Source organism: Proteus vulgaris (assembly GCF_016239305.1).
Classification (GTDB): Bacteria; Pseudomonadota; Gammaproteobacteria; order Enterobacterales; family Enterobacteriaceae; genus Proteus; species Proteus vulgaris_C.
The window spans coordinates 57672-107221 of the sequence record NZ_JAEHOQ010000015.1 but is presented as its reverse complement, the minus strand read 5'-3'; the positions used below and the strand labels follow the sequence as shown (position 1 = coordinate 107221).

The following is a 49550-nucleotide window of genomic DNA, read 5'->3' as shown; positions in this document are numbered from 1 at the left end:
GGTTACAAAAAAATAATTTTATCTTTATACAAAAAAACAGTAATAATGCTTAAATTAAACACAATTTAATTGAATCGAACAATGCATTAATTATTTTTACCATCATCATTTTTACAATGTTCTTATAATAAAAAAATTTAATCATTATATTGGAAGTAAAATGGCTCTCTCTCTCTAAATTAGCGACATTTAGTTAAGAAATACAAAAGCAATGACTAAAACACGCTCAATATTCATTTTCCATTTTTGTGATCTTGATAACATTAAGTTAGATAGCGAAATTCTTTTTTAGGCAAACTAAAACTTATTTTTTGGCTTTATTCTTTTTCTAGCAATTTTTTATCAAAAAAAACCATTATACTTTGTCTATTTAATACATTATTTAGTCAAACTTTAACTTTGTTTTGTAAATCAAAGGGAATTTTTATTTTTTTCATTTGCCATCAACGAAGACTATTAATTTTTTACACGCTCAGTTTGAAGCAAATATAGCTAACACAAGAACAAAAGCAGAGAATAAGATTGAAAAAATTAAAAAACACGATATTTATCACTAATTATTTTTGTCAGTTAATCTTTTTATCAGAAACATTTTGACATAATTCCTTTCTCGCACTTCATCCATTTTATGCCTAAATTTATACATACCGTCAGACACAATATAAACTCCTGACAAAAAGTACAACGTAAAATAAGGATATATAAATGAAAATAAAATCACTTATCGCAATCTCATTATTAAGCGCTAGTTTTTCTCTTTTTGCCACAGAGAGTTCAACATCATCCGCTAACATGCAAGCTCAAGGTGTTATTCAATCTCAAAAAGAGCTGAATAACTATGAGAAACTCATGATAGAAAAAGTCTGGGTAACAACTGATGCAATTGATGAAAAAGGCAATAAAACAGACGCCGATAATACCCAGGTGAGTAATTATTTTGGCCTTGCTGAATATTATCCTAATGGCACATTTATTATGTTTACACCGGAAGGTAAACAAAAAATGCAAGGCGATTGGTCAATGTCAGATGATGGTAAGATACGTACCTTAGTAGCTAAAGATACTGAAGGTAAAACATTATTTACCCGTGATGTAGAAAATATCACGATTAAAAACGATGAATATACTTACCGTATTTATCCAAACGCAGAAGATCGCAACACCTATTTCGATATTGTGCATCATATTAAAAAATAAATTTAATACGTTGTTTTACCTGCCAATAAATCCCTCATAAATAAGAAAAAGGGCTATTTTGTAGAAACAAAATAGCCCTTACTTTATGGTTATAACGTATTTCTCATGTAATTATTTGAATAACGCTAAACACCAAACTAGCAGACTAAATTAAAGCAATGTTTGCGATTTTCCACCAATCCAATAAATTACTTTATGTGCTTCTTCTGGTGTTGGAACTTCTAATTTACTTAACATACGATCCATCACTTTGATAGGCACCGTTGCATTCCTTGCACTATTTTGTTTTTGCCATTGAGCATAAGGCACTTCAATGTAAACCAGTGTTATTTTTGCATTATAACGATAAAACAAAGAGATCAGCTGATCTCGCATTTTTCTTGTAATATTCGTAGCATTCCAAACAAAAGGTTTATGCTCTCGTAAATAAACTCGAGCTTGCTCTTTTGCTTGTTGCACTATCCAACCATTAGCATCTCGATTATCGGGTTTAATATTATGTTGGCGACGTAGCTCATCTAAACTCACGATAGGAATATCTGCACAATATTGGTGAATATAGGTATCTTTTCCCATACCAGGTAACCCACACAGTACCGTAACGTCACTCCCTTTTTCAGGATAAGGCTCATAATTACAATCAGTACTATTTTCTGTATAAAAATAGTGAAAACAGGCTTTGTTTGAAACAAATGGAGCAGGTTTACGCCAACAATTTAACTCTTCACAATAAAGTGTAAATAACGTAATTTTGTCAAAAAGCCCTTGTTTATCATCACAATCTCGTCCTAAAACATCCGCTTTAGCCAGTAAGGCTAGCAAATAACAATCTACTCTTAACGATGCTTCAAGTAATGCTTTTTTAGGATCTGGTTTATCCATTACCCACAAAGGTAATCCATGAAAACGAACTAAAGCAACAATTTGCTCTCTATCGGCAAAATTTAAGGGTACTTTTTCGTAGAGAAAACGTCTCGTTGTTAATTCACCTTTACGCGCATGGCCCGGTGAAATAATACGTCCCCCTTCTTCTTTTGTTGTAGAACGCTTTTCTACATCATGAAGAAGTGCCGAGATCCATAAAATTTGTTGCTCTCTTTCTGTCAGGGTTACATATTCAGGTAATGATTTAACTGAATTGATTACTCTTTGTGTATGTATCGCCACATCACCTTCTGCATGATGAATGGGATCTTGTATAACACCCGCCATATCACTAATTTCATCATACAGTTCACAAAGGTGTTCCCATGACATTTCAGCGTGTAATTTCTTATGAAGCATCATTGAGACTCCTGTGTTTTTTCCCAAATTAACGGTGCACGTCGCCAATTTTTTTTCCAATGAACATCCGTTTTTACATGATCTTTTCTGACATATTTAAAAACACGATGAGAAAAATCATTTAAAGAAAATGACTGTGCATCTCGCGTAACAATACCTTCCATTGGGCTTGGCTTTTGCGTTAAAACATCTTGAGATTGAAAAAAACTTGCCTGTTTTGCTTGTGAAACAATCATATTTTCAAACTCTGTTTTATCCTGACATTCAGGCAGTTTAATTTCTGGCACAGTAGGAAGGTCAAACAGAGAAGCATAAAACTGCACTTCTTCCCAACCTAGCCATTTATCTTTATAACGAACCGCAAACACATAGAAATATTCTTCTAAGTGTGCATATTCAATAGAATGAATGGCATATAGATTTTCACCAAAAATATCTAACTCACCTAAATCGTTTTTCATCATTTGCCAACGCTGGCGTAATTGAGAAGTCCATGCCGATTGTGTCGGTGTGGCATGAGAGCGCGCAAAAACTCCCATTTTATTTAGGCAATTATTTTCTCCATCCAACTTTTCGGTATGGATAAGATGTTTTATTTGGCAAATATCCTGCCACCATTGCGCATTTATACGATCGTCGTTTGTTGTGCCCGGTGAAAAAGGATAGTGATAGGTTCTATCATATTTTTGTGATTGATTATTCATTATTTGTACTCATTAAGTAACAGAGGTTCTACCAAATTTAAATAGTTATTCGGTAAGTGAATTTTCTGTTTTTGCACGATTCCTTCAGTGCCTTAATGCGTATTACATAATAACAACCTACAATAAAGAGAAGTGGAAAATAAATAGTTGGTTATATTAACCTCAAGCTTAATAGAGTGCTAGATAAATAATCCTTTTACCACTTATATTATTTTTTGCTTAATTTTAAAATCGAATATCGGAGGATGTATGTACAACGATCTTCAAGGAAAAGTTGCTGTCGTTACAGGTTCATCAAGAGGAATTGGTGCCGCTGTTGTATCACGACTAATCACAGAAGGAATGAATGTCGTCATTAATTATCATTCTGATGAAAAAGAAGCCCAATGCCTTGCTAATGATTTAAATCAATTAAACTTAGGCAAAGCTATTATTTTTGGGGGAGATATCAGTGACGAAGATGTTGCTCATAACTTTATTTATTGTGCGATAAACCATTTTGGTAGGCTCGATCTTCTTGTTAATAATGCAGGAATTGAAAATCAAACACCTTCTCATGCTATTAATTTAGCCGATTGGCGTAAAATTATTGATGTGAATTTAACGAGCTACTTTCTTACTGCTCGCTCAGCACTAAAATATTTTGTAGAAAATAAAATTCAAGGCAATATCATTAACATGTCTTCTGTTCATGAAATTATTCCTTGGCCAACTTTTGCAAGTTATGCTGCAAGTAAAGGTGGAGTCAGAATGTTGACTCAATCTCTCGCTCTTGAATATGCAAACCACGGTATTAGAATTAATTCGATTGGCCCTGGAGCAATAAATACGCCTATCAATCAAGAAAAAATGCAAGACGATATTCTTCGTGAAGAATTAGAAGATATGATCCCGATGAAATACGCGGCTGAACCAGAAGTCGTTGCTAATGTAGCCGCTTGGTTAGCATCCGAACAATCAACCTATATTACAGGGCAGACTATTTTTATTGACGGTGGAATGACCCTTTATTCCTCTTTTCAGGGTGGTAAAGGTTAACGCTAATTAGCAATAAAATTCCCACTTTTCGGTTCCTATCATAACTCAAAAGTGGGATATGTGATTAATTACTCTCGTTCTAAATAAAGAGTAATATTTTCAGAATTAATTAAATTCTCAGGAAAAATAAGTGGAATATCTGAAATAAACGGCATATCTAATGTTTGAGTTCCCGTTGAAATAGACACTCCCGATTTTAACCATGCATCAGCAACTAATTCTGTACAATAAACCCCTTGCTTGGGATAAATACTAAAGTTTTCCCCCACGCGATTTAATGCAATTTGTACAGCATTACTTCTAGCATCTTCGCTTGCTTTTACTTGATAAAAGCGAACAGTATTAGGTTTTGCTCGACTAATAAAGAAGTCAATATTATCAATGGTAACTCCCCCTTTTATATCCATATGCTCACTCGGTGTTGAATGGATCACTTGAATACCATTATCCGAAATCCACACCATTCCTACGTGACTAAATCCACTTCTATCGACTTGCTTAATTATTTCACTAATCGCTTCATCACCTTCTCGAAAAACTAAATCACCATTTTTTAAATCAAGAGGCAAAGCGAGAGCATAAAATGCACTCGCTAAGAATAAAGCTAAAATCGTAAAAGCTCGAATGATCACTTAAGATTAACTTTCCATTTACCATCGACCTTAATCATCTCTTGTGCTTGAGTTTTTTCCACACCATCTTTTAATGCAGTTTTTAATGTCACGATCGCACTATTTTTATCTTCACTATATTCAACGCTGATAATTTCAACTTTACTCAAGCCACCTTGCTTTTTAACTTGTTTCCCTGTTTCCTCGACAATCATTTTAAATTTGCTATTAAATTGTTCAGCTCTCGGATCTCCTTCTATCTCACCTAAATGAATTAATGAAATAACTTTATCACCATTCCCTTCAGCAACCGCTTCAACAAATGCAACTGCAGTCTGACCAGGCTCATCCGTTTTATCACCACACGCTGATAGCGTTATTATTGCAAATATTAAAAATAGGGATCCCATGACTTTTTTTAACATAAATTACCCTTACCTTAGCATTTTATTTTTTGAACAATGAAATTTACACAAGATATATTCTATATCAAGATATAAGATAATTAATAAATTATTTATAATTAACTCAATAAAGAACACTGTTTTAACTTTTTCTTTGCTAAATTATACGTGATAAAAATAAATTTCGGCATATTATTATTTATTTTTGAAAAGAAATTAATTTAGAACATTCTTTTCAAAAATTCATAAAAAGAGTATTTCAAACACTCACAAATAACTAAATAATTTAAATTTGAAATAATTTAACCTATTGAATAAAAATCAATAAATTAAAGAATTCTCATTCTATTTATCTATTTTATCTTCTTTGTAAGAACTCGATTAAGGATAAAGATTAATAATACTAACATTTTTCTTTTTAAGCGTTCTTAAAAAGAAAATTATTCTCTATTTATTATGGTAATGGCTTTAATTTTGACTAGATATAATGCAATTAGTCCTAACTTATCTATTTAGAAAACATTATTTATATTAATATTTCATGAAGCATATCAACCCAATGTATGAATAACAATATTACAACATTAAATCATGTTAAAAAAAACAACCCTATTTGTTTTCACAATATATTTTCTCGTATTACTCCCTATTATTTGAGTTATTTGCTTATAACACATCACTAATAAATACAAACAAACACTAGAAAAATTGTGATCACATACACCTTTTTGCATCATTAATCCGATTTAAGACAAATAGAAACTGCTTTTTTATCAACAAATAGGTAATCTAGCTGTCTGATTTTGATGACCAAACATGAATAGTTAAAAGGATATTTTATGTTTACTTCACAGCTCATGCTGGTCGGTTACGTGTTATTGGTAAGTCCTTGTGGAAATGATTCTTGTGATGCAGTTCCTGTTACAGAAACTATTTATACTAAAGATGAATGCACAACTCGACTTAACTACTTAAAACAAAAAAGACCTGACCTTATTATTTTCTGTGGAGAAGTCTTAAGAGATCCTGATGTTACTGATGAAAATCCTTATCTCACACCACCAAACAGTGCAGATGATGTTTTCCAAATTAAGTAGTTAAACTACTCTTAATTTTATTATTAAGATAAAATACAATTTAATTTGTTTTCTTTTTACGATATACTCTTTGTACTTGAATATGTAAGGACACGTATTAGGAGTCACTAATGTCTATTGCGAAACGTACCAAAGACAAGCGCATTGCGTTAGGTTTAACACAATCAGAACTTGCTACCTTAGCAAATACCACACAGCAATCTATCGAACAGCTAGAAAGTGGTAAAACCAAACGCCCTCGTTTTTTACCTGAATTAGCAAAAGCATTAAATTGTGATTTAGCTTGGCTATTAGAAGGTGAGGAACAACCTGGTATTGCATCTGAAATTCCACCTGAAAATGAATGGCAACCTGTTAGTGAATGGGATAGCAATACCCCTTTAGGTGCTGATGAAGTAGAAATCCCTTACTTTAAAAGTATTGAACTTGCAGCTGGTGATGGTTGTTGTACTAACGAAGATCATAACGGATATAAATTGAGATTTTCAAAAAGCACATTACGCCGTTATGGCGCTTCCTCTCAAAATGTCATTTGTTTTTCTGTTTATGGCGATAGCATGTCTCCCGTTATCCCAAATGGTTCAACCGTTACTGTCGATACAGGAAATACTCGCATTATTGACGGAGGCATTTATGCTATCGAGCAAGATGCTTTATTCAGAATCAAATTACTTTATCGTCAACCCGGCGGTAAATTAATTATACGTAGCTATAACAAAGACGAATTTCCTGATGAAACAGCTGAAACAGACTCTGTCAAAATCATGGGTCGTATTATTCATTGGTCAGTCATGGCATGGTAATCAACAAATAAGAATGTAATCTCACAGTATTGAATTTTCAGTAACAATTTGTCCTTTAGACAATAAAACCGTTTTATCAGCTAATGCCCTTATTTCATGAGGCTCATGTGTGACCATAATCAACGTTATTTCCTTAGCCTTTAAGGAGTCGATTAAATCCCAAAGCTGATAACGTGTTTCCCAATCCAAACTCGAAAAAGGTTCATCCAGTAGTAACAGTTTGGGTTGGCTAATAAGCGCTCTTGCCAACGCAACACGTTGCTGTTCTCCACCTGATATTTGATGTGGATAACGAGTCGCTAAATGCGCAATTCCCATTTGCCTTAAAATCTCCACCTCTTTTTCTTTGCTACGTTTTTGTTTTGCACCATATTGTGCTAACCACAGATTTTGTGTCACTGTCATAAATGGAAATAAATAAAGTCGTTGATTTAAATATCGACAAGAACGCAACCATACTGGCTGTGCATTAATATTTTCATCTGCAAGATAGATATCTCCAGAGTACGAAGTATATCCCGCTATTGCATTTAAAAGTGTTGTTTTACCGCTTCCAGATGTACCGCTTATTCCTAAGCAAGTTCCTTTCTCTACCTTTAACGAGACATCTTTTAATATACCCGATGTTAATGAACGTATCTCTAACATGATGTCTTCCTTTCTCGCTGTAAACGATGCAATGCAAATAATAAAGTGATCGCAATAGCGATAAGTACAAGCGCACAGCCTATTGCTAGCGTAAAATCACCGCTTGCGATATTTAAATAAATTGCCATTGGCAATGTTTCAGTTTTTAAGCGAGTGGCACCTGCCAACATTAAAGTGGCACCAAATTCACCTAAAGCACGAGAAAAAGCAATAATACTTCCACTCATTAATGCTGACCAACAAAGAGGTATTTCAACAAGAAAAAATGTTTTTGTTGGTGTTAATCCTAAGTTTTGTGCAGTTTGAATATAAGCAGGATCAACAGATTTAAAAGCAGAAAGACTATTCCTCATAATAATTGCACTAGCGACATAAGTTTGAGCAATAATAATACCTAATGGTGAAAAAAGAGAGCGAGATAATTCAGGAAAAACACCTGTTAAAGGTCCTTGATTTCCTAACAATAATAATAATCCGATCCCGATAACTAATGGAGGAGTAACCAAAGGCAAATCTAATAACGCATCAATAAAACGATGTCCTTTAAAAGGAATTCTTGCCATTGCCCATGCAGCGGGTACACCTAAAATAATTGCCAAACATAAAGAAGTTAATGCCGTACTGAGTGACATACCAATGGCAAAATGAAATTCAGGATCAGTAATGACTTGTTTAAGCTCAACATATGAAAGTTGGCATATTAATGCGATTAATGATCCCATGATCAGAAATAACAATAAAAAAAGTGGAATTAATGCCCAACGAAACACGTTATTTCCTTTTCTAAAAATAAAATTTTTTGCTGTAATAATGAAAAAAGCCACCAGTGAGTTGGTGGCGAAAAAACACAATTTATGTGAGAAAAAAATCTATGGTTTCGAAATTACAGGAAGAAAACCATAATCAGTAAAAGCTTTTATCCCTTCTGCACGTGTAAAATAATCAGCAAGTAATTGCGCTTCTTTTGGATTTGCTGATGTTTTTAAAACTGCCAGAGTTGCTACTTCTTCAGGACTACCTTCAGGAACTGGAAGTAAAGCCAATTTATCTTGGTTTTTCATTGCATCTGCATATCCAATAATGGCAGCATCCACTTCGCCATTAAGTAAATACATAAGCAATTGTTTGATCGTTGCTGTACGTACAACTACTTTGTCACGTAATTTATCGCCTTGACCTGATGCATCAATAAGTTGTTCACCACTTTTTCCTAATGCTATAGCTTTAGCATCACCCATACCTAGCTTCAACGAACTATTTGCAAGATCTTCTAGCGTTTTAATATCGCCCACTTTATCTTTACGTACAGCAATTACGGGAATATGGCGAACAATAGAATATTGGTTAACAACCTGCCCCTCTTTATCTAACTTTTCCACATAATCTTGTGAACCGGGAAAGAATAGATCCCCCTGCTTAGTTAAATTAAAACGTGTTAATATTTGACCTGAACCGCCATACTCAATAGTGACTTTATTTCCAGTTTCTTTTTCAAATACAGTAACAACTTGTTCTACTGGTTGTTTTAAACCAGCACCAGCATAAAGATGAAGCTCTGCTGCAAGTGTATTATGACAAATTAATCCTAGTGCTAGCCCTAAGCTAGCTAGTAATTGGCGTCTCATAAAATCGGTAACCCTAACTATCGCTATATAATTTTTTATATAATGATTGATATGAAAGTTTAAGGCAAGAGGCACATATAAAAAAAGAGAAAAATGTTAACAACTTATCATTTTTACCCTTTTATTTATCTGTGAGTTTTACAAAAGAAACTGATCAAAATAAACACTTCAATATATTCATTTTTATCAGAAAGAAGCAGATTATAAAATGATGGTTCGCCAACAAATCCCCGCATTAACGAGGATTTTATTATTAGCTTTCTAACTCTAATAATGCCAAGGCCGTTACTTCATCAATAACAATATCAGTCGCGTAGCCTCCTTTTATCGCTCCTATTGTTGCTTGAATATTTTCTACGCCTCCGGCGATAAAGAGTCGCTGTGGTATTTGTCTTAACTGAGCTAAGCTTATTCCCATTATCCTAAGGTCAATATCAGAAACCAGAGGATTTCCTTGCGCATCATAAAAACGTCCACAAATCACACCCACAGCACCCAAATCACGATATTGCGCCATTTCACTGCTAGTTAATACACCGGTTGTCACCAGAGGATTATCATCAAGTGTATTCCCCACAACAAAAAGTGCCTTATTACATTGATTTAGCGCTGAAAAATTACGCCTAATAATAGGCTCAGCTTGTAGCTCCATTGCTAAACGTGCACTCGAAACGACAGCGGGCACATGTAAATTAATACTGCATCCTGATAATTTATTTGCGATTAACGCAGCAGCTTCTGCCGTTTTAAAATCAGGTTGTGGTGCGACAGCACCTATCATTTGTAGTACGGTGACATTCTTTAGTGATTTGGGTGGAAGATAATTACCTAACTTATAAATTGTTCGTCCCCAAGCGACACCTAAAATGTCATCATCACCCATTATTTGAAAAAGATACATCGCGCCTGCTTTCGCTAATCTTTCTCTGTTCATATTTAATGTATGTTGCGATTTATTTTTTTCTTCATCAGGTAAAATAAGCACATTATTAAGATCGAATTTTGCTTTTATTCTGATTGCATAATCAATCGTAGAAAATACTGATGAATCTAAGCTAATATTTACGAATCCTTTTTCTCTAGCTAAATGCAAATATTTCACGACCGTGACTCGAGAAACACCCATAATATTTGCGACTTCACTTTGACTGAGTCCGTCCTGATAGTAAAGCCATGCAGCATAGAGAACGGGATCATTATCAAATAAACTCGCGTTCTTTAGCGAATTATTATCCATTTTAAACCCCACAAATTTTTATAAATCTTTTGACTAATTAATTTATTTTATATTAGAGATATTATTGAAGATAAGAATATCTTTGCTTAAATTAAGCCTTATAACACAAATAGATACATTCTATTAATCTACTAATAATATCGGCACCCTGATATTTTTCTTTACTACAAGAACCTCATAATACGTAAAAAGCCCTTAATAATGCCGTAAACGGTTCATAACGAGAAAGTTTTTTTTGAAAATACCGTTTTATTTCGATAAAAATTAAAATATTAGCTTTAAGTTTTAAAAAGTTTTATTTTGGTAAAATTAAAATCACCCAAACCTTGTCATCAATGTTAATAAATTGATTAATACCAAAAGGAAAAACAATGATAATCGCATACTCAACTGCACCAAATGAAATGATTGCTAATGAAATCGCTCACTATCTCATCAATGCGAAACTGGTTGCCTGTGTAAATCTGATACCCCATGTAAAATCTATTTATCATTGGAAAAATGAAGTTATTGAAGATAATGAAGTACTTATGATGATTAAATCCGAAAAAAGCAAACAACACGTTTTAATTGATGCTCTAGTCGAAATACATCCTTATGACACTCCTGAGGTAATTATAATACCGATTGAAAATGGTTTTAAAGGTTATCTTAATTGGATACACCAATCATTGAATTAAAATAATGTTAGCTTTTATCGAAAGCTTTTTTAATTTTTTGTGGAAATGATAATAGTTTGTAAATAAAATGCATCTCGACATCTCAATTATTAGACTAGTAAATCCATGTTAATATTAAATATATTTTCTTATTATATATTGGATCTATTTTAAATATTTACATCTAATCAATCATCGGTATTCAATTTTTATAAAAAACATTGAATATTAGCTTATTTATGAAAAAATCATAAAAAGCAATTATTTTATATTTTCATTCTCTATTTTTTAAAAAACGAAGATAAACAGCCTTTAATGCTAACTTAATGGATTTACCAACATCTTATTCTCGTTATTATCTGCTATACTCAATACGCTTTCTCTAAATTACACATGAAAAGGAGTGAGTTGTGAAAACAAACAGAGTCGCAAGACGTATTTTAGGTTTACCTTATAATTTAAGCCGGTCTAAAAAGAAAGTGCGTTTTTCCATTATTGCCTCTACAGATGCTGAGAACTTACCTGCTGAGCTAAAAAATATGGCTCAAGTCTGTTTAAAGCAAGACTTTAGAAAAAAAGCAGAAAATAAACGTATATATATGAAGCTAACAGATGCTTATCCAGAGTATCTTGCAACTAATTAAATTTTTATACGTTAACGCTATTTTATAAATAGTTATCATATTAATTTATAACTAAATTATTAATAAATAGCATATCCCTTACATTATGTAAGGGATATTAAGTTTTTAATTAATTTATTCATCTATAGCTTATAAAGTTCTTTTCTGATATTTACTAATGCTAACTGTGCCGATTGATAATTAATTTCTTCAGGCAAACAACTTAATTTAAATGCATTTTGAATATCTCTTATCAAATTTTTGCTACGCAGTAATAATTCATCATAGCTAAATTGACCGGCTTTAATTGCTAATAATTCATCTCTATTATCACACCAAACTTTTACTTTATTTTCTTGTGCAATACCTAAAGCAACATACAACAATCTAAATGTGTGCATCATATTTTTACTATCGTAACTTCGTCCGTGATCAATATTTTGCTGGTAACGTGCATCATTACGTTGTTCAACCCACTGCCAGTAATCGTGATATTGCTTACGGTATGCACTATACCCTTCTTTATTAAAACTCAGGTAACCCTGCACTTTAGCTTCTTTTGGAATACTGCTTAACAATACATCATTGGCATTCTCTTTTTTAATGATCCCCTGAAAAAGAGAAGTCTCATCATAATACATCGCATATAAATCTTGGGCATGGGCTAATTTAACTAACCCCAGTTGATCTTGTTTCCAGTGACGGCTATCTAACCAAGTATTAACTTGTATCGTTTTTCCATTTTCAATCACATAGCAAAAATCTAGAATAGTCTTCAATTGCTTTTCGACTGGATTGACAATCTTTTTATTTAACCCTTGAGATTTCTTAATTTGTCCCTCAGCGTAATGCACAAATGTTTGAATACAGGTTTTAGATAAAAACCACTCTGGCTTTATTAATGACATTAATGGATGTCGATAAATAATGACTTGTTCTGGTGAATTCAATAATTCTAAAATATTTGGATTAGAAGCACATAAAAGTTCAATAAATCGACCAAGCTCATAATAAACTATATCATTGGTTTTATTGCTAACTTGTGGTGTGTATTCCAATCCATAGAAAAGATCTTTAGGAAGGTAAAACACACCTTTAATATCTGTATCAGATGTTTCTGTCGCAAGATTATGCGAACGGCTTCCTGCAATGCTTTCAAATAAGAGGTAAGGCTTTATATCTTCAATTGTCAGTTTCATCTAATTTTTTCCTAAACCAATTATTTAAAACATCGTTGTCTGGTGTTTCTCGCTTTGCTAATTGCACATCTGTTTCTTGCCATAAAAAAATGATTAGATGTTGCATAATCTCCGTTGGTATCCAAGTAAAATGCTCATCTTTATCTGATTTAAATTCTACTAATTCGTGGATAGTCTTTTGTTCTTCAACGGATAGGATTTTTATCAATTTATTTAGCTCCATAGGCGGGATATCACCTGTTTTTACTGTCCAATAAGCCGATAGGAGAGAGCGTAATAAATAGAACCATTTTTTTAATTTTATAGATTTTGTATCAGCTTCATTTCTTATTTTATCTTTTGGAGAATAGCCACTCACAACTTTAGCTATTCCTCTATAATGATGAACAATTACTTTTGGCTGGTAATAGAGTGTTGCCAGTTCAAATAACTCTTTTTTAATATTAGGATATTGTCGATAAATTATTGGCGATTGGAGCCACTCTAATAATATACAGTTCGATTTTCGTAATAAATGTAGTGCTTTGGTAATATCCCAAGCACCTACATCAAACCAACTATTTTCTATCCATTCGAAAGTTTCTTTAGGTTTATCGATAGAAAGATAAGCATTACGCGGGCGTATAAAAATACCTCGTACATCGTAATCACTATCTGTTGAGGCAAATCCCCAAGCCCGACTTCCGCTTTCTGCAACATAAAGTAATTTAACTTGATGCTCTTGTTCTATTTGCGGTAATTTTTTTAATATCTCATTATGCATGATGTCCTTATCTCCTTATTGTTGCTTTTTCTGTTAATTTACATCTTAATGTTAAGATCCTATGGTTATAACATACACATAAACCAATACAAACTTGACCAAAACTTTATTTTATCCATGTGTAATTAGAAGGATTATAAATTAAAATGATAAGCTCACAACAAGCACAGGATATCATTCTTAATCACTGTCATTCATCATCTATCGATAAACGATTTGCTATTTATTTTTGTGAATTATCGCCTAAACAAGATTTTTGGATAATTCGTTGCAATTCTGAACGTTATGTTATTTATAATCAGCTAGAACATTGTTATGTTGGTGTAAATGCCTATTTAGTAGATACTTCTACAGGTGAAATTAATATTGTTGGTAGTGGAGAGAGTGTTGAGGATTTTCTACAAGATATCTATGATGCCCGAACTGCAAGTGGTCAATTTTATCTTCTTCGCCCTACTTTTTCCAAAGAAAACAAAATCGCATTACTTCATTTAAAACAGTGGATAGGATGCGGATATACTGATGCTATAAATTTACTCACCATTAATAAAAATTGGTTTACTAGTAAACGTCGTTATTTACAATATATACAAGTATTATTAGATAAAAGGGATATTAAAACTGAGATTATTTTATCGGATAAAATCAACGGTATAGTTGTTATTCATAACAATATATGGTTTGAAGAAGATATTAGAAAAGAATTAAGGAAGGTTATTGATGTTGGAGATCCACATTAATAAATCTCATTATTTTCCAGCTATATGAAATGTATTAGATCCAGTAATTATTCTTTACACGATGTCGCAATATATGTTCTATTTCAAGGTTTTGTTGAGTCAGAAGACTATCTGTTTTAAAATAAAAAAATATATAATTATAAAGATTAGCTACTAAATTAAATTTTAATCATATTCAAAACACTATAGATAAAAATAACCAAAATAGTAATATTTAACTACAAAATATCCATTTGTAATTTTTTATCTATCGGAGTTCTCTATGAACACTAACGATATAAGAAGTATTGCAGAAATAAGAAAAAATAATTTGATTTATATTCTTGAACATCATTATAAAGGAAAGCAAAAGAAACTTGCTGAAGCATTAGGTGTAGCACCGAGTATGATATCTCGTTACCTGTCACCAAAAGACTTAAAAAGTCATCGTGAACTTACCGATCCCATGTCACGAAAAATTGAATATATAACTAAGATTAGCAAATATTGGATGGACATAGACCATTTGAAAGAAGGTTATGCGGAATCAGAAAAAGAAGAATATATTCCAACAGAAATCGGTAATATCCTTTCAGATAACATCTCTACATTCATGTTAAATGATGGTATCAAGTCAAGAATTAAACTCTCCGTTGACTCAGGTCTTGCGCAATCAACGGTTAACCGTATTATTAATTGTGAATCAAGTGCTACAGCTGAAAGCATTGATGCTATAGCTAAAGCAATGGATCGCCAAGCTTATGAATTATTAATCCCTAAGAATGATAAAGGTGTTATTAATTACGATAGAAAAGCCTATTCTAAATTACCTTTAAGTGAGCAAATATCAATTCAAAACTTTATTGAATTTATTATTTATAAAAATAATCCTATCACTAAAGAATAGCGGTATACAAAAAAGCCACCAGTAACATACTGATGGCTCTTGGTTTTTTAACCTTTATCAACTATTGCTGATAAACGGTATTTTATTCCCACTCAATTGTTGCTGGTGGCTTACCGCTGATATCATAAACAACACGGGAAATTCCGCCCACTTCATTGATAATACGGTTAGAAACACGACCTAAGAAGTCATACGGTAAATGTGCCCAATGCGCTGTCATAAAGTCCACGGTTTCAACTGCACGTAATGAAACAACCCAGTCATATTTACGGCCATCACCCATTACACCGACTGAACGCACAGGTAAGAACACGGTAAATGCTTGGCTCACTTTATTATATAAGTCAGCTTTATGCAGTTCTTCAATAAAGATAGCATCAGCACGACGCAATAAATCACAGTACTCTTTTTTGATCTCACCTAAAACACGAACGCCTAAACCCGGTCCTGGGAATGGATGGCGATAAAGCATATCGTAAGGTAAACCTAATTCTAGGCCAATTTTACGCACTTCATCTTTAAACAGCTCTTTTAATGGTTCAACTAAACCCAGTTTCATGTCATCAGGTAAACCGCCCACATTATGGTGTGATTTAATTACATGCGCTTTGCCTGTTGCAGATGCCGCTGATTCAATTACATCTGGATAAATAGTACCTTGTGCTAACCATTTAACTTGTGGCTGTTTAAGAGCTTCTTCATCGAAAATCTCAATAAAAGAATGACCTATGATTTTACGTTTTTTCTCTGGATCACTTTCGCCTTTCAGCGCAGTCAAGAAACGATCTTCTGCTTCAACATGGATAATATTAAGGTCAAACTTACCTTTAAACATTTCCATCACTTGCTCTGCTTCATTCAGACGCAGTAAACCGTTATCAACAAATACGCAGGTTAAACGTTTACCAATTGCACGGTTTAATAGCAATGCGGTAACAGAGGAATCGACACCGCCTGATAACGCTAAAATAACGTGATCATCACCAATTTGCTCTTTTAAACGAGCAACGGTGTCTTCAATAATTGCAGCCGAAGTCCACAATGCATCACAGCCACAGATATCTAATACAAAACGTTTTAAAATCGCTAAACCTTGGTGTGTATGTGTCACTTCTGGATGGAATTGAACGCCATAGAAGCGTTTTTCTTCATTAGCCATTATAGCAAACGGGCAGGTTTCAGTGCTTGCTACTGTGATGAAATCTGAAGGGATAGCGGTTACTTTATCGCCGTGGCTCATCCATACATCTAATAATGGTTTGCCATCTTCACTTACTGAATCTTGAATATCGCGGAATAACGCACAAGTTTCACGAATTTCAACTTGTGAATAACCAAATTCACGCTCACCAGAGACTTCAACATCGCCACCTAATTGCATCGACATCGTTTGCATGCCATAACAAATACCTAATACAGGAACACCTGCATTAAATACATATTCTGGTGCACGAGGGCTGTTATCTTCTGTCGTACTTTCAGGACCACCAGACAAAATAATACCATTAGGATTAAATTCGCGAATTTGCTCTTCGGTTACATCCCATGCCCAGAGTTCACAATAAACACCGATTTCACGAATACGGCGTGCAATAAGTTGCGTATACTGTGAACCGAAATCAAGGATAAGAATGCGATGATTATGGATATTTGCTGTCATTTGTGGTGAATTCCAAAACAGATAAAGTCATAAAGTTAAAAGGCTTGATCAGTATTATTATCACAAGCCTTTCTCGGAATAAATTACATACCTAAGCGATAATTAGGTGATTCTTTTGTGATAGTAACATCATGAACATGGCTTTCCTGAATACCCGCACCACTGATACGAACGAATTCAGCTTTAGTATTTAATTCTTTAATGGTTGCGCAACCGGTTAAGCCCATGCATGAACGTAAACCACCCATTTGTTGGTGAACGATGGTTTTCAATAAGCCTTTATAAGCAACACGGCCTTCAATACCTTCTGGTACTAATTTGTCTGCAGCATTATCAGTTTGGAAGTAACGATCTGATGAACCTTTAGACATAGCGCCTAATGAACCCATACCACGATATGATTTATAAGAGCGACCTTGGAATAGTTCAATTTCACCTGGAGATTCTTCAGTACCTGCAAACATTGAACCAACCATAACGCAAGCCGCACCCGCCGCTAATGCTTTCGCGATATCACCAGAGAAACGAATACCACCATCAGCAATCACTGGAATATTGCGACCTTTTAATGCTTCAACCGCATCTGCAATAGCCGTAATTTGCGGAACACCAACACCTGTTACGATACGTGTTGTACAAATTGATCCTGGGCCGATACCTACTTTAACCGCACTTACACCAGCATCCGCTAATGCTAAAGCACCTTCTGCGGTTGCAACATTGCCACCAATAATAGGTAAGTTAGGATATAAAGCACGAGTATCGCGAATACGCTGTAGTACACCTTCAGAATGACCGTGAGAAGAGTCAATAAGTAAAACATCAACGCCAGCAGCAACTAATGCAGCCACACGCTCTTCATTACCCGCACCTGCACCAACAGCAGCACCAACACGTAAACGACCATGCTCATCTTTACAAGCATTAGGTTTGCGTTCTGCTTTTTTGAAGTCTTTTACTGTGATCATACCTTTCAGGTGGAAGTGGTTATCAACCACTAACGCTTTTTCTACACGTTTCTCATGCATTTTTTGCATAACGATATCGCGTGCTTCACCTTCTTGAACTGTCACTAAGCGTTCTTTAGGGGTCATTACCGCAGTAACAGGTTGGTCTAAATCTGTCACAAAACGAACATCACGGCCGGTAATAATACCAACTAATTCGTTATCATTAGTCACAACAGGATAACCTGCAAAGCCATTGCGTTCTGTCATTGCTTGAACTTCACGCAGAGACGTTTCTGGTGTTACGGTGATAGGATCAGTGACAACACCACTTTCATGTTTTTTCACACGGCGAACTTCTTCAGCTTGGCGTTCAATAGACATGTTTTTGTGGATAAAACCAATTCCACCTTCTTGAGCTAATGCGATAGCTAAAGGCGCTTCAGTCACAGTATCCATTGCAGCAGAAAGCATAGGAACATTTAGGCGGATTGTTTCAGTCAGTTGAGTAGACAAGTCGGCAGTATTAGGAAGAACAGTGGAGTGTGCAGGAACTAACAAAACATCATCAAATGTAAGTGCTTCTTTTTTAATTCGTAACATAGCAATATCTCACCAAGGCGGCTTTTAGGAAATAGAAAATATTGCCGCGGAATTATACACACCGTAATCGGTTGCTTCTAGCTTTTTTTCAAAATTTTTATTGATCCTGCCGCGAACTTAGGTAGTATCAATCAATTAAGTCTTTGTTTTAAAATTTGATCTGGCTCACATGACACTACCAATAAACAATAATATTTTTACTGTTAGCCGTCTAAATAAGACCGTTCGCCAATTATTAGAAATGGAAATGGGTCGCATTTGGATCAGTGCTGAAATTTCCAATTTTACTCAACCCTCTTCTGGTCACTGGTATTTTACGTTAAAAGATACTAACGCCCAAATTAGAGCAGCGATGTTTCGTGGGCAAAATAGCAAAGTTACTTTTCGCCCTCAACACGGTCAGCAAGTCTTAGTGCGTGCAACAATCACATTGTATGAGCCACGAGGTGATTACCAATTGATTGTTGAAAGTATGCAACCTGCTGGTGACGGGCTTTTACAACAACAGTTTGAGCTATTAAAACAAAAACTCAGTGCAGAAGGTTTATTTGATGCTATTCATAAAAATCCCCTGCCATCACCTGCAAAACAAATTGGTATTATCACTTCATCAACAGGCGCAGCACTACACGACATTTTAAATATCCTTCGTCGTCGTGATCCTTCTTTGCCAGTGCTTATCTATCCAACTGCTGTTCAAGGCGCTGATGCACCTATGCAAATTGTTCGTGCTATTGAACTTGCTAACCGCCGTCAAGAGTGTGATGTCTTAATTGTTGGTCGTGGCGGTGGTTCATTAGAAGATCTCTGGGCATTTAATGATGAACGCGTTGCTCGCGCTATTTTTGCCAGTGAAATTCCTATTGTAAGTGCGGTTGGTCATGAAACTGATGTGACCATAGCTGATTTTATTGCCGACCTTAGGGCGCCAACGCCTTCTGCAGCAGCAGAACTAATCAGTCGTAATAAACTTGAGCTATTGCGCCAATTGCAATCACAACAACAACGCCTTGAAATGGCAATGGATTACTATTTAGCAAAAAAATTACGCGCAATAACACAGCTTCATCATCGTTTACAGCAGCAACACCCTCATTTACGTCTTGCTCGTCAGCAAAATGTATTAGCTTCAACACAACAGCGTTTAGTTTCTAGTTTTCAACGACTATTACAAGCCAAACAACATCAACAAACACAACTACAAAAACGCCTTAATTACCAAGAGCCTAGTTCCCAAATTCAAGCATTACTTCGCCAACAACAGCTGTTGATTTACCGTATGCGAGAAAGTATTTCACAACAGCTATCTCGTCAACGTGAACAGTTCGCTATTAGTTGTTCTCGTTTAGAAAGTGTGAGTCCTCTCGCAACACTTTCTCGTGGTTACAGTATTAGTGAAACAGGGTCTGGAGAAGTACTGAAAAATACCAAACAGGTGAAAGTGGGCGATCCATTAAAAACTCGTGTTGAAGATGGTTGGATCACCAGTGAAGTGGTGAAAACACAAAAGATAAGAGCAAAACGCAAAATAACCTCTAAAAATAACGATTAGGTCAAATCGAGTAACTTAAGCTTTATATAAATACAAAAGAAAAACGGCATCAAAATAATATTGGTGCCGTTTTTTATTATTTATACTTTAAGATAATTATTACGTTATATTAAAATCGTACTTCTCCTGCAAATAGATAGCTTCTACCTCGAGCTGTTTGAGTATTACTTCCCGGCTCTTGCATAATTGGCGCTGAATTACTTCTATCAAGCGCATTAGAATAGTTTTTATTCATTAAATTATGCACTGCAAATTTCAAAGAAATATTCTTATTAATTTTGTAATTACTATAAAGATCAATAACCGTTGGGATATTATCTTGTTGCACCATAGGGACTTTACCCGTATCAAAATCAACACCTTCAGGTGAAGATTTACGCGATTTTCCTGTGATTTGGATCACAGTACCTAATTCTAGTGACTGGTCATCAAAAAAACGAACACCAGTATCAATAGAGGCATAATATTTAGGTAATTCAGAGGCAGGTGTTTGCCCAAAATCTGTGCTAGCAATTGAAGTCGGTTGAGATGTACGCTGATCGCTGTAAGAAAGGTTTGTGTAAAATACGCCTGCATCATAATTTGCTTGAAGTTCATAACCGCGTAAAGTTACAGGCTCAAGGCTATTGGTATACAGAAAAATATTGCCATCATATTCAATTCCCGCATAATCCTCATCCGTTAAAGAGCCGTCATTTTTACAACGTACACCACCTTTACAAACAAAATAAGAATCACTGGAGATGTAATCTTTAATTTTTGTGTGATACCACAATCCTTTAAATCGTAAACTGTCACCTTCAATAATTAAATCTGGGCGATAGCTATTAAAGCCAATTTGAACGGTATCGGCTTTTTCACTTTTTAAGAATGGATTCATTGAAGCACCACCTTCATTGGCAAAAAAGATCTCTTGTGAGGTAGGAGCTCTCATTGTTTGTGCATAGCTGACAAATGGCTGAAACTCAGGAATAATTTCCGCAGAAAGTAACATTCCTGGATCCCAATTTCTATCATGTCGATTGACATTCATTTCACCCTCTGGGAAGCAAGCTGCACGTGGATCACAAGCAGGTTTTCGCCCTTTAATATGATAATCGACGTAATTTAAATTGAGATCTAACGTATAAATATCGTATTCAAATTTCATCTGTGAGAAAAAGCTGGTCAAATCATTTTTTCCTTTAGGTGCAAAGGTATTATATTCAATCATATTTTGTGATTGCCACGGATCAGTAGAAGGTGCAATAACACTGCGTTTGTATTCTGTTGACATTAATTTAGAGCCAAGCATTAATGCCATATCTAATTCACCATAATTAAAACGGCTGGTATTTTTTGCCACTAATGAGTCAGATATATTTTTAGCATTTGCTTCACGCAAACTCACAAGAGAATCACCCTCAAACTTTTGTGATGCTTGACTGTGGCTAAGTAGAATTTCACTATCAAATAAATCATTTAAAGGTGTATAGCGATATTTTGCGTAATAATCTTTAGCATCAATTTTACGGCGATTAAAGTTATTGTTATAAAAACGACCACTTAATTCTAATTCATGAGAATCGTTGGGTTTAATATTTATTTTAGTAAGTTCTGAGTGTGGTCTTTGATTAAATTCTTTGCTGGTCGAAAATTCTTCACTATTAAAACCTGCACCATTTTTATAAGACGATTCTATTTTGTGTCCACTCAATGCAAGCATTGCACCAACTGTACCATTATCATTAAATAAAGAGCGTTGTCCTGCAAAAGCGATCATGCCGTTATAACCTAATCCATTAGTACCTCCAGCCGCTTTACTTCTTACCCCCCATGAATTTCCTTCAAATAAAATATCCTCGACACCAATTGTTTTAAAATTAGCGCTACCCGCTAAGGCATTTATGCTATTTTCACCATCTTGTTGACCACGAGAAATATCGATTTTAATAATAAAATTCGGATCAATCATGGTATTAAATTGATTGTAAGGTTGTGCGCCATGAGCATATTGACTAGGTGATGTGCTATACATCGTTTGCGTAACACCATCTACCATCATATTAACGCGCCCAAAACCACTAAGACCGCGAATATTAACACTCACTCCGGGTTGACTTATATCCATTTGAGTATATGTGCCCGGCGTTGATCGTAATGCTTGTTCAACAGACTCTAGATTATTAATTTCACCAATAGAACTATAAGCACCTGGTTTTCCCAATGCTTTTTGTTCTGGTGTTTCTTTTTGTGCTGCAGAAATTTTTAAGCTACTAAATTGAATCGCTTTATCTGTTTCAGATGCGATAGCAAAATGATTAACACCCGAAAATAATATAAGAGTGCTAAGTATTTTCCTTGTGAGTTTCATAATAAACCTATTCTTTCTTTTTATTAAAATAGGCTCACACTGCTTTATATAAAAAACAAAATAAGAAATAATATTATTATTGTTATATTAGATTTAAATAATAGTACTGCCTCTCATTAAGAGAGACAGTCTAATTTTATTAAATTTATTTATTATTACTTACTAACCTAATTAATATTTTGAGATTTAAAATAGACTTCAGGTTGTTCTAACATCAGAATAAAGGCATATTCTTTTGCAGTATCGCGTAAACGATTAAAACGTCCTGATTTACCACCATGTCCTGCACTCATATTGGTATCAAGTAATAACAAATTATTATCTGTTTTTAATTCACGCAATTTAGCAACCCATTTTGCCGGCTCCCAATATTGTACTTGTGAATCATGTAATCCCGTTGTAACTAATAAATGAGGATAAGCCTTAGCAACTACATTGTCGTATGGGCTATATGATTTTAAGCGGAAATAAACCTCTTTCTCTGCAGGGTTTCCCCACTCTTCATATTCCCCTGTTGTTAAAGGAATTGAAGCATCGAGCATTGTTGTCACAACATCCACAAATGGAACTTGAGATACAACACCACGGTATAATTCTGGTGCCATATTCACAACGGCCCCCATTAATAATCCACCCGCGCTACCGCCCATAGCATAAACGTGTTTAGGTGCTCCATAACCTTCGGCAATTAGATATTTAGTAGCATCAATAAAATCAGTAAAAGTATTAACTTTATGCTCCATTTTACCTTGGTTATACCAACGTTTACCTAATTCACCACCACCACGCACATGCACAATCGCATAGACGAAACCTCTGTCTAACAAACTTAAACGAGGTGAGCTAAATGAAGGATCAATGCTACTACCGTAAGAGCCATAACCATAAATTAAGATAGGATTTTCACCTTTCTTAAATAAGTCTTTGCGATAAACCAATGATACAGGAACGTCAACACCATCTTGTGCTTTTACCCAAATGCGCTCACTTTCATACAAATCACGTGCAAAGCCTTTTACTTCTTGCTGTTTAAGCAGTTGCTTTTGATGTGTTTGCATATTCCATTGATAAGTTGAAGATGGTGTTGTCATGGATGTATAACCAAAGCGAAGCTCTTCACTATCTGCTTGAGGGTTAAATCCTAACCATGCCATATAAACAGGATCGTCAAACGTAACATTAGTTGATTGACCTGTTTTCCAATCAATTTGGCGTAATGACACTAGACCTTGTTTTCTTTCTTCTACAACTAACCAGCGATTAAACAGATCAAAACCTTCTAAATCGACATCTTTTTGTGGTGCAATAACGGTTTTCCAAGGTTTATCGATTGATGCAGTTTTATAAAGACCAAATAATTCACTCTCATGATTCGAACGAATATAGAATTCACCATTAAAATGGTCAATGTCATATTCGCGCCCTTCTTGACGTGCAGAGAAGATAACCATCGGCTTTTCTGGCGCATTTGCATCAATTAAGCGAGATTCTGATGTTGTTGAACTTTCAATTGACACCAGAATGTAATCTTCAGATTTACTTTTACCCATCCATGTATAAAAACGATCGTCGCTTTCTTCAAAGATTTTAACGTCTTGCTTACGATCAGTGCCATATTGATGACGATATATTTGATAAGGTAGTAGCGTTTGTGGATCTTTATCAACATAAAAGAGTGTTTTGCTATCATTTGCCCACACTAAATTTGCCGAGATATTGGTTAACACATTCTCTTTCCATGCGTTATCCGATAACTCTTTATAGGCTACATTATAGTTTCTGCGTCCTTCTTTATCTTCAGCAATCGCTATACGTTTGTTATCAGGGCTGATAGTCAGATCACCTAATTGATAGAACTCATGCCCTTTAGCACGCTCGTTTCCATCAACAAGGACTTCCCATTCACCTTCACTATTAACTGGCTTACGCTGATAAATTGGAAAATCTTTACCTTCTTGATAAATAGTACGATAAGTATAGCCATTATAAATATAGGGTACTGACTCATCGTTTTGAGCCATACGGCTAACCATCTCATTGAAGAGTGTTTCTTCAAGGGCTTTACCTTCTTTCATCACTGATTCGGTATAAGCATTTTCAGCATTCAGATAATCAAGCACTTTAGGATCTTTGCGTGAATCATCTCGTAGCCAATAATAATTATCGGTGCGCGTATCTCCATGCTCTGTCATCACATGAGGTACTTTGTTCGCTTTTGGTGGCATCACTAGTGAGTCCTTCTGATTTTGAGCCAATGCAGGTGTTGCTGAAATTAACAATGCCATGATCGCACTCGTTAATTGCAACGTCATCCGTTTTTTTGTTGCGACTAGCATAACGTTTTATTTCCTTTTTAACCTGTTGTTAGAACGTTAGTGTAGAAAACTCAATTGGCATTTCAACTATTATTTTACCTTTCGACAATAACTCTATCGGCGGTATCGGTAAGGGTTCTGCGCGCTTGAGTACTCTTTGTGCTTCTCTATCTAAAGAACGCACGCCACTACTGAGAATTAATTCGCTCGATATGACATAACCTTGTTCATTAACAATAAAGCGCACTTTAGAAATACCCGTTCTACCTTTACTTTTTGCTTCTTCAGGATAGGCTTTATAGCGATTAAGGTGCCCTTTTGTTTTAGCTTGCCATAATGCTAATGCGCTTTCTGAACTATCCGAATCACTGTCATAATTTGCACTAACATCATTAGATTGCTGTCTCGCCGCGGAACGACTACTTGAAGGTGCTGATTGGCTAGACACATTTTCACTCATAATAGGTGCAGGTTTTACAGGAGAGGTAACAGGAGTTATTTTAGCAGCTTGCTCTACATTGACCCTTTTTTGGGGTTTTTCGATCAAAATATCAGCATTTTCATTTACAATAAGATCAGGTTGCTTTTCAGTAATATCTTGCTCTATCTTTTTTTGGCTTGCCACTGCCAGTTGTTGATCGACTCCTACAAACTTTTTTTCATCACTGAGTGCTTGTACGTTTTCACTTAAGCTCATCATTACTGCTAATTCTGGCTCTTGTATTAATACCGTATTTTCTTTATTAAGAAAAAAATAAGCCATGACAAAAATAACATGTACACCGATAGCCAAAATAAATGCTTTAGAACTACAAAGCTGAAATTTTGGCATTTGATCCATACAAGAGGAAATAAGCATAATCGTGTTATCTATAAATTAAGGTAATGCGACAGGTGTTATCCAAAGATAATCGGCATGAACTGAAGTCACATCACTTCCCTCTTCCGTCATTATCACGACAGTCACGTTTTCATTCGGCGCTAAATCAGCAACGTGTAAAGGCACACCCATTATTTTTGTGGCATGAAAAGAGCCAGCAATTAAAAGTGCAGGAATAGGAGCATTCAATAAACTTTTCGCCATTGCACGATCTCGCAATTGCTGAATAACCGTCATTTTTTCTGCTTGTGTTTTATCAAGCGCACCGCCATGAGAAAGTTCGATTGTTTTTTGAATAAGTTGACGAACAGATGCATCAGTTGAATGCACACCTTCAATAATAGGCGGATTTTTATACGCACTAGATATTTCACTGCGATCAATATTGGCTGCTAATAAAGGATAATCAGCGCTTAGCCCTGCTTTAACAATGTTGCCATACCATTTCCAGGGCCAGCCTGAATTCCATTTTAATGCTGCCATTAGGCGTTCATCTCGTAGATATTCAGAGCCTGAATAACGTTTCTTCGTACTATCAACTAATGATTGCTGGCTTGGTGTTAACATCTCGAGTAAAACAGTGCCTTGAGGGCGCTTTTTAGGCAGTTCTGTCATTAACCAATATTCAATATCATGATGATAAGCATTGTCATGTTTTTCACCTATGATCACTCGAGGTTGGCTTGCTAACCGAGTTAACAGTGTATCTGCCGTGATAGATTGCCCAGTTTGAGTATCGATAATGTTTGCCGACTGAATAATTGCCAGATCTACAGTTGATACAGGTTGCTTTTCTATCGAATGACATGCTGAAAGGCTTATTAATGAAACTAGCAGAAAGATCCTTTTTGATATTAAGAGAAACATAATCACCCATTAGTTATATATACTATATTAATATGGCCACAGATTAATGCTATTGCTAATAATTATCAATATCATTATTGTCTTTGTTTACATTTAATGCTCTGTGTAAATTTTTAAGTATAAAAAAAGCGCCTTGGAAAAGGCGCCTTCTTATATAACTATTTAATTTATAATTATTAATTTTGAGCTTGAGCTTCAACAACAGCTAATGCCACCATATTTACGATACGACGTACTGATGCAATTGGCGTTAAAATATGAGCTGGTTTAGCGACCCCCATTAAAACAGGCCCCACAGTCACACCATCAGAGCTCGTTACTCGTAATAAGTTATAACTGATACGAGCAGCTTCCATTGTTGGCATAATAAGTAAATTCGCAGAGCCTTTTAATGGGCTATCAGGCATCACATCACGGCGAATGGACTCTACTAATGCGGCATCGGCATGCATTTCACCATCAATTTCTAATTCAGGTGCGCGTTGTTTGATAATTTCTAACGCTTTTCTGAGTTTGATTGATGATGGACTATCAAAAGAGCCAAAACTTGAGCGAGAAACTAGCGCTGCTTTTGGTTCAATACCAAAGCGACGAATGGTATCTGCGGCCATCAAAGTAATATCAGCCAGTTGTTCAGCAGTTGGATCTTCATTAACGTAGGTATCTGTAATGAAAGTATTACCACTTGGTAATAACAGTGCATTCATTGCTCCTGCCGTTTCCATTCCTTCACGTAAACCAAACACATTTTTATAGATTTCGAAATGCTCTGCATAGCTTCCTACTGTACCGCAAATCAAGCCATCTGCTTCACCTCTACGCACCATAATGGCGCCTATAAGCGTTGGATTACCAATCATTGCACGACGAGCTTGTTCTTGAGAGACACCACGACGTTTCATAATTTGGTGATATTCTTGCCAGTATTCTTTGAAACGTGGGTCATTTTCATTATTCACTACTTCAAAATCTTTGCCAGCTTGAATATGTAAACCCAGTTTTTGAATACGCATTTCAATAACACTAGGGCGGCCAATTAAGATTGGAGTTGCTAAACCTAATGTAACGAGTTCTTGTGTGGCATGTAATACGCGGTTTTCTTCGCCTTCAGCTAAAACAATGCGTTTTTTCTCTTTTTTTGCTTGAGAGAAAATAGGTTTCATAAATAAGTTAGTTTTATAAACAAACTCATTAAGATGTTCGATATAAACCGAGAAATCTTCAATTGGGCGAGTTGCAACACCCGAATCCATTGCCGCTTTTGCAACTGCCGGTGCAATTTTTACAATCAAGCGTGGATCAAACGGTTTTGGAATAATGTATTCTGGACCAAAAGAGAGCTCTTGATCACCATACGCTGAAGCGACTTCTTCGTTTTGCTCTGCCAGTGCAAGCTCTGCGATAGCATGTACACACGCGAGTTTCATCTCTTCATTAATCGCCGTCGCACCGACGTCTAATGCACCACGGAAAATGAAAGGAAAACACAATACGTTATTAACCTGATTTGGGTAATCTGAACGACCTGTACAGATAATCGCATCAGAACGTACCGCTTTTGCTAATGGAGGTAAAATTTCAGGCTCTGGATTTGCAAGCGCAAGAATAAGTGGATCACGCGCCATTTTTTTAACCATTTCTTGTGTTAATACACCAGGCCCTGAACAACCTAAGAAGATATCAGCATTATTAATAACATCATCTAATGTGCGCGTACCATTGTCTTCAATCGCATAGGCGGCTTTGGTTTCTGCCATATTAGCTTCACGACCACGGTAGATAACTCCTTTTGAGTCACATACTGTGATATTTTCACGTGTTAGCCCTAAAGCGACTAATAGATTCATACAAGCGATAGAAGCCGCACCTGCCCCAGATACCACTAATTTTACTTTACTAATATCTTTACGAATAATGCGTAAACCGTTGAGGATCGCCGCAGTTGAGATAATCGCAGTACCATGTTGATCATCATGGAAAACAGGGATATTCATTCTTTCACGCAATTTTTGCTCAATATAGAAACACTCTGGTGCTTTAATATCTTCAAGGTTAATTCCACCAAAAGTAGGCTCTAATGAAGCAATAATATCAACAAGTTTATCAGGATCCGTTTCATTAACTTCAATGTCAAAAACATCAACACCAGAAAACTTCTTAAACAAAACGCCTTTACCTTCCATTACTGGTTTACCGGCTAAGGCTCCAATATTTCCAAGTCCAAGCACTGCCGTACCATTTGAAATCACCCCAACAAGGTTACCTTTAGCGGTATAGCGATTAGCGGCAAGAGGATCAGCTACAATTTCTAAACAGGGTGCTGCAACACCCGGCGAATAAGCTAATGCCAGATCGCGTTGGGTAATTAACGGCTTTGTAGGTGTAACTGTGATTTTACCTGGTACGGGAAATTCATGAAAATCTAGAGCGCTTTGTTTTAATGTGTCTTCCATCTTCATATCCTTTGTATCAATAGGGTAAGGGCTTCGTTAGTATAATGGTAATGGAGCGTTAAATCATGACGGCTCCGACACTTTTTTCAATTTAGTAAACTAGAATGCACTGCCTATTTTTACAGTCACAAGAGCTTATAGAACAACCTATGTAGCTATTTTGGGCATTGATTGATATTAGTTGTGATCACTTAAAATAAAAACAGTCATTAAAAACAGTCCTATGGATCCAATTAAAAAACGTTTTACTCATTTAATTTGAATGAAAACTGACCATTAAAGGTCAATATTCTAGATTTATTATAAACAATTAATACCTAGTTATAGGTATATTATTAACGTCGTTTAATTTTACCTACTGTAATAAACTCGAACAGAAAAAAGACAATATTTGTTTATTATTTACCAGACATTAAATTAACATTTAAAATAATTAAATTTTTTATATTATTTAAAAAACAATAACTATTTTCGCTTGTTGATTATTTTTAAAATAGACTCATTTCCGTACAACTCATTGTAACTATAAAGATTTTACAGAATTAGATTTTTTGTTAGGCGTTTTGGTTATTTTCTTTTTTACCCGTAACAATAATTGGTGTAATATTGCCAACCGTCAATTTTATTTTCTTATTGTTTTAATAAGATGTCTGATTCTAATTTTTATTCCTCATTTGGAATTTACTTTTTTATTTTCTACTTTTGGAAAGATTACGCACATTATTATTTTTTTTTAGGGAGAGGGGTTATGCCTAGCTACTCAATTATGATAGTGGATGATCACCCTATCATGAGATATGGATTACGGCTATTGTTAGAAAAAGACAAGGACTTTGTCGTAGTAAGCGAAAGTGGCAATGCTCAAGAGGCTGTAACCGCTGCAAAACAATTAAATCCAGATTTAATTATGATGGATTTAAATCTACAAGGGCGTTCAGGTATTGATACTATTCGGACACTTCGTCGTTCTGGTTTAACATCTTACGTTCTTGTTTTATCCGTTTCTGATTCACGCAACGATGTTTATGCTGCGTTGGATGCAGGCGCAAACGGTTATCTTTTAAAAGAGTGTGAATTAGATATGCTGTTACTGAGCTTACGTAAGGCAGCTGTTGGACATCCTGTTTATAGCGAGCGAGTTTGGCAATATATCCAACTTAGGCAAAACTATTCTGATCCACTTTCAGCTCTTACGAAAAGAGAGCTTGATGTCCTTCATGAAGTGTCAGTTGGTATGAAAAACAAACAAATTGCTGAAAACTTATTTATTTCTGAAGAAACAGTGAAAGTTCACATTCGTAACATTTTAAAGAAACTGCAAGTCACTTCTCGTTTAGCTGCCAGCCTTATTCTTATTAAGCACCAGTATTAAACGTTTTACCCCGACACTGGGTCGGGGTAATCAGAGTTATCATTGAGTATCTTACTTAATTCTGTATTAAATCATTCATTATTCAATAGGAACAGGATAACTTAACACTTTAAAATGGTTATCTGGCATTTTTTCAATATTTAACTGATAAAGCTCCCGATTAATCCCATTGATAACAATATCAAGCTCACTAAAAGCAGATTGTATTTCCTCATTGGTTGCCCATGAAGGAATGCCTTTTACACCATAATAGAAATAAATTTTACTTTTGCCTGATCCTAACGGCTGGATCTCTTTTATTTGGCTAATAAACAGATGACCATAGCAGAAGTCTTGGTAAGGTTGCCACGCTTTGTGTCCTTTTTCAGTGAGATTGAACACCCATTCTTCTCCATTTGCTGTTTGTTCAATCAATCCAGCCTCAACTAATGCATGCATTCTTTCTAGCACCCAAGGTGCGTCATCTTCATTGCTATACACAGGCCATTTCCCTTCGCCCAAACACAATAAATAATCACTGTTAAAAAAAGCCTCTAAGGCTATTTTATACTCATCAACTTTTTGACTGTCATTTTCTTCATCTGCCCAGCTAAAAGAAGAAAGTAAAAGTAATATAAGACTCAGTGAAATACTTTTCATATTCTCTTTTACCAACGGAAATCTTTATTCGTATTTGTATTACTCTACGCTACACAATTCGTTACACTAACGTGACAGTTTAATATCCGATATATTTTATAATGTAAATAGGATTTTTCACTACAACAAAAGCTGTTATTTTGAAATTGTATAACACTCATTCTCATCAATACTAATATTACGTATTGTCATATAAGGAAAATATCATGTCCACGACAAACCTGACATATACCATGTACGGCATAAAAAATTGCGATACAATCAAAAAAGCACGTAAATGGCTAGATGATAATCATGTTCCTTACACGTTTCATGATTACCGCAAAGAGGGTTTGACGGAAGCATTATTACGCACCTTTACAGAAAATTTAGATTGGCAGACACTTGTGAATAAAAGAGGAACAACTTGGCGCCAATTATCTGATGAAGAAAAAAATGCAATTACAGATGTTACCTCTGCTATCTCACTGATGGTAGATAAACCCGCTATCATTAAGCGCCCTATTCTTGTCTCATCAGATAACCGCTTTATTGTCGGTTTTAATACTAATGACTATTTGACCTTTACAGGAGCCTAAAATTTATGTCCTGTCCTGTTATTGAACTTGCACAACAATTAATTTCACGCCCTTCGATAAGCCCTGACGATCAAGGTTGTCAACAATTGATTATTGATAGGCTGGCTCCTCTTGGTTTTACTATTGAAAGAATGCCTTTTGGTGAAACTGAGAATTTATGGGCTTGCCGTGGTGGTGAGGGAGAAACACTGGCCTTTGCGGGTCATACAGATGTCGTTCCTACTGGAGATCCTGCATTATGGGAACAGCCACCGTTTGAACCATCAATACGTGATGGCATGCTTTATGGTCGCGGTGCCGCCGATATGAAAGGTTCTCTTGCTGCAATGATTGTCGCCGCAGAACGTTTTGTTCGTTCTTATCCTGATCATCGTGGACGACTAGCTTTTCTAATTACCTCTGATGAAGAAGCAAAAGCAGCAGATGGTACGGTAAAAGTTGTGCAATCTTTGATGTCACGAGGTGAACGTCTTGATTATTGCCTTGTCGGTGAACCCTCAAGCCAACATCAATTAGGTGATATGGTAAAAAATGGACGACGTGGCTCAATAACAGCGAATTTATTAATTCAAGGTGTACAAGGACATGTCGCTTACCCTCACCTCGCAGAAAATCCTATTCATACCGCATCCCCTTTTATTCAAGAGTTAGTCAATACGGTTTGGGATGAAGGCAACGAATTCTTCCCTGCGACAACCATGCAAATTGCCAATATTCATGCGGGTACTGGCAGTAACAATGTTATTCCTGGTGAATTATTTATCCAATTTAATTTCCGTTTTAGCACCGCGATCACGGATGAAGAAATTCGCCAACGTACAGAAGATTTATTGCAAAAATATCAACTTCGTTACCATTTAGAGTGGTCTTTATCAGGTCAACCTTTTATTACAGGTCAAGGTAAATTGCTTGAAGCGGTTCGTTATTCTGTTAAACATTACACCAATTTAGATCCAGAGCTCTCCACCAGCGGAGGCACTTCTGATGGGCGATTTATAGCTCAAATGGGAGCGCAAGTTGTTGAGTTAGGGCCTGTAAATGCAACTATCCATAAAGTGAATGAATGCGTTAATGCGGCAGATTTACAGCAACTTAGTCGGATCTATCAACGAGTGATGGAGCAACTTATTTTATGATAACGCCTCTAATGTTAACGGGTCGTTCTACTGATCATTTGGTCACCTTGTCAGGCCAACACCGTTTACAATTTAATGCCACTAAAGCATTTTTAGCATTACAGCAACAAGCAACAAAAGCAGGCTTTAAATTAATGCCAGCCAGCTCTTTTCGCGATTTTAATCGCCAACTAGCAATATGGAATGGCAAATTTGAAGGAACGCGCCCTGTTTTAGATGCACAAAGCCAGCCAATTGACATTCATTCATTATCAGAAGGTGAACGTTGTACGGCCATTTTAAAATGGTCAGCACTACCGGGAGCAAGCCGCCACCATTGGGGAACTGAAATTGATATTTACGACCCTTTTCGCTTACCTGAAGGACAATCATTACAGTTAGAACCTTGGGAGTATGAAAATGGAGGCTATTTTGCAGAACTTAATGAGTGGTTAACGGAAAATATGTCAGCATATGATTTTTATCGCCCTTTTACTCATAAAGAGAGCGATATTGCTTACGAACCCTGGCATATCAGTTATTGGCCTCTATCTCATGAAGCCTCACTTGCTTACACACCGGAAATTCTTAAATCAGTGTTAGAGGAAGAAGATATTTATGGTAAACAATGGTTATTAGCTAATCTTGACGAGATATTTTCGCGTTATATTGTTTTGCCTGAATAAAATTATTTCTCACATGGGGCTTCTTGTTGATCGTTTACAGGAAGTCTCCACATAAAAATTAATAAACAAACTAGGATCATGAGTAATAATATTCTGACCCATAGCATTGATACTAACCACAGTGAAATCGCAAAAGTAATTAAGATCACTAATATAGCTTTAGGTTTCGCTCCTTTAGGCATAGCGCGATAAGCTTGCCAGTAACGCAAATAAGGGCCAAACCAAGAGCGGTAAAGCAACCAATAATGAAAATGTGTTGATGAGCGTGAAAAACACCATGCTGCAAGTAATAAAAAAGGTGTTGTGGGTAATACAGGCAAAATAACACCTAATGTGGCTAATCCAACACATAACCAACCTGCTATAATTAATACTATCCGTTTCATACTGTGCTTTTCCAACTTATGCTGTATCTGGTTATTTTATAGCGTTAAATAAAAAAGATCCTCATTCTCAATAACGATTTTAAAACAGAAGGTTTATTTATGCACTGGTTTGCTGACTATTGGTGGGTTATTTTAATTCTTTTGGTGGGAATTATTATTAATGCAATTAAAGATATGAACAAAATCGATCCTAAACAATTTCTTAAAAATAAGCGGAAATTACCCCCACACCGTGATTTTAATGATAAATGGGATGATGAAGATGATTGGCCTAAACAAAATCAAAACAAGAAGGATGAGAATAAGTAGCTAACCACTGTTGATAACGCGATGTTAATTGGGGATCTTTTTCAGCCATTAATTTCGCGCATTGTTCTCTTAGTTGCTTAGTTAAGACTTTTTTTCCTGATAAAGAAAATTCAGCCACACATTGCTCAACGGTCTTATTTTCTATAAAAAAAGCCACTAATAACGGATAGTGTTGCTCATAACCTACCAAAAAATTGGCAACACTCTCATAAGCGGTGAGTACCGGACGATGAGCAAATGCGAAACCTGCCATCATTAACCAAGCGTCTTGTGGTGTAGTAATATCATGCGGTAGCAATTTCGTTGATAAACAGATGCCTGTTTGCTGTTTTATCTGCTGATATTGCAAAGCAAAAGCCCTTAAAGACGAGCGCAATAACTGTTCACCTTTTTCTGTTAGTGGATAAATCGCCATTGCGGCATAACATCCACTACTTGCCTCTTTATGTACCCCTAATCGTACTATTTGAAAGCCACATTGCATCCAAAACTGCGCTAAAACTTCGGTGTAACCAAAGCTTACTGAAAGGTAATCAATAGCCTGTTTTTGGCTCTCTGTTACAATATTAGTTATTAAAGTTGCGGCAATTTTCTGGCGTCGATATTGAGGTAAAACGGCAATTCGACTAATACGCAATGAGGTTAAACACACCGCATCTGGCGTTAAACCATAGGTGACTAATGATTGTGCAAGTAGATTACCTCTAGGCCTACGCGTACCCAGCCATACATCATAAGCTAGTTCGAAAGGTAATCCCCCTTCTTCAATACACCACACGGCACCCACAATTTTTTTATTGATTGTCGCTGACCAATAACGCTGTTTTTGGCCATCAAGTAAACGCCGTAGATCCAACGGAGTTGTCCGATAGTGAGCGCTAGTAAGTAGTTGATAAAACTCATGTAATTGTGGAATATTATTATGCCAATCTCCCTGAAGCTGCTGAATATCAACTTCACCTTGTTGTTGGCATTCAAAGTCATACTCAGGCTCATCAAGCAATAACAACTGATTAAGCCAATTTTCTAATGGGCAATCTTTAGCCCAACGAATTGGTGTTTGTAATTGATAGGTGCGTAAATTAGGAATGTTATCTCCTAATTTAAGCATAAAACCGCGCCCTGTTCCCTCATAGCCTTGTACTGTAGTTGTCATTAACACATTAGAAAAATAACCACACAGCGCCTCTAATTGTGCAATCGGTAGAGAAGCTGCTTCATCAATAATCAACCAATTACTTTGAATTTCGTTATTTATACACTGTGCTAATAAATTATCAGGAGAGTAAAATGAAATAGCTTTATTGGTATGGGAAGATAAAACATCAGTACTATTTTTAGCAGGTGCACAAACTATCACATTACCTTGATATTGCTCGATAAACATACCAGCAAGCGCTGATTTTCCACGCCCTCTTGGTGCAATAACACTCCAAACACCAGATATTGATATAAGCAAATTATCTAAAATCATTTGCTGTTCTGCGGTCGGTTCACCTTGTGGAAGCACCCAAGATTTAGCTACTTCAATCATTGTAGGTAATTTTAACAATGTTGATTGTTGCCATACAATCACTTGACCATCACCTAAAGTGATCTCTTTTAGCCATACCATAAAGTTTGGTGTTGAAAGTACACCTTGAGCATCATTCCAGCGCTGACTATCGTTATCTATGTAGCTATCCCAACTCTCAATATCAGGTAAGCACAGGATCAATAAACTACCTGCTTTTAATGTGCCCGTTAACATGGCTAAAGCATCGGTATTAAATCCTTCATTAGCATCAAAAATAGCATGTAGAAACTCTCGCCCTAACAAACGGATAGCATGTTCTGGTAAAATAGCATTAGGCTGACAGGATGAAATCGTTATCCAATCACCTTGGCATAACTGAGTAATTTGCTGGATCTGTTCTGTTTGCCATGTAGGATCGCCCGCTAATAGCAATAATTGACGTTGCCCAAATCGCGCTAACTTTTGCTGATACTGATGCAAATGAGAAAATGACACTGCTAGGATTTACCTATTAATAACGAAAGAATACCGGCGGCAATTAATGGCCCAACAGGAACACCTCGGAAAAGCGCCACTCCAATCACCGTTCCCACTAATAAGCCAGCAACCGTTGAAGGCTGGTTATTCATTAAAGAAACACCTCTAGCACCCAACCAAGAAACAGCGATACCAATAGCAATCGCTAATAGTGATTTCCAATTTAAGAAGGAATTAAGAACTTCTTGTCCTGATATACGCCCCGTTGCAATGGGAGTCATTACACCGATGGTAAGAATTAAGATCCCTATGGTCATGCCATATTTTTCGACAACAGGAAAATATTGGTTTAATGGTGTGATTTTAATAACTAATAAAGCCAGCATGGCTAACGTTACGGTCATATTATGACTAATAATACCGAGTCCAGCGAGGACTAGTAAAATTAATAATGAGGGATCAACATTGCTCATGTTTGTTCCTAACCCTTTCTCTTTATAGTGTTAATTGTCTTTTATTTACCGAAGGATGGTATTAGTTCAAAGACGAAGAAGCAAATGTATCGCAAGATTTAATATTGCCACTGTTATACCCACGCATAAACCAAGTTTTACGTTGTTCTGCAGTACCATGTGTAAAACTGTCCGGTACGGCATAACCTTGCTGTTGTTGCTGTAATTTATCATCACCAATAGCTTGCGCTGTTTTAATTGCAGTTAATAAATCACTTTCATCAATACGGCCTTCACCTGCAATAAAATGCCCCCACATTCCCGCAAAACAGTCAGCTTGTAGCTCTAATTTTACAGATAAACGATTTACTTCAGCTTTTGAGTGAGCCATTTGTTGCTTTTCACGCATTTGGGTCGTAATACCTAATAAATGCTGAACATGATGACCAACTTCATGAGAAATAACATAGCCTTGGGCGAACTCACCACCACCACCTAAACTATTTTTCATTTCATTATAAAAAGAGAGATCAAGATAGATTTTTCGATCAGCAGGGCAATAAAATGGCCCCATTATTTTTGTGCCAGTTCCACATTGTGTTGTTGTACTATTGGTGTATAGCACGAGTTTAGGATCACTATATTGTTTTCCTGCTTTTGCAAAAATTGTTCGCCAGAAATCTTCCGTACTGGCTAAAATAACACTACTAAAATCGGCAGCTTCATTATAGAGTGCGGATTGTTGCTCATTACGTTGTGGCGCTTGATTGTTGCCACCCGTTAAAGTGTTAAAATCAAATCCCATAAAGCTGGCTATAACTAAAACAATAATTATTACAAAACCATATTTAGTACGCAGTAAAAGTGCAATTAATCCTAATGGGAGATTGCCACCACCAGATGCAGAGGAAGGTTGTCCCCTTCGGTCTTCTACATTATTACTTCTTCGGCGATCATTCCAACGCATAACTTATCCCCACGATTTTAATAGGCTAATTTATCTTTATTATGAGTAAATCTATCACTTGATTTGAGATAATAACAAAAAATTACGATCTCTATTCTCTATTTTTTAAGAGCGAGGTAATAGAAGCTATTAGAGAAAATAACTCAATACACGCTAGTCATTTCATAATAGAATTCTTATTCTTAAACATTGTATTTTTTGTTAACACATTGAGATCTTGATGACTCGGACCCAGCGTTTACTCACTTTATTACAAATTTTAAAAGAAAACCGTTATCCCATAACTGCTGAAGCGCTCGCTGATAAATTACATATAAGTGTACGCTCGATTTATCGTGATATTGAGTCTCTACGTGCTCAAGGTGCTGAAATTACGGGTGAAGCGGGTGTGGGTTATCAATTGAAATCAGGATTATTACTCCCACCATTAACCTTTGATATTAATGAATTAGAAGCCCTTATCTTAGGATTACGTTGGGTTGAAAATAATACAGATAGTGAATTAAGCTACTCAGCATTACGTGCGATTAATAAAATTAATGCCGTGGTCACAACACAGCATCAAACATTACTGGAGCAAAATACGTTATTTGTTCCTACAAACCGAATTATTGAAGTTAACCACACTATTGCTAAAGATCTACGCTTAAGTTTACGTGAAGAAAAAAAAGCGAAGATTAATTATAAAGATGCTCAAAAACAACTAAGTCATCGTATTATTTGGCCGATTGCGGTTGGCTACTTTCAAGACTCACAAGTCATTGCTGCATGGTGTGAATTACGCCAAAGCTACCGCCATTTTAGGCTCGATAGAATTATTTCTTATGAAGTATTAAGTGATAATTTGCCTTATCCCAAAAGCTATTTACTCGATAGATGGAAAAAAGAGATCCTCAAAGACGCTCCTGACAATAACTGACACTCAACTCCCGTAATATATACCTTGCTGTTTCATTTAAACAAACATTATGTCAATCAACACAGTAAGGAAACATCATGAGCGAACTTATTCTTTATACCAATACAATGTCTCGCGGTAACACGGTTGAGCTTTTCTTGAAAATATTAAATGTGCCATATCAGCGTGTTGAATTAGCTTATGGCGAACCAATGCATAGCCCTGAATACCTTGCAATTAATCCAATGGCAAAAGTTCCTGCATTAGTTGATGGCGAATATATTGTTACAGAAACTTCCGCAATTTGCGCTTATTTAGCGGATAAGTTTATTGAGAAAGGATATGCACCTGCACTAAACTCCCCTGAACGTGCCACGTATTATCGTTGGTTCTTTTTTACCGCGGGCCCTATTGAAGCGGCATTTACAGTCAAAGATCTTGGCATAGAGTTGAATGAAGAGCAGCAAAAGTCCTCTGGTTTTGGTTCATTTGAACGAGCTTTTCATTGTTTAGAAATGGGGTTAGCCAGTGCTAATCCTTATATTTGTGGCAGAAACCTGACTGCGGTCGATGTGTATGTGGGCTATTTCCTAATCTTCTTATGCAAATATGCACTCATTGAGCCAACACCATTAATTAATCAATATCTTGATAGTCTTGCACTTAATAATGAAATTAAACAATTATTAGAAAGCTTAGGATTACGATGATTATTCTGATTATTAAACGTAATTTTATCAATATAACTGCTTAATCATATTCGTTTAATACACTTTATAAAAAACAAAAGGTCAGTTTTTAAGCTGACCTTTTTTATTATATTGTTTTTTTGCTTTACGTAATCGTTTGCGTATTTAGTCTAAAGAAACACCAATTCGACGTGCAACTTCTTCATATGCTTCAATTAACCCGCCTAAGCTTTGACGGAAACGGTCTTTATCCATTTTATCTAGGGTATTTTTATCCCATAGACGGCTACCATCAGGAGAGAATTCATCACCTAGTACAACTTTACCGTGAAATAGACCAAATTCGAGTTTGAAATCGACTAAAATAAGCCCTGCTTTATCAAACAATTCACTAAGGACATCGTTTGCTTTATAGCTAAGACGTTTCATTTCGGCGAGGTTTTCTTTAGACACCCAATTAAAGGTTTCACAATAAGATTCATTCACCATAGGATCATGACGCGCATCATCTTTTAAGAATAAATCAAAGATAGGTGGGTTTAAAAGCATACCTTCTTCAACGCCTAAACGTTTAACTAATGAGCCAGCCGCGCGATTACGGATAACACATTCAACAGGTACCATATCAAGTTTTTTGACTAGCACTTCATTATCAGAAAGCAAACGTTCCATCTGCGTTGGGATACCCGCTTCTTCCAGTTTATTCATAATGAAATGGTTAAATTTATTATTTACCATGCCTTTACGATCAAACTGTTCAATACGTTGGCCATCTAACGCTGATGTATCATTTCTGAATTCAAGGATAAGAAAATCAGAAGATTCAGTGGTATAGACTGTTTTGGCCTTTCCACGATACAACTCAGCTTTTTTCTGCATCTGACACACTCCAAAGATGTGATAGGTTTAACAAGAAATTTGCTTCCCATACTTTACTCTAGATTAGATAAAAAAGCTTTTAAAACGTGAGAGCTATCACTAAAAAATCTTGAAGATAACGTACTGATAACAGCACAATTTATAGATAATAAAATAGCATTATTAGCTTTAGCATTAAAAACAACAATAATTAACCAATAAAAGGAATATCTATAATAAGGTTAGAATATAGAGAATATAAAAAATCAAAATAAGAATATTTTTAGTTTATATCACTGTATCATCTCCTTTTTAGAGTTATATTATTTTAATAAAAGATTAATTCATTTTTTATTACACTTATCTTGAGTTATTGTGAATAAAAAAACCAAACTAATTTCTTTTTCATTAGAAATCAATTTGGTCATAATTATTATTACTAAATTGTAATAAGTTATTTTTATTCATTTATCTTTGTATTTTTCAAATATATTGACGAATACAAATGGCATGAAATTTTTATTACATAATAAAACAATAGATTTCATAAGCAAACCAACCTAATAAGGCACCTGCTGGTAAGTCAATTAAATAGTGTTGTTTAGTAAACATACAAGATAAAGCAATAAATAATGGGAATAAGAAAACCCAAGGTCCTAACGTTGCATAAGCAAGACAAGCAGTAAGTGTTGCAACTGAAACGTGCATACTAGGAAAACAGTTTGATGAATCATCAAAGTGTTGAACAAACTTAAGAAATTTTTCTGATGCTGTTTTTCCTGGGTTAATGGTTCGCCAATGTGTCGGGGTTGCAACAGGAAATACTACAAAGAAAAACATTTGCATGACTAACAACACTATATAACTAAAAACAATCATAATAAATTGTCTTGAGTCTTGAATAATCCAGTTAAGATATAGAATTGCAGGATAATATAAGAAACTATAAATCCATGACCACCAAGGCCAGAAAGGAATTTTTTCATCAACAGGTGAATTAATTACTTTCACTTCTCTCAATGTATATCGTTGAGTAAAAAAATAAAATTGATAAACACCTACAATAAGTATCCCACTTAATATCAAGTGAATGATCATATCACCCGCACTCATAAATACTCCTTCAAATAGTCAGAGAATGCTTTGTTATTTTTATTAAGAATAAGAATTGACGCTATATTACATAAATTCAAGAGCATTGCATTAAGATTAATATTATTAGTAACATCGAATTAAACATTATCATTAAAAGAGCATTCAATTAATGATGAATTTAATAGTGAATTTCTATTTAAAATTCTAGAAATAAAGATAACTATAGATAACTTTTTGTAGATTAAAGACATAAAAAAACCGCACAATCGATATTGTGCGGCTTCTCTTTATTTTATAAAGCGGAATGCTTATTTCACAGGTTTACTGAAAGCGGCCTTCAACGCTGCAACCATTTGATCATTCTGTGATTGTGTTAATGGCTTACCTTTATCACTGATAAATTGTAGGCTACTACGGTTATTTAAATCACCCACTTGTAATTTATAATCCGCTTCTTCTACGGTTGGTCTATCAACACCTAATGAGCTCCAGTTTGCGCTACTCATTCCTTTATAGGTCACTTCAATTGAACCTTTAGAACGTGTGCGGTCGCCCATTTTCATTCCCACACTTTCTAATGCAATTGGCAATCTATCCCAAACAACATCGAATGGTGCACGAACAATAATCACTGGAAGTCCTGCATTATCACTACCACTCTGGACATCAATAATACCTTGAAGATTACTTGTAGCTGTATTTTCGCTTAAATTACGCATACGGTTTAAGCCATCAACCAGCTCATTAAGCATCAAAATATTATAACGCTTCACTTCAGTCGGATCAGTAACATCTGTTTCGCCTTGGCGTAAACCTTCGTTAGTCACTGTTAATGAAATTACATTACCCGCTTGAGCTATTACTAAGTGCTGGCGTGTTTGGAAAGGCACGTTTTCATCTGCACGTAACCATGTTATCCAATCAGTATGAATTTCTTTTTGCCCTGCATCACTTTTGGCAATAGCAACACCTTTATCCTTTAAGATAGCCGTTACTTGCTCATACAGTGTTGTATTTTCAGGTGTGCTAGGTAAGAACAGTTTGCTGTTATCTGCGTTATTTTCACTACGTGAACCACTTAATAAATTCAGCGCTTGAGTCGGTGGACGAATATCAAGCGCTAAGCCTACTGGCTCAGTTTTTTTAGGGGTTGGAATATCATATTCCCCATTTTGCAAAGGCAACACCATACCCGCCGGAATAGCTAAATTCTTTAGCCCTGCCGTCTCTAAATAAGACTCATCACCACTGACCTGACGTTTATAGCGCTGATCACTTGAACAGGCTGCCAGTAAAACCACCAGCGACAGACCCGCGACTTTCATAATCTTTGATTTATGCAATAGTGTTGCCATTAAAATTCCCTAAGTTTTACAGTATTCCCGCTGTTAACAGCGCTTTCTCGACAATTTGCTGACCTGATGATGTCAACGGAGTCATAGGTAAGCGCAATGTGGCGTCTTCAATCAATCCAATACGTTGACACGCCCATTTAGCTGGGATTGGATTAGGTTCAACAAATAACTGATGATGTAAGTCCATCAGACGTCGATTAAGTTCGCGTGCTTTTGCAAACTCACCCGCATTTGCTAATCGACATAATTCTACCATCTCTGACGCAGCAACGTTAGCAGTAACCGAAATAACACCGTGACCGCCAAGTTGCATAAAGTCTAATGATGATGCGTCATCTCCACTTAATAAGATAAAACTATCATCATTAACCAACTCTTGGATTTGACTAACCCGACTTAAGTTCCCTGTCGCCTCTTTAATTGCCACAATATTATCCAACTTGGCTAAACGTGCAACTGTTACTGGCAATAAATCGCATCCAGTACGCCCTGGCACATTATACAGGATTTGTGGTAGTGCGGTGCTTTCAGAAATCATTTTAAAGTGCTGATACAAGCCTTCTTGTGAAGGTTTATTATAATATGGCGTCACACTTAAACAACCTGCAATGCCTTTGTTTTCAAATTGTTGTGTAAACCAAACCGCTTCAGATGTTGCATTAGCACCCGTACCTGCTATCACAGGAATACGTCCATCAGCCATATCTAATGTCATTAAAACAACATCAACATGTTCATCATGACTTAATGTTGCAGACTCCCCTGTTGTACCGACAGAAACAATGGCTGCACTGCCTGCATTAACATGATAGTCAACTAATTTACGTAAACTAACCCGGTCAACATTGCCTTTTGCATCCATTGGTGTAACCAGTGCCACCATACTGCCTGTAAAATTAAATTCGTTATTCACCATAATCATTGCTCCGAGATAGACGTATACTCAATGGTACTCATTCATTGCTCTATTGAAAACTACTTAACTCTAGGTTTCTAATGAAATTTGCTAATATTCTTTGATATGAATTAAAGAGATATAATAATTGAAGATAGTGAGCAAGGGATCTTGGCAGAAATCAAAATTTGTGTTTACCTGTTAAGAATAAACTGAAAGTCAAAAGGAACCTCATTTTGCCCATACCTGATAAACATTTTCTCGTCATTACTGCATTAGGTGCTGACCGCCCAGGTATTGTTGATACCATTACACAATTAGTCAGCCAATGCGGATGTAATATCGAGGACAGCCGACTTGCGATGTTTGGTCAAGAGTTTACGTTTATCATGCTACTCTCAGGTGGCTGGAACGCTATCGCACAGTTAGAAGCGTTGTTGCCGATTAAAAGTGCGGAACTTGATTTATTGACCGTCATGAAAAGAACCAAAAATGGTGCTCCCATTACCTATCCTTCTACTATTGCAGCGAAGGTTGATATTGAAGATGCACCCGGTATTGTAGAACGCTTTACTAATTTGTTTAGCCAGCATAATTTTAATCTTGCTGAATTAATTTCTAAAACGCACCCGTCAGAAGATGGCACACCTGCCCGTTTAGAGATACAAATTACGGCGCATAATCCATTAGATGATCACGGTCTTGTTATTAATGAGAAATTCAATCAGTTATGTACAGAGCTAAATGCTCAAGGCACAATAAGTATCGTAAATAGTCTGATGATGAAACAGTAAAAAATGGAGAATGACCAAATGAACCCATTAAAAGCCGGTGAAAAGGCGCCTCAATTCAGTCTGCCCGACCAAGATGGAGAAATGATTAATTTATCTGATTTCGCTGGTCAACGTGTGCTCGTTTATTTTTACCCCAAAGCAATGACACCAGGCTGTACGACACAAGCTTGTGGCTTACGTGATGAAATGGACACATTAAAAAAGGCCAAAGTCGAAGTATTGGGTATTAGCACAGATAAATCAGAAAAACTTTCCCGTTTCGCTGAAAAAGAGATGTTAAACTTTACATTACTTTCAGATGAAGATCATAAAGTTGCAGAAGAATTTGGTATTTGGGGAGAAAAGCAATTTATGGGAAAAACTTACGATGGTATTCATCGTACTAGTTTCTTAATTGATAAAAACGGTGTTATTGAACACGTTTTTGATAGCTTTAAAACGACTAATCACCATCAAATCGTTTTAGAATATATTGCCCAGCATCCGTAAATAAATACCTATATTGATAAGACAACAGACAGTTTTCACTGTCTGTTTTTTTATTAACTCAATACTATATTTAAGTTTTCTTTATATGTTGCTCATTTGCAATTTCATCAGGTAGTGCATGCAATACTGCTTTTATCAATGTTGCTAATGGAATAGCGAAGAAAACCCCCCAAAATCCCCACATACCACCAAATATAATCACGGATAAGATAATAACCAAAGGATGCATATTCACCGCTTCTGAGTACAAAATCGGTACTAATAAGTTGCTATCTAATCCTTGAACAACAAGATAGGCGATAAATAACGCCCAGAAATCAGAGCCTAATCCCCATTGAGAAAGCGCAATGACAATGACAGGGATCGTCGCTAAAACAGCACCAACATAAGGCACTAAAACAGAGACACCTACAATAACAGCAAGCAGCACGGAATAACGTAGATCGAAGAAGGCAAAAACAAAATAAGTAAAGATGCCAACAATAACCATTTCTGTCACTTTGCCACGAATATAGTTGGTAATTTGCTGGTTAACCTCAATCCAAACTTGTGCTGCCAGTATTCTGTTTTTTGGTAAAACACGGCGCACAGCATTAAGCATTTGTTGCTTATCTTTAAGCAAAAAGAACGTCATTAAAGGAACAAGAATAAGATAAATAGAAAGTGTGATAACACCGATTAATGAAGCTAAAGACACTTTTAAGACGGATTCAGCGACTGTTGAGAACTTACTGCGTAAATTTTCTGCCATCATATCAACAATACCCGCATCCATTAATGCAGGGAAACGATCTGGCAATTCATGTGCAAATGCATTGAACTTATTGATCATATTTGGGATATCAGAAATCAGTGTCATCCCTTGTTGCCAAACCGTTGGCGCTAAAATCAAAATAACGATGGCACTAATACCGATAAAGAGTGTCAGAATTATCGATACGGCCCAAATTCGGACACATCCTAATTTCTCAAGTAAATGAGTTGGCCATTCTAAAAGGTAGGCGAGTACAATTGCCACTAACAAAGGAGCAAGTATGCCACTAAAGAAGTACAGAATTGAAAAGCCGGCAATTAAGATAACCACAAGGGCGATAACTTGTGGATCAGCAAATCGGCGTTTGTACCATTGAACAAGCAAGTCCAGCATGAAAATAAAGATCCTTTATAATAATCAGAACAATAGAGCTATATGTATTCATTCATATAAGCAATAATCTTTTGACAGATTTTACGTTAGGTTTTGCTATCATACATCATTAATTATTAATTTTTCGTTAAGATAGCTATCAGGATACTGTTGTATGAAACTCAGACTTAAAAAACCATTAGTCGCGCTTCTTGTTTCTGCGTTGCTATCAACATCAGTAGTGCCAGCGCATGCTGCGATTGATATTGAAGACTCTTTACCTGATATGGGAACCACAGCAGGTTCAACGCTAAGTATTAATCAAGAAATCGCTATGGGTGAGTACTATACTCGCCAACTACGAAATAGTGCACCATTAGTTTTTGACCCCTTACTTTCTAACTACATTAATAATTTAGGGCAGAAACTCGTTTCTAATGCCAGTTCAGTAAAAACTCCTTTTCACTTTTATTTAGTTAATAACCCCAATATTAATGCCTTCGCTTATTTTGGGGGAAATATTGTTTTACATTCCGCACTTTTTCGCTATAGCCGAACAGAAAGTGAATTAGCCTCTGTTATGGCACACGAAATCACGCATGTTACTCAGCGTCATTTAGCACGAATGCTTGAAGATCAGGCAAAAACAACCCCTCTTGCTCTTGCAGGCGTATTGGGTTCTATTTTGATATTTATGGCTAATCCCAATGCCGGACTTGCGACCTTTACAGGGAGTATGGCAGGGATGCAACAAAATATGATCACATTTACACAAATGAACGAGCAAGAAGCTGATCGTATTGGAATACAAACACTCTATCGAGCTGGATTTGATCCCAAAGGGATGCCTGATTTTATGCAAATTCTTGCTGACCAAGTTCGCTATAGTTCTAAACCACCTGAAATGTTATTAACACACCCCTTACCGGATAGCCGATTATCCGATGCAAGAAGCCGAGCTAGCCAATATCCTGCACGCCAGCTTCCTCAGTCAGCAGATTTTCTGTTTGCTAAAATGCGTGTGTTAACCATGCTAAATAAAAATCCCTCTGCGGATAATGCATTTCAAACCACGCTTGATCAGTTTAAGCATGGTACCGCACTTGAAAAATTAGCTGCTAATTATGCACAAATACTCATTTACTCTCGTGATCGTAAATTTGATGACGCAAGAAAATTACTCGCTCCAATGTTAGAAAAAGAACCTAATAATATTTGGCTTATTGATGCAATGACAGATATCGATTTAGAACAAAATCGGGCAAATGATGCTGTCGCAAGGTTGCAATTGGCATTAAAACAAAACCCCAATAACAAGGTTATTATTGCTAACTTAGCAAATTCCTATATACATAATAAACAATATAACGAAGCTAATCGCCTACTTTATCGTTATACATTTGATAATCCAGATGATCCTATTGGCTGGCAATTAATGGCTGAAAACTCAGCTAAACAAGGTGATAGAGCCCATGAGTTAGCAGCTTATGCGGAAGATTTAGCACTCCGAGGTGACTTTGAAACAGCGATCCGTTACTTGGGTGATGCAAGCAGACAAGTTAAACTGGGCAGTAACGACCAAGCACGCTTTGATGCACGTATTGACCAGTTAAGAAAAATACAGCAAAGAGACAGTCAATTTAAATAAGGGACAACATGACCAAGAAAGTGACGATTTATCATAATCCACGCTGTTCAAAAAGCCGTGAGACCTTACATTTATTAGAAGAAATGCACGTAACCCCTGAGATTAACCTCTACTTAGACACAGCGCCTTCAGTAACAGAACTGAAAACACTTCTTAAAGCGCTGGAGTTTGATGATGCAAGAAAATTAATGCGTACAAAAGAAGAAATCTATAAAACGCTCAAACTTGCTGACGAAACTTCACAAGATGCATTAATTCAAGCAATGCATGAAAACCCTAAGCTTATTGAACGCCCTATTGTGGTTGTAGGGAATAAAGCCCGTTTAGGCCGCCCACCAGAGCAAGTGAAAGCGTTATTTAGCTAAGACCAGAATTTAACCAGGATCCGAAAATTAAAGCCTATACTCTGCGATGTGTGAGATAGGCTTTATTCTTTTTGTTTTATCATTAATATCGCAACCGTTTACTCTCTTTTCTCAATTCAGAAGCAAATCATCAAATGTTATTAAATTGTAAGTACCACAATTAATAAAGTGTTCTTTATTTCCTCAACAGAAAAAAATTAATCTCTTTTTGCTTTCAAAAAAATTCATCTCAACTTCATATTTTTTATGGCTAATAAACAATCATTTTTAAAAAAATCTATCAAGATCACACTATCCCGCTATAGGTCGCCTTAAAAAGAAAAAAATAATCATGTGTTTCATTTATATTGTGACTCAAGTCTCTTTACACAAATGCGTTCCTACATATCATGGACATCAGAAAATATGATAGCAGAGTTAATAAACACTAAATTCTTGCTACTCTATTTTTTCATTATCATCCAAGAAAGAAATTAACAAAAAAAATACATTTTAAACAACACTGCAATACAGCAATAAACTTTCAATTTGTTATTTACTCTATCTCTTCTTTAATTGTTAATTTTTAATTTGATGACAATTAATCGGTGTGAAATGAAGTTATAGATGTATGTGAAATAAACAACGTTATAGCCAACATTATGGGCAATTAAAACTAACCAATCATCATTATGGTGTCGGGTGATTGCTAGGCTAATAGGAAAACAGATGAATATCGTACTTAGATTAAAACTTGTCTCATTCCTCCAGTTCTTTATATGGGGATCTTGGCTGGTAACATTTGCCTCGTACCTCTTTGGAGAACTGCATTTTAAAGGTAGTGATGTTGGGCTTATTTTCAGTGCTCTTGGACTTGCCTCACTTATCGCACCTGTCATCATGGGATTTATTGCAGATAAAATAAATAACCGCAAATTGGTGTTTATTACCCTGCATATTTTTTCTGCATTAGCATTAGTGTTGATGTCACAAATGACGACCGTCACCACGTTATTTTTTGCTACCCTGTTGCATTTATTGTTCTTTATGCCAAGTATTTCAATGGCAAACAGCATCATCTTTGAGTTGTTAGAGCAAAAACATTTAGAACCTAACAACTACTTCCCAAAGATCCGTGTTTACGGCACAGTCGGTTTTATTGCCGCTATGTGGGTTATTAGCTTCTTAGGTTTAGGTAATAGCTATCATCAACTCTTTGTGGCAGCAATTGCTTCTATTATTCTCGCTGTTTTTGCCATGTTCTTACCTGCAACAAAAGCTGTTGATAAAAATAATGAAGCTAAAACAGAAGAAGTGGCATTTAGTCTTTCTAATATTTTGCAAGTCTTTAAAAAGAGAAACGTAGTTGTTTTCTTATTCTTTGCAACACTGTTAGGATCTGTTCTGCAAATTACAAATACTTTTGGTGTACCATTCCTGCAAGATATTGCAGCATTACCAAACGCTGATGATTCATTCTTTGCACGTTATCCTTCTGTATTTTTATCCATTTCGCAAATTTCAGAAGTCGTCTTTATTTTATTCCTACCTCTGTTACTAAAACGTGTAAGAATCGAAACGATCGTTTTGTTTAGTATGATTGCTTGGATTTTACGTTTCGGTTTCTTTGCTTACGGCGACTACACATCATTAGGACAAATCGTCTTATTATTATCAATGATTGTATATGGCTGTGCTTTCGACTTCTTTAATA

General features: G+C 35.8%; 48 protein-coding genes (1 of these 48 only partly in view). 21 read left to right on the top strand and 27 right to left on the bottom strand.

The features are described 5' to 3' along the window. Window positions 1-705: 705 nt before the first annotated feature. Window positions 706-1197 carry a DUF4822 domain-containing protein gene (locus tag JEP40_RS12255; RefSeq protein ID WP_198623779.1) on the top strand — a complete coding sequence of 164 codons (492 nt, stop codon included), beginning with the start codon at window positions 706-708 and terminating at the stop codon, window positions 1195-1197. Between the two features lie 150 nt (window positions 1198-1347). Here JEP40_RS12255 and JEP40_RS12250 read toward each other — a convergent pair whose 3' ends face one another. Together JEP40_RS12250 and JEP40_RS12245 are read right to left on the bottom strand one after the other, a co-directional pair. Continuing rightward, window positions 1348-2484 carry an AAA family ATPase gene (locus JEP40_RS12250; protein ID WP_198623778.1) on the bottom strand — a complete coding sequence of 379 codons (1137 nt, stop codon included), beginning with the start codon at window positions 2482-2484 and terminating at the stop codon, window positions 1348-1350. Beyond that, the gene (locus JEP40_RS12245; protein WP_198623777.1) at window positions 2481-3185 is read right to left on the bottom strand and encodes an RNA ligase family protein; all 705 of its coding nucleotides are present in this window, start codon (window positions 3183-3185) and stop codon (window positions 2481-2483) included. Before JEP40_RS12245 ends, JEP40_RS12250 begins: the two co-directional genes overlap by 4 nt. A gap of 249 nt (window positions 3186-3434) precedes the next feature. Between JEP40_RS12245 and JEP40_RS12240 the strand changes: the two genes are divergently transcribed. Further along, window positions 3435-4223: a glucose 1-dehydrogenase gene (locus tag JEP40_RS12240; protein WP_198623776.1), complete on the top strand. Its 789-nt coding sequence runs from the start codon at window positions 3435-3437 to the stop codon at window positions 4221-4223. Window positions 4224-4291: 68 nt separating this feature from the next. Here the strand turns inward: JEP40_RS12240 and JEP40_RS12235 are convergent, their stop codons facing one another. After that, a complete protein-coding gene (locus JEP40_RS12235) occupies window positions 4292-4855 on the bottom strand; it encodes a YiiX/YebB-like N1pC/P60 family cysteine hydrolase (RefSeq protein ID WP_198623775.1) in 564 nt (187 codons plus the stop codon). Continuing rightward, window positions 4852-5259: a DUF4878 domain-containing protein gene (locus JEP40_RS12230; RefSeq protein ID WP_198623774.1), complete on the bottom strand. Its 408-nt coding sequence runs from the start codon at window positions 5257-5259 to the stop codon at window positions 4852-4854. The genes JEP40_RS12235 and JEP40_RS12230 overlap by 4 nt, the downstream gene beginning before the upstream one ends. 818 nt (window positions 5260-6077) lie before the next feature. On the opposite strand from JEP40_RS12230, the gene JEP40_RS12225 reads away from it, so the two are divergent. After that, window positions 6078-6335: a hypothetical protein gene (locus JEP40_RS12225; RefSeq protein ID WP_109407689.1), complete on the top strand. Its 258-nt coding sequence runs from the start codon at window positions 6078-6080 to the stop codon at window positions 6333-6335. Window positions 6336-6445: 110 nt separating this feature from the next. Further along, window positions 6446-7138 (top strand): XRE family transcriptional regulator, encoded by a 693-nt coding sequence (locus JEP40_RS12220; protein WP_198623773.1) that lies wholly within the window; start codon window positions 6446-6448, stop codon window positions 7136-7138. 21 nt (window positions 7139-7159) lie between these two features. Here the strand turns inward: JEP40_RS12220 and JEP40_RS12215 are convergent, their stop codons facing one another. The 4 genes from JEP40_RS12215 to JEP40_RS12200 all read right to left on the bottom strand — a co-directional run bounded on the left by JEP40_RS12215 (window position 7160) and on the right by JEP40_RS12200 (window position 10648). Continuing rightward, the gene (locus JEP40_RS12215) at window positions 7160-7786 is read right to left on the bottom strand and encodes an ABC transporter ATP-binding protein (protein ID WP_198623772.1); all 627 of its coding nucleotides are present in this window, start codon (window positions 7784-7786) and stop codon (window positions 7160-7162) included. Next, a complete protein-coding gene (locus JEP40_RS12210; protein ID WP_198623771.1) occupies window positions 7780-8556 on the bottom strand; it encodes an ABC transporter permease in 777 nt (258 codons plus the stop codon). Before JEP40_RS12210 ends, JEP40_RS12215 begins: the two co-directional genes overlap by 7 nt. 99 nt (window positions 8557-8655) lie before the next feature. After that, window positions 8656-9411: a molybdate ABC transporter substrate-binding protein gene (gene modA / locus JEP40_RS12205; RefSeq protein ID WP_198623770.1), complete on the bottom strand. Its 756-nt coding sequence runs from the start codon at window positions 9409-9411 to the stop codon at window positions 8656-8658. Window positions 9412-9664: 253 nt separating this feature from the next. Continuing rightward, on the bottom strand, window positions 9665-10648 hold the full coding sequence (locus tag JEP40_RS12200) for a sugar-binding transcriptional regulator (RefSeq protein ID WP_198623769.1): 984 nt from the start codon (window positions 10646-10648) through the stop codon (window positions 9665-9667). A gap of 371 nt (window positions 10649-11019) precedes the next feature. Between JEP40_RS12200 and cutA the strand changes: the two genes are divergently transcribed. After that, window positions 11020-11328 (top strand): divalent-cation tolerance protein CutA, encoded by a 309-nt coding sequence (gene cutA, locus JEP40_RS12195; RefSeq protein ID WP_198623768.1) that lies wholly within the window; start codon window positions 11020-11022, stop codon window positions 11326-11328. 389 nt (window positions 11329-11717) lie between these two features. Next, a complete protein-coding gene (sra, locus tag JEP40_RS12190; protein WP_198623767.1) occupies window positions 11718-11951 on the top strand; it encodes a stationary-phase-induced ribosome-associated protein in 234 nt (77 codons plus the stop codon). Window positions 11952-12073: 122 nt separating this feature from the next. On the opposite strand, the gene JEP40_RS12185 is transcribed toward sra, so the two are convergent. Both JEP40_RS12185 and JEP40_RS12180 read right to left on the bottom strand, forming a co-directional pair. Then, the gene (locus tag JEP40_RS12185) at window positions 12074-13129 is read right to left on the bottom strand and encodes a DNA polymerase beta superfamily protein (RefSeq protein ID WP_198623766.1); all 1056 of its coding nucleotides are present in this window, start codon (window positions 13127-13129) and stop codon (window positions 12074-12076) included. After that, window positions 13113-13892, bottom strand: coding sequence for a DNA polymerase beta superfamily protein (locus JEP40_RS12180; protein WP_198623765.1), 780 nt, complete (start codon window positions 13890-13892; stop codon window positions 13113-13115). Before JEP40_RS12180 ends, JEP40_RS12185 begins: the two co-directional genes overlap by 17 nt. Window positions 13893-14038: 146 nt before the next feature. Here JEP40_RS12180 and JEP40_RS12175 point away from each other — a divergent pair, with 146 nt between their 5' ends. Together JEP40_RS12175 and JEP40_RS12170 are read left to right on the top strand one after the other, a co-directional pair. Further along, entirely contained in the window at window positions 14039-14632 is a 594-nt protein-coding gene (locus tag JEP40_RS12175; RefSeq protein ID WP_198623764.1) for a hypothetical protein, read from the top strand. Between the two features lie 262 nt (window positions 14633-14894). After that, complete coding sequence (locus JEP40_RS12170; protein ID WP_232799267.1) at window positions 14895-15518, top strand: helix-turn-helix domain-containing protein; 624 nt, start codon at window positions 14895-14897, stop codon at window positions 15516-15518. Between the two features lie 82 nt (window positions 15519-15600). On the opposite strand, the gene guaA is transcribed toward JEP40_RS12170, so the two are convergent. Further along, a complete protein-coding gene (guaA, locus tag JEP40_RS12165; RefSeq protein WP_115349943.1) occupies window positions 15601-17178 on the bottom strand; it encodes a glutamine-hydrolyzing GMP synthase in 1578 nt (525 codons plus the stop codon). 83 nt (window positions 17179-17261) lie between these two features. After that, complete coding sequence (gene guaB / locus JEP40_RS12160) at window positions 17262-18728, bottom strand: IMP dehydrogenase (protein ID WP_198623763.1); 1467 nt, start codon at window positions 18726-18728, stop codon at window positions 17262-17264. Window positions 18729-18897: 169 nt separating this feature from the next. On the opposite strand from guaB, the gene xseA reads away from it, so the two are divergent. After that, window positions 18898-20280 (top strand): exodeoxyribonuclease VII large subunit, encoded by a 1383-nt coding sequence (gene xseA, locus JEP40_RS12155; RefSeq protein WP_198623762.1) that lies wholly within the window; start codon window positions 18898-18900, stop codon window positions 20278-20280. 109 nt (window positions 20281-20389) lie between these two features. Here xseA and JEP40_RS12150 read toward each other — a convergent pair whose 3' ends face one another. The 5 genes from JEP40_RS12150 to maeB all read right to left on the bottom strand — a co-directional run bounded on the left by JEP40_RS12150 (window position 20390) and on the right by maeB (window position 29148). Then, complete coding sequence (locus JEP40_RS12150) at window positions 20390-22633, bottom strand: TonB-dependent receptor (protein ID WP_198623761.1); 2244 nt, start codon at window positions 22631-22633, stop codon at window positions 20390-20392. 167 nt (window positions 22634-22800) lie between these two features. Further along, a complete protein-coding gene (locus JEP40_RS12145) occupies window positions 22801-24969 on the bottom strand; it encodes a S9 family peptidase (protein ID WP_198623760.1) in 2169 nt (722 codons plus the stop codon). A gap of 28 nt (window positions 24970-24997) precedes the next feature. Beyond that, window positions 24998-25780, bottom strand: a complete 783-nt coding sequence (locus JEP40_RS12140) for an energy transducer TonB family protein (protein ID WP_232799266.1) — start codon at window positions 25778-25780, stop codon at window positions 24998-25000. 45 nt (window positions 25781-25825) lie between these two features. Beyond that, entirely contained in the window at window positions 25826-26695 is an 870-nt protein-coding gene (locus JEP40_RS12135) for a ChaN family lipoprotein (RefSeq protein WP_198623758.1), read from the bottom strand. Between the two features lie 176 nt (window positions 26696-26871). Further along, complete coding sequence (gene maeB / locus JEP40_RS12130) at window positions 26872-29148, bottom strand: NADP-dependent oxaloacetate-decarboxylating malate dehydrogenase (protein WP_198623757.1); 2277 nt, start codon at window positions 29146-29148, stop codon at window positions 26872-26874. A gap of 748 nt (window positions 29149-29896) precedes the next feature. Between maeB and JEP40_RS12125 the strand changes: the two genes are divergently transcribed. Next, window positions 29897-30520 (top strand): response regulator, encoded by a 624-nt coding sequence (locus JEP40_RS12125; protein WP_072068404.1) that lies wholly within the window; start codon window positions 29897-29899, stop codon window positions 30518-30520. Between the two features lie 78 nt (window positions 30521-30598). Here JEP40_RS12125 and JEP40_RS12120 read toward each other — a convergent pair whose 3' ends face one another. After that, on the bottom strand, window positions 30599-31159 hold the full coding sequence (locus tag JEP40_RS12120; RefSeq protein ID WP_198623756.1) for a hypothetical protein: 561 nt from the start codon (window positions 31157-31159) through the stop codon (window positions 30599-30601). A gap of 206 nt (window positions 31160-31365) precedes the next feature. On the opposite strand from JEP40_RS12120, the gene JEP40_RS12115 reads away from it, so the two are divergent. The 3 genes from JEP40_RS12115 to JEP40_RS12105 are packed head-to-tail and all read left to right on the top strand — an operon-like array spanning window position 31366 to window position 33538. Next, window positions 31366-31737 (top strand): ArsC family reductase, encoded by a 372-nt coding sequence (locus tag JEP40_RS12115; RefSeq protein WP_198623755.1) that lies wholly within the window; start codon window positions 31366-31368, stop codon window positions 31735-31737. 5 nt (window positions 31738-31742) lie between these two features. Continuing rightward, window positions 31743-32873, top strand: coding sequence for a succinyl-diaminopimelate desuccinylase (gene dapE, locus JEP40_RS12110; RefSeq protein ID WP_198623754.1), 1131 nt, complete (start codon window positions 31743-31745; stop codon window positions 32871-32873). Beyond that, the gene (locus tag JEP40_RS12105; RefSeq protein WP_198623753.1) at window positions 32870-33538 is read left to right on the top strand and encodes a M15 family metallopeptidase; all 669 of its coding nucleotides are present in this window, start codon (window positions 32870-32872) and stop codon (window positions 33536-33538) included. Before dapE ends, JEP40_RS12105 begins: the two co-directional genes overlap by 4 nt. A 2-nt stretch (window positions 33539-33540) precedes the next feature. Here the strand turns inward: JEP40_RS12105 and JEP40_RS12100 are convergent, their stop codons facing one another. Beyond that, a complete protein-coding gene (locus JEP40_RS12100) occupies window positions 33541-33924 on the bottom strand; it encodes a DUF454 family protein (protein WP_198623752.1) in 384 nt (127 codons plus the stop codon). A 99-nt stretch (window positions 33925-34023) separates the two neighbouring features. Between JEP40_RS12100 and JEP40_RS12095 the strand changes: the two genes are divergently transcribed. Continuing rightward, entirely contained in the window at window positions 34024-34233 is a 210-nt protein-coding gene (locus JEP40_RS12095) for a YpfN family protein (protein ID WP_036936107.1), read from the top strand. Here the strand turns inward: JEP40_RS12095 and JEP40_RS12090 are convergent. The 3 genes from JEP40_RS12090 to JEP40_RS12080 all read right to left on the bottom strand — a co-directional run bounded on the left by JEP40_RS12090 (window position 34196) and on the right by JEP40_RS12080 (window position 37645). Beyond that, entirely contained in the window at window positions 34196-36244 is a 2049-nt protein-coding gene (locus JEP40_RS12090; protein ID WP_198623751.1) for a tRNA(Met) cytidine acetyltransferase TmcA, read from the bottom strand. The two genes, JEP40_RS12095 and JEP40_RS12090, sit on opposite strands and share 38 nt — an antisense overlap. 2 nt (window positions 36245-36246) lie before the next feature. Beyond that, window positions 36247-36699 (bottom strand): DUF441 domain-containing protein, encoded by a 453-nt coding sequence (locus tag JEP40_RS12085; RefSeq protein ID WP_006533030.1) that lies wholly within the window; start codon window positions 36697-36699, stop codon window positions 36247-36249. A gap of 61 nt (window positions 36700-36760) precedes the next feature. After that, window positions 36761-37645, bottom strand: coding sequence for a neutral zinc metallopeptidase (locus JEP40_RS12080; RefSeq protein ID WP_198623750.1), 885 nt, complete (start codon window positions 37643-37645; stop codon window positions 36761-36763). A 220-nt stretch (window positions 37646-37865) separates the two neighbouring features. Between JEP40_RS12080 and JEP40_RS12075 the strand changes: the two genes are divergently transcribed. Both JEP40_RS12075 and JEP40_RS12070 read left to right on the top strand, forming a co-directional pair. Next, a complete protein-coding gene (locus JEP40_RS12075; RefSeq protein WP_198623749.1) occupies window positions 37866-38564 on the top strand; it encodes a helix-turn-helix transcriptional regulator in 699 nt (232 codons plus the stop codon). A 77-nt stretch (window positions 38565-38641) separates the two neighbouring features. Next, window positions 38642-39253 carry a glutathione S-transferase family protein gene (locus JEP40_RS12070; protein WP_198623748.1) on the top strand — a complete coding sequence of 204 codons (612 nt, stop codon included), beginning with the start codon at window positions 38642-38644 and terminating at the stop codon, window positions 39251-39253. 144 nt (window positions 39254-39397) lie between these two features. On the opposite strand, the gene purC is transcribed toward JEP40_RS12070, so the two are convergent. The 4 genes from purC to dapA all read right to left on the bottom strand — a co-directional run bounded on the left by purC (window position 39398) and on the right by dapA (window position 43456). Beyond that, window positions 39398-40111 carry a phosphoribosylaminoimidazolesuccinocarboxamide synthase gene (gene purC / locus JEP40_RS12065; protein WP_072068417.1) on the bottom strand — a complete coding sequence of 238 codons (714 nt, stop codon included), beginning with the start codon at window positions 40109-40111 and terminating at the stop codon, window positions 39398-39400. A gap of 501 nt (window positions 40112-40612) precedes the next feature. After that, window positions 40613-41203: a phosphatase PAP2 family protein gene (locus JEP40_RS12060; protein ID WP_198623747.1), complete on the bottom strand. Its 591-nt coding sequence runs from the start codon at window positions 41201-41203 to the stop codon at window positions 40613-40615. A 290-nt stretch (window positions 41204-41493) separates the two neighbouring features. Next, the gene (bamC, locus tag JEP40_RS12055; protein ID WP_198623746.1) at window positions 41494-42540 is read right to left on the bottom strand and encodes an outer membrane protein assembly factor BamC; all 1047 of its coding nucleotides are present in this window, start codon (window positions 42538-42540) and stop codon (window positions 41494-41496) included. A 16-nt stretch (window positions 42541-42556) separates the two neighbouring features. Further along, entirely contained in the window at window positions 42557-43456 is a 900-nt protein-coding gene (dapA, locus tag JEP40_RS12050; protein ID WP_198623745.1) for a 4-hydroxy-tetrahydrodipicolinate synthase, read from the bottom strand. 215 nt (window positions 43457-43671) lie between these two features. Here dapA and JEP40_RS12045 point away from each other — a divergent pair, with 215 nt between their 5' ends. Beyond that, window positions 43672-44229, top strand: coding sequence for a glycine cleavage system transcriptional repressor (locus JEP40_RS12045; protein ID WP_072068422.1), 558 nt, complete (start codon window positions 43672-43674; stop codon window positions 44227-44229). Window positions 44230-44247: 18 nt separating this feature from the next. Next, window positions 44248-44718, top strand: a complete 471-nt coding sequence (gene bcp / locus JEP40_RS12040; RefSeq protein WP_198623744.1) for a thioredoxin-dependent thiol peroxidase — start codon at window positions 44248-44250, stop codon at window positions 44716-44718. A gap of 70 nt (window positions 44719-44788) precedes the next feature. Here bcp and JEP40_RS12035 read toward each other — a convergent pair whose 3' ends face one another. Continuing rightward, entirely contained in the window at window positions 44789-45865 is a 1077-nt protein-coding gene (locus JEP40_RS12035) for an AI-2E family transporter (RefSeq protein WP_198623743.1), read from the bottom strand. A gap of 154 nt (window positions 45866-46019) precedes the next feature. On the opposite strand from JEP40_RS12035, the gene JEP40_RS12030 reads away from it, so the two are divergent. From JEP40_RS12030 to JEP40_RS12020, 3 genes are all read left to right on the top strand, one after another. After that, window positions 46020-47492, top strand: coding sequence for a M48 family metalloprotease (locus JEP40_RS12030; RefSeq protein WP_198623742.1), 1473 nt, complete (start codon window positions 46020-46022; stop codon window positions 47490-47492). Window positions 47493-47500: 8 nt separating this feature from the next. Beyond that, on the top strand, window positions 47501-47857 hold the full coding sequence (gene arsC, locus JEP40_RS12025; protein WP_198623741.1) for an arsenate reductase (glutaredoxin): 357 nt from the start codon (window positions 47501-47503) through the stop codon (window positions 47855-47857). A 708-nt stretch (window positions 47858-48565) separates the two neighbouring features. After that, window positions 48566-49550: the 5' portion of an MFS transporter gene (locus JEP40_RS12020; protein ID WP_198623740.1), read on the top strand. Its footprint extends 269 nt past the window's final position; 985 of the gene's 1254 nt are visible here — the first part of the coding sequence; the start codon lies at window positions 48566-48568; its stop codon lies beyond the right edge, outside the window.

What these genes read in the sequence shown, in the direction of transcription:
- JEP40_RS12255 (WP_198623779.1), top strand. Translation starts at nt 706, where the DNA reads ATGAAAATAAAATCACTTATCGCAATCTCATTATTAAGCGCTAGTTTT.
- JEP40_RS12250 (WP_198623778.1), bottom strand. Translation starts at nt 2,484, where the DNA reads ATGATGCTTCATAAGAAATTACACGCTGAAATGTCATGGGAACACCTT.
- JEP40_RS12245 (WP_198623777.1), bottom strand. Translation starts at nt 3,185, where the DNA reads ATGAATAATCAATCACAAAAATATGATAGAACCTATCACTATCCTTTT.
- JEP40_RS12240 (WP_198623776.1), top strand. Translation starts at nt 3,435, where the DNA reads ATGTACAACGATCTTCAAGGAAAAGTTGCTGTCGTTACAGGTTCATCA.
- JEP40_RS12230 (WP_198623774.1), bottom strand. Translation starts at nt 5,259, where the DNA reads ATGTTAAAAAAAGTCATGGGATCCCTATTTTTAATATTTGCAATAATA.
- JEP40_RS12225 (WP_109407689.1), top strand. Translation starts at nt 6,078, where the DNA reads ATGTTTACTTCACAGCTCATGCTGGTCGGTTACGTGTTATTGGTAAGT.
- JEP40_RS12220 (WP_198623773.1), top strand. Translation starts at nt 6,446, where the DNA reads ATGTCTATTGCGAAACGTACCAAAGACAAGCGCATTGCGTTAGGTTTA.
- JEP40_RS12215 (WP_198623772.1), bottom strand. Translation starts at nt 7,786, where the DNA reads ATGTTAGAGATACGTTCATTAACATCGGGTATATTAAAAGATGTCTCG.
- modA (WP_198623770.1), bottom strand. Translation starts at nt 9,411, where the DNA reads ATGAGACGCCAATTACTAGCTAGCTTAGGGCTAGCACTAGGATTAATT.
- JEP40_RS12200 (WP_198623769.1), bottom strand. Translation starts at nt 10,648, where the DNA reads ATGGATAATAATTCGCTAAAGAACGCGAGTTTATTTGATAATGATCCC.
- cutA (WP_198623768.1), top strand. Translation starts at nt 11,020, where the DNA reads ATGATAATCGCATACTCAACTGCACCAAATGAAATGATTGCTAATGAA.
- JEP40_RS12185 (WP_198623766.1), bottom strand. Translation starts at nt 13,129, where the DNA reads ATGAAACTGACAATTGAAGATATAAAGCCTTACCTCTTATTTGAAAGC.
- JEP40_RS12180 (WP_198623765.1), bottom strand. Translation starts at nt 13,892, where the DNA reads ATGCATAATGAGATATTAAAAAAATTACCGCAAATAGAACAAGAGCAT.
- JEP40_RS12175 (WP_198623764.1), top strand. Translation starts at nt 14,039, where the DNA reads ATGATAAGCTCACAACAAGCACAGGATATCATTCTTAATCACTGTCAT.
- JEP40_RS12170 (WP_232799267.1), top strand. Translation starts at nt 14,895, where the DNA reads ATGAACACTAACGATATAAGAAGTATTGCAGAAATAAGAAAAAATAAT.
- guaA (WP_115349943.1), bottom strand. Translation starts at nt 17,178, where the DNA reads ATGACAGCAAATATCCATAATCATCGCATTCTTATCCTTGATTTCGGT.
- guaB (WP_198623763.1), bottom strand. Translation starts at nt 18,728, where the DNA reads ATGTTACGAATTAAAAAAGAAGCACTTACATTTGATGATGTTTTGTTA.
- xseA (WP_198623762.1), top strand. Translation starts at nt 18,898, where the DNA reads ATGACACTACCAATAAACAATAATATTTTTACTGTTAGCCGTCTAAAT.
- JEP40_RS12150 (WP_198623761.1), bottom strand. Translation starts at nt 22,633, where the DNA reads ATGAAACTCACAAGGAAAATACTTAGCACTCTTATATTATTTTCGGGT.
- JEP40_RS12145 (WP_198623760.1), bottom strand. Translation starts at nt 24,969, where the DNA reads ATGCTAGTCGCAACAAAAAAACGGATGACGTTGCAATTAACGAGTGCG.
- JEP40_RS12140 (WP_232799266.1), bottom strand. Translation starts at nt 25,780, where the DNA reads ATGCCAAAATTTCAGCTTTGTAGTTCTAAAGCATTTATTTTGGCTATC.
- JEP40_RS12135 (WP_198623758.1), bottom strand. Translation starts at nt 26,695, where the DNA reads ATGTTTCTCTTAATATCAAAAAGGATCTTTCTGCTAGTTTCATTAATA.
- maeB (WP_198623757.1), bottom strand. Translation starts at nt 29,148, where the DNA reads ATGGAAGACACATTAAAACAAAGCGCTCTAGATTTTCATGAATTTCCC.
- JEP40_RS12125 (WP_072068404.1), top strand. Translation starts at nt 29,897, where the DNA reads ATGCCTAGCTACTCAATTATGATAGTGGATGATCACCCTATCATGAGA.
- JEP40_RS12120 (WP_198623756.1), bottom strand. Translation starts at nt 31,159, where the DNA reads ATGAAAAGTATTTCACTGAGTCTTATATTACTTTTACTTTCTTCTTTT.
- JEP40_RS12115 (WP_198623755.1), top strand. Translation starts at nt 31,366, where the DNA reads ATGTCCACGACAAACCTGACATATACCATGTACGGCATAAAAAATTGC.
- dapE (WP_198623754.1), top strand. Translation starts at nt 31,743, where the DNA reads ATGTCCTGTCCTGTTATTGAACTTGCACAACAATTAATTTCACGCCCT.
- JEP40_RS12105 (WP_198623753.1), top strand. Translation starts at nt 32,870, where the DNA reads ATGATAACGCCTCTAATGTTAACGGGTCGTTCTACTGATCATTTGGTC.
- JEP40_RS12100 (WP_198623752.1), bottom strand. Translation starts at nt 33,924, where the DNA reads ATGAAACGGATAGTATTAATTATAGCAGGTTGGTTATGTGTTGGATTA.
- JEP40_RS12095 (WP_036936107.1), top strand. Translation starts at nt 34,024, where the DNA reads ATGCACTGGTTTGCTGACTATTGGTGGGTTATTTTAATTCTTTTGGTG.
- JEP40_RS12085 (WP_006533030.1), bottom strand. Translation starts at nt 36,699, where the DNA reads ATGAGCAATGTTGATCCCTCATTATTAATTTTACTAGTCCTCGCTGGA.
- JEP40_RS12080 (WP_198623750.1), bottom strand. Translation starts at nt 37,645, where the DNA reads ATGCGTTGGAATGATCGCCGAAGAAGTAATAATGTAGAAGACCGAAGG.
- JEP40_RS12075 (WP_198623749.1), top strand. Translation starts at nt 37,866, where the DNA reads ATGACTCGGACCCAGCGTTTACTCACTTTATTACAAATTTTAAAAGAA.
- JEP40_RS12070 (WP_198623748.1), top strand. Translation starts at nt 38,642, where the DNA reads ATGAGCGAACTTATTCTTTATACCAATACAATGTCTCGCGGTAACACG.
- purC (WP_072068417.1), bottom strand. Translation starts at nt 40,111, where the DNA reads ATGCAGAAAAAAGCTGAGTTGTATCGTGGAAAGGCCAAAACAGTCTAT.
- JEP40_RS12060 (WP_198623747.1), bottom strand. Translation starts at nt 41,203, where the DNA reads ATGAGTGCGGGTGATATGATCATTCACTTGATATTAAGTGGGATACTT.
- bamC (WP_198623746.1), bottom strand. Translation starts at nt 42,540, where the DNA reads ATGGCAACACTATTGCATAAATCAAAGATTATGAAAGTCGCGGGTCTG.
- dapA (WP_198623745.1), bottom strand. Translation starts at nt 43,456, where the DNA reads ATGGTGAATAACGAATTTAATTTTACAGGCAGTATGGTGGCACTGGTT.
- bcp (WP_198623744.1), top strand. Translation starts at nt 44,248, where the DNA reads ATGAACCCATTAAAAGCCGGTGAAAAGGCGCCTCAATTCAGTCTGCCC.
- JEP40_RS12035 (WP_198623743.1), bottom strand. Translation starts at nt 45,865, where the DNA reads ATGCTGGACTTGCTTGTTCAATGGTACAAACGCCGATTTGCTGATCCA.
- JEP40_RS12030 (WP_198623742.1), top strand. Translation starts at nt 46,020, where the DNA reads ATGAAACTCAGACTTAAAAAACCATTAGTCGCGCTTCTTGTTTCTGCG.
- arsC (WP_198623741.1), top strand. Translation starts at nt 47,501, where the DNA reads ATGACCAAGAAAGTGACGATTTATCATAATCCACGCTGTTCAAAAAGC.